This is a genomic window from Nocardioides sp. (genome assembly GCF_050246775.1).
Classification (GTDB): domain Bacteria; phylum Actinomycetota; class Actinomycetes; order Propionibacteriales; family Nocardioidaceae; genus Nocardioides.
Genome location: NZ_JBFWVK010000002.1, coordinates 509,925 through 563,701, shown reverse-complemented (window position 1 = coordinate 563,701; position 53,777 = coordinate 509,925). Strand labels below are relative to the sequence as shown.

General features: G+C 69.2%; 68 protein-coding genes (2 of these 68 cut by a window edge). 45 read left to right on the top strand and 23 right to left on the bottom strand.

What is annotated here, in order from left to right:
• Positions 1 to 2,153 carry the 3' portion of a catalase/peroxidase HPI gene (katG, locus tag AB7I40_RS12595; protein WP_428344747.1) on the top strand. The gene continues 82 nt to the left of window position 1, outside the view, so only the last 2,153 of its 2,235 coding nucleotides appear in the window; its start codon lies off the left edge, out of view; the stop codon is at positions 2,151 to 2,153.
• Here the strand turns inward: katG and AB7I40_RS12590 are convergent.
• The 3 genes from AB7I40_RS12590 to argG are packed head-to-tail and all read right to left on the bottom strand — an operon-like array spanning position 2,138 to position 4,816.
• On the bottom strand, positions 2,138 to 2,911 hold the full coding sequence (locus AB7I40_RS12590) for a lipoate--protein ligase family protein (protein WP_428344746.1): 774 nt from the start codon (positions 2,909 to 2,911) through the stop codon (positions 2,138 to 2,140). The genes katG and AB7I40_RS12590 overlap by 16 nt on opposite strands.
• The gene (locus tag AB7I40_RS12585; RefSeq protein ID WP_428344745.1) at positions 2,908 to 3,327 is read right to left on the bottom strand and encodes a hypothetical protein; all 420 of its coding nucleotides are present in this window, start codon (positions 3,325 to 3,327) and stop codon (positions 2,908 to 2,910) included. The genes AB7I40_RS12590 and AB7I40_RS12585 overlap by 4 nt, the downstream gene beginning before the upstream one ends.
• A gap of 58 nt (positions 3,328 to 3,385) precedes the next feature.
• On the bottom strand, positions 3,386 to 4,816 hold the full coding sequence (argG, locus tag AB7I40_RS12580) for an argininosuccinate synthase (RefSeq protein WP_428344744.1): 1,431 nt from the start codon (positions 4,814 to 4,816) through the stop codon (positions 3,386 to 3,388).
• A 126-nt stretch (positions 4,817 to 4,942) separates the two neighbouring features.
• On the opposite strand from argG, the gene AB7I40_RS12575 reads away from it, so the two are divergent.
• Positions 4,943 to 6,238, top strand: a complete 1,296-nt coding sequence (locus AB7I40_RS12575; protein WP_428344743.1) for an MFS transporter — start codon at positions 4,943 to 4,945, stop codon at positions 6,236 to 6,238.
• Between the two features lie 11 nt (positions 6,239 to 6,249).
• Here AB7I40_RS12575 and AB7I40_RS12570 read toward each other — a convergent pair whose 3' ends face one another.
• Complete coding sequence (locus AB7I40_RS12570; RefSeq protein ID WP_428344742.1) at positions 6,250 to 7,077, bottom strand: RDD family protein; 828 nt, start codon at positions 7,075 to 7,077, stop codon at positions 6,250 to 6,252.
• Between the two features lie 24 nt (positions 7,078 to 7,101).
• Here AB7I40_RS12570 and AB7I40_RS12565 point away from each other — a divergent pair, with 24 nt between their 5' ends.
• Entirely contained in the window at positions 7,102 to 8,097 is a 996-nt protein-coding gene (locus AB7I40_RS12565; RefSeq protein WP_428344741.1) for a stage II sporulation protein M, read from the top strand.
• Between the two features lie 2 nt (positions 8,098 to 8,099).
• On the opposite strand, the gene AB7I40_RS12560 is transcribed toward AB7I40_RS12565, so the two are convergent.
• From AB7I40_RS12560 to AB7I40_RS12540, 5 genes are read right to left on the bottom strand one after another with little or no spacing between them, the layout of a single operon-like run.
• The gene (locus tag AB7I40_RS12560) at positions 8,100 to 9,392 is read right to left on the bottom strand and encodes a DUF58 domain-containing protein (protein ID WP_428344740.1); all 1,293 of its coding nucleotides are present in this window, start codon (positions 9,390 to 9,392) and stop codon (positions 8,100 to 8,102) included.
• A gap of 49 nt (positions 9,393 to 9,441) precedes the next feature.
• A complete protein-coding gene (locus tag AB7I40_RS12555; RefSeq protein WP_428344739.1) occupies positions 9,442 to 10,413 on the bottom strand; it encodes an AAA family ATPase in 972 nt (323 codons plus the stop codon).
• A complete protein-coding gene (locus AB7I40_RS12550; protein ID WP_428344738.1) occupies positions 10,410 to 11,531 on the bottom strand; it encodes a DUF4350 domain-containing protein in 1,122 nt (373 codons plus the stop codon). Before AB7I40_RS12550 ends, AB7I40_RS12555 begins: the two co-directional genes overlap by 4 nt.
• On the bottom strand, positions 11,528 to 12,148 hold the full coding sequence (locus tag AB7I40_RS12545) for a DUF4129 domain-containing protein (RefSeq protein WP_428344737.1): 621 nt from the start codon (positions 12,146 to 12,148) through the stop codon (positions 11,528 to 11,530). The genes AB7I40_RS12550 and AB7I40_RS12545 overlap by 4 nt, the downstream gene beginning before the upstream one ends.
• Positions 12,145 to 13,248 (bottom strand): glycerophosphoryl diester phosphodiesterase membrane domain-containing protein, encoded by a 1,104-nt coding sequence (locus AB7I40_RS12540; protein ID WP_428344736.1) that lies wholly within the window; start codon positions 13,246 to 13,248, stop codon positions 12,145 to 12,147. Before AB7I40_RS12540 ends, AB7I40_RS12545 begins: the two co-directional genes overlap by 4 nt.
• Before the next feature lie 534 nt (positions 13,249 to 13,782).
• Here AB7I40_RS12540 and rpsJ point away from each other — a divergent pair.
• The 36 genes from rpsJ (at position 13,783) to rplQ (ending at position 37,542) form a co-directional block, all read left to right on the top strand.
• A complete protein-coding gene (gene rpsJ / locus AB7I40_RS12535) occupies positions 13,783 to 14,091 on the top strand; it encodes a 30S ribosomal protein S10 (protein ID WP_008360994.1) in 309 nt (102 codons plus the stop codon).
• Positions 14,092 to 14,101: 10 nt separating this feature from the next.
• Positions 14,102 to 14,761 carry a 50S ribosomal protein L3 gene (gene rplC / locus AB7I40_RS12530; RefSeq protein WP_428344735.1) on the top strand — a complete coding sequence of 220 codons (660 nt, stop codon included), beginning with the start codon at positions 14,102 to 14,104 and terminating at the stop codon, positions 14,759 to 14,761.
• Positions 14,758 to 15,756, top strand: a complete 999-nt coding sequence (gene rplD / locus AB7I40_RS12525) for a 50S ribosomal protein L4 (RefSeq protein ID WP_428344734.1) — start codon at positions 14,758 to 14,760, stop codon at positions 15,754 to 15,756. The genes rplC and rplD overlap by 4 nt, the downstream gene beginning before the upstream one ends.
• On the top strand, positions 15,753 to 16,058 hold the full coding sequence (gene rplW, locus AB7I40_RS12520) for a 50S ribosomal protein L23 (RefSeq protein ID WP_428344733.1): 306 nt from the start codon (positions 15,753 to 15,755) through the stop codon (positions 16,056 to 16,058). The genes rplD and rplW overlap by 4 nt, the downstream gene beginning before the upstream one ends.
• Before the next feature lie 32 nt (positions 16,059 to 16,090).
• Positions 16,091 to 16,930 carry a 50S ribosomal protein L2 gene (gene rplB / locus AB7I40_RS12515; protein ID WP_428344732.1) on the top strand — a complete coding sequence of 280 codons (840 nt, stop codon included), beginning with the start codon at positions 16,091 to 16,093 and terminating at the stop codon, positions 16,928 to 16,930.
• Between the two features lie 15 nt (positions 16,931 to 16,945).
• A complete protein-coding gene (rpsS, locus tag AB7I40_RS12510; RefSeq protein ID WP_428344731.1) occupies positions 16,946 to 17,227 on the top strand; it encodes a 30S ribosomal protein S19 in 282 nt (93 codons plus the stop codon).
• Entirely contained in the window at positions 17,224 to 17,655 is a 432-nt protein-coding gene (gene rplV, locus AB7I40_RS12505; RefSeq protein WP_428344730.1) for a 50S ribosomal protein L22, read from the top strand. The genes rpsS and rplV overlap by 4 nt, the downstream gene beginning before the upstream one ends.
• Positions 17,655 to 18,500 (top strand): 30S ribosomal protein S3, encoded by an 846-nt coding sequence (rpsC, locus tag AB7I40_RS12500; protein ID WP_428344729.1) that lies wholly within the window; start codon positions 17,655 to 17,657, stop codon positions 18,498 to 18,500. Before rplV ends, rpsC begins: the two co-directional genes overlap by 1 nt.
• A 5-nt stretch (positions 18,501 to 18,505) precedes the next feature.
• Entirely contained in the window at positions 18,506 to 18,925 is a 420-nt protein-coding gene (gene rplP, locus AB7I40_RS12495; RefSeq protein ID WP_428344728.1) for a 50S ribosomal protein L16, read from the top strand.
• Positions 18,925 to 19,161 (top strand): 50S ribosomal protein L29, encoded by a 237-nt coding sequence (gene rpmC, locus AB7I40_RS12490; protein WP_428344727.1) that lies wholly within the window; start codon positions 18,925 to 18,927, stop codon positions 19,159 to 19,161. Before rplP ends, rpmC begins: the two co-directional genes overlap by 1 nt.
• Positions 19,158 to 19,433, top strand: a complete 276-nt coding sequence (rpsQ, locus tag AB7I40_RS12485) for a 30S ribosomal protein S17 (RefSeq protein WP_428344726.1) — start codon at positions 19,158 to 19,160, stop codon at positions 19,431 to 19,433. Before rpmC ends, rpsQ begins: the two co-directional genes overlap by 4 nt.
• 100 nt (positions 19,434 to 19,533) lie before the next feature.
• Positions 19,534 to 19,902: a large ribosomal subunit protein uL14 gene (gene rplN, locus AB7I40_RS12480; RefSeq protein ID WP_428344725.1), complete on the top strand. Its 369-nt coding sequence runs from the start codon at positions 19,534 to 19,536 to the stop codon at positions 19,900 to 19,902.
• Positions 19,902 to 20,261, top strand: a complete 360-nt coding sequence (gene rplX, locus AB7I40_RS12475; RefSeq protein WP_428344724.1) for a 50S ribosomal protein L24 — start codon at positions 19,902 to 19,904, stop codon at positions 20,259 to 20,261. Before rplN ends, rplX begins: the two co-directional genes overlap by 1 nt.
• Positions 20,261 to 20,833: a 50S ribosomal protein L5 gene (rplE, locus tag AB7I40_RS12470; protein WP_428344723.1), complete on the top strand. Its 573-nt coding sequence runs from the start codon at positions 20,261 to 20,263 to the stop codon at positions 20,831 to 20,833. The genes rplX and rplE overlap by 1 nt, the downstream gene beginning before the upstream one ends.
• Position 20,834: 1 nt before the next feature.
• The gene (locus tag AB7I40_RS12465; protein ID WP_028636399.1) at positions 20,835 to 21,020 is read left to right on the top strand and encodes a type Z 30S ribosomal protein S14; all 186 of its coding nucleotides are present in this window, start codon (positions 20,835 to 20,837) and stop codon (positions 21,018 to 21,020) included.
• Positions 21,021 to 21,096: 76 nt separating this feature from the next.
• Entirely contained in the window at positions 21,097 to 21,504 is a 408-nt protein-coding gene (gene rpsH, locus AB7I40_RS12460) for a 30S ribosomal protein S8 (protein WP_428344722.1), read from the top strand.
• Between the two features lie 27 nt (positions 21,505 to 21,531).
• Positions 21,532 to 22,071, top strand: a complete 540-nt coding sequence (gene rplF / locus AB7I40_RS12455; RefSeq protein ID WP_428344721.1) for a 50S ribosomal protein L6 — start codon at positions 21,532 to 21,534, stop codon at positions 22,069 to 22,071.
• Position 22,072: 1 nt separating this feature from the next.
• Entirely contained in the window at positions 22,073 to 22,456 is a 384-nt protein-coding gene (gene rplR, locus AB7I40_RS12450) for a 50S ribosomal protein L18 (protein ID WP_428344720.1), read from the top strand.
• Between the two features lie 42 nt (positions 22,457 to 22,498).
• Positions 22,499 to 23,107, top strand: a complete 609-nt coding sequence (rpsE, locus tag AB7I40_RS12445; RefSeq protein WP_428344719.1) for a ribosomal protein S5 — start codon at positions 22,499 to 22,501, stop codon at positions 23,105 to 23,107.
• On the top strand, positions 23,107 to 23,286 hold the full coding sequence (rpmD, locus tag AB7I40_RS12440) for an uL30 family ribosomal protein (protein ID WP_428344718.1): 180 nt from the start codon (positions 23,107 to 23,109) through the stop codon (positions 23,284 to 23,286). Before rpsE ends, rpmD begins: the two co-directional genes overlap by 1 nt.
• Position 23,287: 1 nt before the next feature.
• Positions 23,288 to 23,728, top strand: a complete 441-nt coding sequence (rplO, locus tag AB7I40_RS12435) for a 50S ribosomal protein L15 (RefSeq protein ID WP_428344717.1) — start codon at positions 23,288 to 23,290, stop codon at positions 23,726 to 23,728.
• 208 nt (positions 23,729 to 23,936) lie between these two features.
• Positions 23,937 to 25,229, top strand: coding sequence for a preprotein translocase subunit SecY (secY, locus tag AB7I40_RS12430; protein ID WP_428344716.1), 1,293 nt, complete (start codon positions 23,937 to 23,939; stop codon positions 25,227 to 25,229).
• On the top strand, positions 25,229 to 25,804 hold the full coding sequence (locus AB7I40_RS12425) for an adenylate kinase (RefSeq protein ID WP_428344715.1): 576 nt from the start codon (positions 25,229 to 25,231) through the stop codon (positions 25,802 to 25,804). The genes secY and AB7I40_RS12425 overlap by 1 nt, the downstream gene beginning before the upstream one ends.
• 3 nt (positions 25,805 to 25,807) lie before the next feature.
• Complete coding sequence (gene map, locus AB7I40_RS12420; RefSeq protein ID WP_428344714.1) at positions 25,808 to 26,632, top strand: type I methionyl aminopeptidase; 825 nt, start codon at positions 25,808 to 25,810, stop codon at positions 26,630 to 26,632.
• 43 nt (positions 26,633 to 26,675) lie between these two features.
• A complete protein-coding gene (locus AB7I40_RS12415) occupies positions 26,676 to 27,758 on the top strand; it encodes a DUF475 domain-containing protein (RefSeq protein ID WP_428344713.1) in 1,083 nt (360 codons plus the stop codon).
• A gap of 67 nt (positions 27,759 to 27,825) precedes the next feature.
• Positions 27,826 to 29,088 (top strand): hypothetical protein, encoded by a 1,263-nt coding sequence (locus AB7I40_RS12410; RefSeq protein WP_428344712.1) that lies wholly within the window; start codon positions 27,826 to 27,828, stop codon positions 29,086 to 29,088.
• A 49-nt stretch (positions 29,089 to 29,137) separates the two neighbouring features.
• A complete protein-coding gene (locus AB7I40_RS12405) occupies positions 29,138 to 30,298 on the top strand; it encodes an HpcH/HpaI aldolase/citrate lyase family protein (RefSeq protein ID WP_428344711.1) in 1,161 nt (386 codons plus the stop codon).
• Complete coding sequence (locus AB7I40_RS12400) at positions 30,295 to 32,742, top strand: phosphoribosyltransferase (RefSeq protein WP_428344710.1); 2,448 nt, start codon at positions 30,295 to 30,297, stop codon at positions 32,740 to 32,742. The genes AB7I40_RS12405 and AB7I40_RS12400 overlap by 4 nt, the downstream gene beginning before the upstream one ends.
• Complete coding sequence (locus tag AB7I40_RS12395; protein ID WP_428344709.1) at positions 32,739 to 33,542, top strand: hypothetical protein; 804 nt, start codon at positions 32,739 to 32,741, stop codon at positions 33,540 to 33,542. The genes AB7I40_RS12400 and AB7I40_RS12395 overlap by 4 nt, the downstream gene beginning before the upstream one ends.
• A gap of 220 nt (positions 33,543 to 33,762) precedes the next feature.
• On the top strand, positions 33,763 to 33,984 hold the full coding sequence (gene infA, locus AB7I40_RS12390; protein WP_026145687.1) for a translation initiation factor IF-1: 222 nt from the start codon (positions 33,763 to 33,765) through the stop codon (positions 33,982 to 33,984).
• A 31-nt stretch (positions 33,985 to 34,015) separates the two neighbouring features.
• Entirely contained in the window at positions 34,016 to 34,129 is a 114-nt protein-coding gene (gene rpmJ, locus AB7I40_RS12385) for a 50S ribosomal protein L36 (protein WP_008361054.1), read from the top strand.
• A gap of 163 nt (positions 34,130 to 34,292) precedes the next feature.
• Entirely contained in the window at positions 34,293 to 34,667 is a 375-nt protein-coding gene (gene rpsM / locus AB7I40_RS12380; RefSeq protein ID WP_428344708.1) for a 30S ribosomal protein S13, read from the top strand.
• Between the two features lie 71 nt (positions 34,668 to 34,738).
• Positions 34,739 to 35,146 carry a 30S ribosomal protein S11 gene (gene rpsK, locus AB7I40_RS12375; protein WP_428344707.1) on the top strand — a complete coding sequence of 136 codons (408 nt, stop codon included), beginning with the start codon at positions 34,739 to 34,741 and terminating at the stop codon, positions 35,144 to 35,146.
• 35 nt (positions 35,147 to 35,181) lie between these two features.
• A complete protein-coding gene (rpsD, locus tag AB7I40_RS12370; RefSeq protein WP_428344706.1) occupies positions 35,182 to 35,790 on the top strand; it encodes a 30S ribosomal protein S4 in 609 nt (202 codons plus the stop codon).
• Between the two features lie 106 nt (positions 35,791 to 35,896).
• Positions 35,897 to 36,913, top strand: coding sequence for a DNA-directed RNA polymerase subunit alpha (locus AB7I40_RS12365; protein ID WP_428344705.1), 1,017 nt, complete (start codon positions 35,897 to 35,899; stop codon positions 36,911 to 36,913).
• Positions 36,914 to 36,990: 77 nt separating this feature from the next.
• Positions 36,991 to 37,542 carry a 50S ribosomal protein L17 gene (rplQ, locus tag AB7I40_RS12360; protein WP_428344704.1) on the top strand — a complete coding sequence of 184 codons (552 nt, stop codon included), beginning with the start codon at positions 36,991 to 36,993 and terminating at the stop codon, positions 37,540 to 37,542.
• A 58-nt stretch (positions 37,543 to 37,600) separates the two neighbouring features.
• On the opposite strand, the gene AB7I40_RS12355 is transcribed toward rplQ, so the two are convergent.
• A complete protein-coding gene (locus AB7I40_RS12355; protein WP_428344703.1) occupies positions 37,601 to 39,277 on the bottom strand; it encodes an FAD-dependent oxidoreductase in 1,677 nt (558 codons plus the stop codon).
• A 64-nt stretch (positions 39,278 to 39,341) separates the two neighbouring features.
• Here AB7I40_RS12355 and truA point away from each other — a divergent pair, with 64 nt between their 5' ends.
• Positions 39,342 to 40,190, top strand: a complete 849-nt coding sequence (gene truA / locus AB7I40_RS12350; protein ID WP_428344702.1) for a tRNA pseudouridine(38-40) synthase TruA — start codon at positions 39,342 to 39,344, stop codon at positions 40,188 to 40,190.
• Complete coding sequence (locus AB7I40_RS12345) at positions 40,183 to 40,788, top strand: class I SAM-dependent methyltransferase (RefSeq protein ID WP_428344701.1); 606 nt, start codon at positions 40,183 to 40,185, stop codon at positions 40,786 to 40,788. The genes truA and AB7I40_RS12345 overlap by 8 nt, the downstream gene beginning before the upstream one ends.
• A 4-nt stretch (positions 40,789 to 40,792) precedes the next feature.
• Here AB7I40_RS12345 and AB7I40_RS12340 read toward each other — a convergent pair whose 3' ends face one another.
• Genes AB7I40_RS12340 through AB7I40_RS12315 form a run of 6 tightly spaced genes read right to left on the bottom strand, consistent with a single transcriptional unit; the run spans position 40,793 to position 46,541 of the window.
• Positions 40,793 to 41,587: an ABC transporter ATP-binding protein gene (locus tag AB7I40_RS12340; RefSeq protein WP_428344700.1), complete on the bottom strand. Its 795-nt coding sequence runs from the start codon at positions 41,585 to 41,587 to the stop codon at positions 40,793 to 40,795.
• Complete coding sequence (locus tag AB7I40_RS12335; protein ID WP_428344699.1) at positions 41,574 to 42,725, bottom strand: acyl-CoA dehydrogenase family protein; 1,152 nt, start codon at positions 42,723 to 42,725, stop codon at positions 41,574 to 41,576. Before AB7I40_RS12335 ends, AB7I40_RS12340 begins: the two co-directional genes overlap by 14 nt.
• A 4-nt stretch (positions 42,726 to 42,729) precedes the next feature.
• The gene (locus AB7I40_RS12330) at positions 42,730 to 43,968 is read right to left on the bottom strand and encodes an acyl-CoA dehydrogenase family protein (RefSeq protein WP_428344698.1); all 1,239 of its coding nucleotides are present in this window, start codon (positions 43,966 to 43,968) and stop codon (positions 42,730 to 42,732) included.
• A 10-nt stretch (positions 43,969 to 43,978) separates the two neighbouring features.
• Positions 43,979 to 45,001: a phosphotransferase family protein gene (locus AB7I40_RS12325; protein ID WP_428344697.1), complete on the bottom strand. Its 1,023-nt coding sequence runs from the start codon at positions 44,999 to 45,001 to the stop codon at positions 43,979 to 43,981.
• Complete coding sequence (locus tag AB7I40_RS12320) at positions 44,998 to 45,789, bottom strand: SDR family NAD(P)-dependent oxidoreductase (protein ID WP_428344696.1); 792 nt, start codon at positions 45,787 to 45,789, stop codon at positions 44,998 to 45,000. The genes AB7I40_RS12325 and AB7I40_RS12320 overlap by 4 nt, the downstream gene beginning before the upstream one ends.
• Entirely contained in the window at positions 45,789 to 46,541 is a 753-nt protein-coding gene (locus tag AB7I40_RS12315) for an SDR family oxidoreductase (RefSeq protein ID WP_428344695.1), read from the bottom strand. Before AB7I40_RS12315 ends, AB7I40_RS12320 begins: the two co-directional genes overlap by 1 nt.
• 60 nt (positions 46,542 to 46,601) lie before the next feature.
• Here AB7I40_RS12315 and AB7I40_RS12310 point away from each other — a divergent pair, with 60 nt between their 5' ends.
• Positions 46,602 to 47,210, top strand: coding sequence for a TetR/AcrR family transcriptional regulator (locus AB7I40_RS12310; protein WP_428344694.1), 609 nt, complete (start codon positions 46,602 to 46,604; stop codon positions 47,208 to 47,210).
• Here AB7I40_RS12310 and AB7I40_RS12305 read toward each other — a convergent pair.
• Positions 47,204 to 47,989 carry a maleylpyruvate isomerase N-terminal domain-containing protein gene (locus tag AB7I40_RS12305; RefSeq protein WP_428344693.1) on the bottom strand — a complete coding sequence of 262 codons (786 nt, stop codon included), beginning with the start codon at positions 47,987 to 47,989 and terminating at the stop codon, positions 47,204 to 47,206. The two genes, AB7I40_RS12310 and AB7I40_RS12305, sit on opposite strands and share 7 nt — an antisense overlap.
• 37 nt (positions 47,990 to 48,026) lie before the next feature.
• Positions 48,027 to 48,524 carry a nitroreductase family deazaflavin-dependent oxidoreductase gene (locus AB7I40_RS12300; protein ID WP_428344692.1) on the bottom strand — a complete coding sequence of 166 codons (498 nt, stop codon included), beginning with the start codon at positions 48,522 to 48,524 and terminating at the stop codon, positions 48,027 to 48,029.
• Between the two features lie 47 nt (positions 48,525 to 48,571).
• Here AB7I40_RS12300 and mgrA point away from each other — a divergent pair, with 47 nt between their 5' ends.
• A complete protein-coding gene (mgrA, locus tag AB7I40_RS12295; RefSeq protein WP_428344691.1) occupies positions 48,572 to 49,612 on the top strand; it encodes an L-glyceraldehyde 3-phosphate reductase in 1,041 nt (346 codons plus the stop codon).
• Here mgrA and AB7I40_RS12290 read toward each other — a convergent pair whose 3' ends face one another.
• Genes AB7I40_RS12290 through AB7I40_RS12270 form a run of 5 tightly spaced genes read right to left on the bottom strand, consistent with a single transcriptional unit; the run spans position 49,613 to position 52,718 of the window.
• Positions 49,613 to 49,825, bottom strand: coding sequence for a ferredoxin (locus tag AB7I40_RS12290; protein WP_428344690.1), 213 nt, complete (start codon positions 49,823 to 49,825; stop codon positions 49,613 to 49,615).
• Positions 49,822 to 51,000: an NADH-ubiquinone oxidoreductase-F iron-sulfur binding region domain-containing protein gene (locus AB7I40_RS12285; protein ID WP_428344689.1), complete on the bottom strand. Its 1,179-nt coding sequence runs from the start codon at positions 50,998 to 51,000 to the stop codon at positions 49,822 to 49,824. Before AB7I40_RS12285 ends, AB7I40_RS12290 begins: the two co-directional genes overlap by 4 nt.
• Complete coding sequence (locus tag AB7I40_RS12280) at positions 50,997 to 51,560, bottom strand: ferric reductase-like transmembrane domain-containing protein (RefSeq protein ID WP_428344688.1); 564 nt, start codon at positions 51,558 to 51,560, stop codon at positions 50,997 to 50,999. The genes AB7I40_RS12285 and AB7I40_RS12280 overlap by 4 nt, the downstream gene beginning before the upstream one ends.
• A complete protein-coding gene (locus AB7I40_RS12275) occupies positions 51,557 to 52,465 on the bottom strand; it encodes an FAD:protein FMN transferase (protein WP_428344687.1) in 909 nt (302 codons plus the stop codon). Before AB7I40_RS12275 ends, AB7I40_RS12280 begins: the two co-directional genes overlap by 4 nt.
• 1 nt (position 52,466) lies before the next feature.
• On the bottom strand, positions 52,467 to 52,718 hold the full coding sequence (locus AB7I40_RS12270; protein WP_428344686.1) for a hypothetical protein: 252 nt from the start codon (positions 52,716 to 52,718) through the stop codon (positions 52,467 to 52,469).
• Between the two features lie 137 nt (positions 52,719 to 52,855).
• On the opposite strand from AB7I40_RS12270, the gene AB7I40_RS12265 reads away from it, so the two are divergent.
• Positions 52,856 to 53,332 (top strand): SigE family RNA polymerase sigma factor, encoded by a 477-nt coding sequence (locus tag AB7I40_RS12265; RefSeq protein WP_428344685.1) that lies wholly within the window; start codon positions 52,856 to 52,858, stop codon positions 53,330 to 53,332.
• Positions 53,325 to 53,777: the 5' portion of a hypothetical protein gene (locus AB7I40_RS12260; RefSeq protein WP_428344684.1), read on the top strand. Its footprint extends 597 nt past the window's final position; only the first 453 of its 1,050 coding nucleotides appear in the window; it begins with the start codon at positions 53,325 to 53,327; its stop codon lies beyond the right edge, outside the window. Before AB7I40_RS12265 ends, AB7I40_RS12260 begins: the two co-directional genes overlap by 8 nt.

Below are 53,777 nucleotides of genomic sequence, written 5' to 3'. Positions count from 1 at the left end.
CCAGTCACCCGACCGAGGGTGCAGGCAACCGCGACTGGTGGCCCGAGCAGCTCAACCTCAAGATCCTGCGCAAGCACCCGGCCGTCGCGGACCCCATGGGGCCGGACTTCGACTACGCCGAGGCTTTCAAGGCGCTCGACCTGGATGCGCTGACCAGTGACCTCGACGCGCTGATGACCGACTCCCAGGACTGGTGGCCAGCCGACTTCGGGCACTACGGCGGGCTCTTCGTCCGGATGGCCTGGCACAGCGCAGGCACCTACCGCATCAGCGACGGCCGCGGCGGCGCCGGGGCCGGCATGCAGCGGTTCGCGCCGCTCAACAGCTGGCCGGACAACGCCAACCTCGACAAGGCGCGCCGTCTCCTGTGGCCGATCAAGCAGAAGTACGGCCGCTCGATCTCGTGGGCCGACCTCATGGTCCTGGCCGGCAACCGCGCGCTGGAGACGATGGGCTTCACCACCTTCGGCTTCGCCGGCGGACGCGCTGACGTCTGGGAGCCCGACGAGGACGTCTACTGGGGCCCGGAGGACACCTGGTTGGGCGACGAGCGCTACACCGGTGATCGGGAGCTCGAGAACCCGCTGGCCGCGGTCCAGATGGGCCTGATCTACGTCAACCCCGAGGGACCCAACGGAGTCCCCGACGCGCTGGCCTCGGCCCGCGACATCCGTGAGACGTTCGCCCGGATGGCGATGAACGACGAGGAGACCGTCGCGCTGATCGCCGGCGGTCACACGTTCGGCAAGACCCACGGTGCGGCCGACCCGGAGCCGTACGTCGGTGCGGAGCCCGAGGGCGCCCCCATCGAGGAGCAGGGCCTGGGCTGGAAGAGCTCCTACGGCAGCGGCGGGGGACGCGACGCGATCACGAGCGGTCTCGAGGTCACCTGGACCTCCACGCCGACCCGGTGGAGCAACCAGTTCTTCGAGAACCTCTTCGGCTACGAGTGGGAGCTGGTCAAGAGCCCGGCGGGCGCCAACCAGTGGCAGGCGAAGGACGGTGCGGGTGCCAACACCGTGCCCGACCCCGAGGACGGCAGCCTTTCTCGGCCCCCGACGATGCTGACCACCGACCTCGCGCTGCGCTTCGACCCGGTCTATGAGCAGATCTCGCGGCGCTTCCTGGAGCACCCCGACGAGTTCGCCGACGCGTTCGCGCGGGCCTGGTTCAAGCTGACCCACCGCGACATGGGTCCGATCCAGCGCTACCTCGGGCCGCTCGTGCCGCAGGAGACGCTGCTGTGGCAGGACCCGGTGCCTGCGGTTGACCACCCGTTGGTCGACGACGCGGACGTCGCCTCGCTCAAGGAGCAGGTCCTGGCCTCCGGGCTGACGGTCTCCCAGCTCGTCTCCACTGCCTGGGCGTCGGCCTCGACGTTCCGAGGCAGTGACAAGCGCGGTGGCGCCAACGGTGCCCGGATCCGCCTCGAGCCGCAGAGCGGCTGGGAGGTCAACGACCCCGACCGGCTCGCCGTGGTGCTGCGCGCCCTCGAGACGGTGCGGGAGGGCTTCAACGCCGCGCAGAGCGGGGACAAGCAGATCTCGCTGGCCGACCTGATCGTCCTGGCCGGTGGTGCGGGCATCGAGCAGGCGGCGCGCAACGCCGGACATGACGTCGTGGTGCCCTTCACGCCGGGGCGCACGGACGCCTCGCAGGAGATGACCGACGTGGACTCCTTCGCCGCTCTGGAGCCGACCGCGGACGGCTTCCGCAACTACCTCGGCAAGGGCCACCGGCTTCCTGCGGAGTATCTCCTCATCGACCGGGCCAACCTGCTCAACCTCAGCGCTCCGGAGATGACGGTCCTGGTCGGGGGGCTGCGCGTGCTCGATGCCAACACCCAGCAGTCGCAGGCCGGCGTACTCACCACGACGCCGGGGTCGCTGACCAACGACTTCTTCGTGAACCTGCTCGACCTGCGGACGACCTGGTCGTCGACCTCCGACGCGCAGGACACGTTCGAGGGTCGCGACGCGAGCGGTGCGGTGAAGTGGACCGGCACTCGCAACGACCTGGTGTTCGGCTCGAACTCCGAGCTGCGCGCCCTGGCCGAGGTCTACGCGAGCGATGACGCCAAGGAGAAGTTCGTCAGCGACTTCGTGTCGGCGTGGGTCAAGGTCATGGAGCTGGACCGCTACGACCTGGTCTGATCTCCGACGCGGTGCTGGTCCACGAGTTCGCGGGCCAGCACCAGCGTCGACTCGTCGAGCACGGCGGGCTCCAGCACCCCGAGCTCGGCGTACGCCGCCAGCAACGCGGACTCGACCTGGGTGAGCTCCAGTCCGGGCACCTCGCCACGCAGAGAGCCGACCGAGCTGCCGTCGAAGTCCTGGCCCAGCTGCTCGTAGACCTCACTCAGCACCGGACGGATCCGGTCCTGGTCACCGATCACGACCAGCGAGCTGAACAGCCAGGCGTGCCTGACCACGCGCTGCGCCGTACCGACCAGCTTCACCACGCCTCGGGCGTTGACGCTGTGGGCGCCCGGGCAGTACTCACCCGGCACCGGCCCCACGAGCGCTTGCACCCCGAGCCCGCGGAACGCCTCGGCGAAGAGTCGGCCGTAGGTCTCGAAGCGCGGGTCCATGCCGCCCTGTGCCCCGGCATCGTGTCGCACGTGGTCGAGCACCAGCGACTGGTCGGTGTAGGCCACGGCCCGCCCGCCGGTCGCCCTCACCAGCGGAGTGAAGCCGGCTGCCCGCACAGCGTCGACCGCACCGGGGAAGCCGTCCAGCCGGACGTCGCGGCGCCCGAAGACCACCACCGGGCTGCTCGGCCGATACAGCCGGAGCGCCTCGGTGAGGCTGCCCGCGCTCGCCTGCTTCACCAGCGCGTGGGCCACGGCGATGTCGAGGGCCGGCTCGCTGTCGGTCAGGGGACTGCGCAGCAGCCGGATGGGGTCGCTCACGCGGCGTCGTCGTCGAGCCGCAGGCCCCGCTGGCCCAGGAGGAACTCCACCCTCAGGCGCTCGAGATCGCACTCGTGTCCGGCCGGCAGCACGTTCAACAGGTGCTCGATCCCCAGGGCGTCGCAGGCCTCACCCAGCACCTTGTCGTAGGCCTGGCGCAGGCCCTCGTACTTCGCGAAGGAGATGCGTTGGTAGTCGGAGAGCTCGAAGCGATGCGACAGTCGCCGGGCGTCCAGCGCGATGGCCTCGATGGGCCGCCCGTCGGGGGCCTCGGGCTCACGGCGCAGCCGCCGAAGCAGTGCCCCGGCCCGCTCGAGGAGACGCTCGAGCAGGGTCCAGTCCGCGAGCAGACGGAACACCAGTGCCGCCCCCGCCATCGCGACGAGCAGGCCGCCAAGCCCCCGGACGAGGTCCACCTCTCGACGGTAGACCACGTTCGTCCATCTGTCGCCTGGCTATTCGGTCGGCCTGGCGTCAGTCCGTGCCGAACTCCATCGCCGCGTTGTCCAGCGCCACATCCTGCTCCTGCTCGGCTGCCGGGTTGGCGGTGATCACGTCGGCACCGCCGGCTTCGATCTCGCCGAACAGGGTGCCGTTCTCGACCAGCACCTGACCCTGGTCGAGCGGCTGGGCCGCATAGGCCTCCAGCTTGGCCCGGGAGTCGGCGATGTCGAGGTTGCGCATCGTGAGCTGACCGATCCGGTCCGTGGGTCCGAAGGCGGCGTTGTCGGTGCGCTCCATGGACAGCTTGTCGGGGTGGTAGGAGAACGCCGGACCGTCGGTGCGCAGGACGGTGTAGTCCTCGCCCCGACGCAGCCGGAGCGTGACCTCGCCGGTGACCAGCGAGGCGATCCAGCGCTGGATCGACTCGCGGATCATCAGCGCCTGCGGGTCGAGCCAGCGACCTTCGTAGAGCAACCGGCCGAGCTGGCGGCCCTGGGCGTGGTAGTTGGCGATCGTGTCCTCGTTGTGGATCGCGTTGAGCAACCGCTCGTACGCCGTCCACAGCAACCCCATCGCCGGCGCCTCGTAGATGCCTCGGGACTTGGCCTCGATGATCCGGTTCTCGATCTGGTCGGACATGCCGAGCCCGTGCCGCCCACCGATGACGTTGGCCTCGTGGACCAGCGCGACGGCGTCGTCGTAGCGAACGCCGTTGATCGCGACGGGACGACCGGCCTCGAAGCGCACGGTCACGTCCTCGGTCTCGATGACGACCGACGGGTCCCAGAACCTCACGCCCATGATCGGGTTCACGGTCTCCAGCGACACGTCGAGGTGCTCGAGGGTCTTGGCCTCGTGGGTGGCGCCCCAGATGTTCGCGTCGGTTGAGTAGGCCTTCTCGTGGCTGTCGCGGTAGGGCAGGTTGCGCTCGGTCAGCCACCGGCTCATCTCCGCGCGCCCTCCCAGTTCATGGACGAACTCGGCGTCGAGCCACGGCTTGTAGATCCGCAGCTGCGGGTTGGCCAGCAGGCCGTAGCGGTAGAACCGCTCGATGTCGTTGCCCTTGAAGGTCGAGCCGTCGCCCCAGATGTCGACGCCGTCCTCGTGCATGGCGCGCACCAGCATCGTCCCGGTGACCGCACGGCCCAGCGGGGTCGTGTTGAAGTAGGTGCGGGCGCCGGAGCGGATGTGGAAGGCGCCGCACATGATCGCAGCCAGCCCCTCCTCGACCAGTTGTCGCTTGCAGTCGATGGCGCGGGCGATCTCGGCGCCGTACTGCAGGGCCCGATCGGGCACGTGATCGATGTCGGGCTCGTCGTACTGACCGATGTCGGCGGTGTAGGTGCACGGGATCGCGCCCTTGTCGCGCATCCAGGCCACCGCCACCGAAGTGTCGAGGCCGCCGGAGAAGGCGATGCCGACGCGTTCGCCGGTGGGAAGGGAGGTGAGAACTTTGGCCACAGGGACACCCTAAGGAGTCCCGGCCCGTACGCCGCCCCCGGTCCGTCCCTCGGTGGCCGGATCTCGTGCCGAAACGGCGGCATCTCCCGTGTCGAGCGCCCGTCGTACCTCCCTAGACTCTCGTGGGTGACCACGACCCCCGCGCCGGCGCCGAGCACCCTGGGCGGCATCCATCGGGCCTGGTGGGTCGCCGCAATCACCATGGCTGCGCTGGTCGCCGCTGCCGGCTTCCGGTCCTCGACCGGTGCGCTGCTCGAGCCCTTGGAACACGAGTTCGGCTGGTCGCGGGCCACCACCAGCGGCGCGGTCAGCCTCAACCTGATCATCTACGGGCTCACCGCCCCGTTCGCTGCGGCGCTGATGGAACGCTTCGGCGTACGCCGGGTGACCGCTGCGGCGCTGACGCTGGTCGCGGTGGGATCAGGGCTCACGCTCCTGATGACCAGCGCCTGGCAGCTGTGGCTGCTGTGGGGCTTTGCAGTGGGCATCGGCACCGGGTCCCTGGCCCTCGTGTTCGGCGCGATCGTGGCCAACCGCTGGTTCTTCCGCCATCGCGGCCTGGTCATCGGCGTCTTCTCGGCAGCCAGCTCCACCGGCCAGTTGGTGTTCCTGCCGGCCATCGCCCACCTTGCCGACGGCCCCGGATGGCGGTGGGCCGCTGGTCTGGTCGCGCTGTTCGCGCTGGCGCTGGTGCCGCTGGTGTGGTGGCTGCTGCGCGACCGTCCCAGCGACGTCGGTGCGCTGCCCTACGGCGCCCCGGAAGGTCACGTCGAGAAGGAGTCGTCATCCACCCGAGGAGCCGCTTCGGTCGCGCTCGGCACGTTGCGCTCGGTGAGCGGTTCGTGGACCTTCTGGGTCCTGTTCGGCACCTTCTGGGTCTGTGGCTGGTCGACGAACGGACTGATCGGCACCCACTTCATCCCGGCCGCACACGACCACGGCATGCCGGCGACCACGAGCGCCAACCTGCTGGCGCTCATCGGGATCTTCGACATCGTCGGGACGATCGCCAGCGGCTGGCTCACCGACCGGGTGGACTCGCGCTACCTCCTGTGCGGCTACTACTTCTTCCGTGGACTATCCCTGCTGGCCGTGAACTGGTTGCTCGGGCCCCACGTGCACCCGAGCCTCTTCATCTTCATCCTGTTCTACGGCCTGGACTGGGTGGCGACCGTGCCACCGACGGTAGCGCTGTGCCGTCAGCACTTCGGCCTCGAGCGCGCTGGTGTGGTGTTCGGTTGGGTCTTCGCCGCCCACATGGTGGGTGCGGGCGTGGCGGCGAGCTACGCCGGCTGGATCAGGCAGAGCCAGGGCGACTACTTCCTGGCCTGGCTGACGGCCGGTGGGCTCTGCCTGATCGCTGCTGTTGCCTGCCTGAGCATTCCCAGGATCACCCGGCCCGCGGCCGTGCCGAGCAACTGAGTCGGACCCCGTCAGCGGCGGGCGGTGAGTCGCCGGCGCAACGCTTCCTCACGATGTAGCCGGGCGCTGTCACGCTCGCGTCGGGAGGCGACCACGGCTGCCAGGAAGTCCTCGTGCGACGTGCCCGGCGGTGGCGGGGGAGCGACGTACTCACCGACCTGCGCGGCCAGCTGCGCACCGATCACGGCACGCGACTGAGGGGTGATCTGGTCCGCGCGCCCCAGGTACTGGCGTACGCCGAGCGCGAGGCCCACCGGCAGCGAGGAGATGTCGGCCGCGCTCGCCCACGCGGCGAGCTGCCGGGGCATCCACACCGGCGGGGGCAGCACGAGCCGGACCCGGTCGCGGACCACGTAGGTGCCCGCGGCGTAGTCGCCGAGCCGTTTCCCCTTGTGGCTGAGCATCGAGGAGAGCACCGCCGGGATCCCGGTGAAGGCATAGATCTCGACCACGCCGATCAGGGCGCGGGTCAGGGCGTGCTGGGCGGTGATCGGGCCGCCGTCGTCGCGCACGGTGCGCAACCCGGTGGCCAGGTGGCCCAGCGACCGGCCCCGGGTCAGTGTCTCGAGCGTGGTCGGCACCACCAGGAAGACGATGACCAGCGAGCCGATGTAGGCCACCCAGAGCAGGGCCTCGTCGGTGGTGATGGTGGCGACGGTCAGCACGAACAGCGCCACGAAGAGCAGGACGACGGTGACCAGCACGTCGAGGAACCCTGACACCACCCGGATCGCCAGCCCGGCCGGCGGCAGGTCGAGCGCGACCGCCTCCCCGGTGACGAGGTCGTCGGCGGTGAGCGTCGCGTATTCGGGACCGGTGCCGAATGGCTGCTGGGTCATCGCGGCCAGCATAGAGTGAGGCGCGTGGATCTGGATGCCTATGTCAACGCCCACCTGGGCGAGTGGCAGCGTCTGGAGCAGCTCATCTCCCAGCGCCGGCTGTCCGGACCGGAGAGCGACGAGCTCGTAGACCGCTACCAGCGTGTCGCGACCCATCTCTCGGTGGTCCGGACCTCCGCGCCCGATGCGGTGCTGGTCGGCTACCTGTCCTCGATCCTGCACAAGGCCAGGTTGCGCTCCATCGGCACTCGCGTCACCACGTGGCGCTCGGTGCTGCTCTTCGTGACCGACCGGTTCCCGGCCGCCCTCTACCGGCTGCGGTACTGGTGGCTGTCCACCATGGCCGTCAACGTCGCGCTCGTCGCGATCATGATGTGGTGGTTGGTCGAGCATCCGCTGGTCGAGCAGTCGCTCCTGACCCCTGAGCAGGTCGACCAGCTGGTCAACGCCGACTTCGAGGGCTACTACCACCAGTCGGTGGCGTCCTCGTTCGCCCTCCAGGTGTGGGTCAACAACGCCTGGGTGGCTGCCCTCTGCCTGGCGCTCGGGGTGCTCGGCGCGCCGGTCGTCTACCTGCTCTGGGGCAACATCTCGAACCTCGCGGTGATCGGCTCGGTGATGACCCGGGCCGGTCACGGCGAGCAGTTCTGGGGCCTGATCCTGCCGCACGGGCTGCTCGAGCTGACGGCCGTCTTCGTTGCGGCCGGGGTGGGTCTGAGGCTGTTCTGGTCCTGGATCGAGCCCGGACACCGCACCCGCTCGCAGTCCTTGGCCCACGAGGGCCGCACGGCGGTCACGGTTGCGCTCGGGCTGGTCATGGTGTTGCTGGTCAGCGGCGTCATCGAGGGATTCGTCACGCCCTCGGACCTGCCGACCTGGGCGCGCGTCGGCATCGGGGTCCTGGCCGAGCTGCTGTTCTTCGCCTACGTCTTCACGCTGGGCAGGTCGGCCTACCACCGCGGATACACCGGGGACCTCGACGCCGCACTGCTCGAGGACACCGTCGCCACCGCTGCCTGAGCTCAGAGCAGTCCGCGCGCCTTGAGCATCAGGTAGTGGTCGGCCAGGGCCGGGGGCAGGTTCTCCGCATCGCGGTCCAACACGTCCACGCCCAGCGCCCGGAGCAGGTCCGAGGTCCGGGCCCGACTCTCCAGGGCCTGCTCGGCCGCAGCGGCGGCGTACGCGTCGCCAGCGCTGTCGCGACCCGAGGCCATCTCCTCCAGTGCCGGGTCCCGGACCGAGGCGAGCACCACCCGGTGGTGTCGGGTCAGGGTCGGCAGCACTGGCAACAGCCCCGCCTCGATGGCGGCCGGCTCCAGCGGAGTGAGGAGTACGACGAGCGCCCGCTGGCGCCCCAGGCCCTGGACGGCGCCGGCCAACGAGGACCAGTCGGCCTCGGCGATGATCGGCTGCAGGTCCGACATGGCGTCCTGGAGGGCGACGGCCACCCCGGACTGTGCCGCCAACCGGAGCCTCGAGCGGATGCGGCGGTCGCCGGCCACGAAGTCGACGCGGTCTCCGGCACGCGCCGCCAGGGCAGCCAGCAACAGGGCGGCATCCATCGCGGCATCGAGCCGGGGGACCTCCTGCACCCGACCGGCTGAGGTCCGGGAGGTGTCGAGCACCAGGACCACCCGGCGGTCGCGTTCGGGCTGCCAGGTGCGCACGACGACGTTGCGGTTGCGCGCGCTGGCGCGCCAGTCGATGGAGCGCACGTCGTCACCGCGCACGTATTCGCGCAGGGAGTCGAACTCGGTGCCCTGACCGCGGATCCGGATGGCCGCGCGGCCGTCGAGCTCGCGCAGTCTGGCCAGTCGCGAGGGCAGGTGCTTGCGCGACTCGAAGGGCGGCAGGCAGCGCACCGAGCCGGCGACCCGCTGGGTCTGCTGGCGCGACACCAGCCCGAGGGGTCCGTTCAGGCGCACGGTCACGCCAACCGCCTGCAGGTCACCGCGGCGGACCGGGCGCAGCGGCGTCACCAGCAGCGACCTCTCCCCGGACGCCAGCAGGATCCGGTGCCGGTTGTCGCTCGCCCCGGCGGTGGGTTGCCAGGCGTCGCGCAAGCGGCCCCGGATCCGGCGTCGGCCGGTGTTGGCGACGGCCAGGGTGGTGCTCGTCGGGTGGCCCTGTCGGACCTGGCCCACCGCGGCCCGCTCGAACGACAGGCCGGAGATCCGGGGGGCCAGGGCCCAGTCGAGGAGTCCCAGGACGCAGACCACCAGCAACCACAGCCAGACCGTGTCCAGGTCGGGGCGCAGCAGCACGGGGACGATCCCCAGCGCCAGCAGCAGCACGAACCGACCCGTGAGCGCCATCAGGTGCGGGGCTCCTGGATCGAGCGCCGCACAGCCTGCCTTGCTCGGGTCATCGCGGCACCGCCACCGAACCGAGGGCCGCGGACAGGACCTGGGCCACGTCGACACCCTCGAGCTCGGCCTCAGGGCGCAGTCCGAGCCGGTGCACGAGGGTCGCCTGGGCCAGGGCCTTGACGTCGTCGGGAGTGACGAAGTCCCGGCCGTTGAGCCAGGCCCACGCGCGGGCGGCCCGGAGCAGTGCGGTGGCACCGCGCGGGCTGACCCCGAGCTCGAGGGATGGTGACTCGCGGGTCGCCCGGGCGATGTCGACGATGTAGCCGGTGACCTCGGGGGTGACCGCGACCCGGCGTACTGCCTCCTGCCCGGCGAGGATGTCGGCGGGGCCGGCCACGGGGCGTACGCCGGCGGCGGTGACGTCGCGCGGGTCGAAGCCGTCGGCGTGGCGGCGAAGGATCTCCACCTCGGCCTCACGCGGCGGGACCGGCAGCACCACCTTGAGCAGGAACCGGTCCAGCTGCGCCTCCGGCAGGGGGTAGGTGCCCTCGTACTCCACCGGGTTCTGGGTGGCTGCGACCAGGAACGGCCGGGGCAGCGCTCGCGACACCCCGTCCACCGACACCTGTCCCTCCTCCATCGCCTCGAGCAGCGCCGACTGCGTCTTGGGCGGGGTCCGGTTGATCTCGTCGGCCAGCAACAGGTTGGTGAACACCGGTCCCTCGCGGAAGCTGAGCTCGCCGGCCCGGCTGTCGATGACCATGGAGCCGGTGATGTCGCCGGGCATGAGGTCAGGAGTGAACTGCACACGGCGGTTCTCCACCGACAAGGCCGCTGCCAGACTGCGCACCAGCAGGGTCTTGGCCACCCCGGGCACACCCTCCATGAGCACGTGACCGCCACACAGCAGTGCCACCAGGAGCCCGGATACGGCCGCGTCCTGGCCGACGACGGCCTTCGCCACCTCCGTGCGTACGGCGACCAGCCGCTCACGCGGGTCGTGCTTGTCCAGATCCATCTCGGTCATCGTGGTGCCTCTCTCAAGCGCTCGTCCAGGCTGGCCAGCTGTCGGGCCAGGGTGTTCAGTTCGGTGTCGGTCGTCGGCGCCTGCGCCAACTGGGAGAGCACGCGGGCGATGTCGGCCTCGGCGTGGCCGGTGTGGCGGGCGATCTCGGAGATGACCTGGGCCTCGTCGGTGCCCCGGGCCAGCCCCAGGCGGGTCGCGGCTCGACGCTGCGCGGCCGAGCGCAGGGCGGCCGCGGCATGCCGGCGGTCGCGTGCCTTGCGGTAGAGCCGGGCGCGGCTCTCGGTGGTCTCGATGGCCTTGACCACGACCGGCAGGGGCTCGCGCACCAGCGCCCCGAGCCGGCGCCCGCGCCACAGGGCCAGTGCCAGGATGGTCAGTCCGGTCAGCCACAGGGCCGGGGTCAGCCACCGGGGCAGCAGGCTGCCCACCCCCACCTCGTCGCCTGCCTGGAGGTCGGCAAGGTCGGGGACGTACCAGACGAGCCGGTCGGTACTGCCCAGCAGACGCAGCGCCACGGCAGCGTTGTCGGCCCGGGTGATCTGGTCGTTGCTCAGTGCACCACCTGCGCCGAAGAAGGCGAGCCGGTCCTCCTGCGGGGCGAAGACCACCCCGCCGTCGGTGGCCGCGAAGCAGCCGGCGTCCACGGGCGCGTAGGAGGTGGCCAGGTCGACCTCGAGTTCCAAACCTGTCAGCCGCGTGTCGGCGCACTGGGCCGCCAGTGGCCCGTCGGGGAGGTAGGGGGTCGGCTCGGCGTCCTGGCGACCCAGCAGGTCGACCAGGTCCGCGGCCGGATCGACGACGATGAGGTTCGCTGCCGATGTCGCCGAGACCAGGCGCCGTGCGGTGCTCCGGCCCAGGTCCTGCGTCGAGGTGACCAGCACCGTGGCACCCGTCGTGTCGGCGTCGTCGAGGGCGTCGGCGTCGCGGACGACGTCGACCTCCACGCCTTGATCGCCCAGCACCTGGGCGAGTGCCTGGGCACCGTCGGGGCCGTTGTTCTGCGGATCGAGTGCGCCTGAGCGTTGGTCCCCAGCCGACAGCCAGGCGCTCAGCAGGACGGCAAGAACCAGTCCGCCGAGGATGAGCAGCGAGCTGCGCTGACGCAGGAACGAGGTCATCGCGCGACCTGCAGCTCGTCATCCAGGGAGAGCACGTCGTGCACCTGCTCGGCGGTCGCGGGCCGGTCGCCGTACAGCACGGAGTCGAAGCGGTTCGCACTGAGCGCCACCCGGTCGGCCTGAACCGGGTAGGTCGAGGCGAGCGCCCTGGCGACCTCGTGTGCCGTCGCGCCCGGGGCGTCGTCGATCCGGCCCCGCTCGATCTGGTGCAGCGCCAGTGCGCGGAACCCGTCGACCAATGCCGGGCCGTGCAGCCCCTGGGTGAGGGCCGCCTCGGCCCGCTGTCGCAAGGTGGCAGCGCTGACGTGCTCCTCGGTCAGCAGCGCGCCGTCCGACGCCGGGCGGGTCCGTGAGCCGGTGCTGGCTCGCGATATGAGCCAGGCGAGCGCCGCGAACACGGCCACGAGGGCCACCATCGCGACCAACGTCTGCACGGGCGGCGCCCCGGAAGCAGCCTCCACGGCACGGTTGAGCAGCCGCTCGATCGCGGCGAGGAGGCGTTGCACCAGGTTCTGGTCGTTGTACTCCGGCTTGAGCAACTCCCTGCGCAGCGACGAGCGGGCATCATCGGGGCTCGGGTCCAGGGGCGGGTCCAGCAGCAGCGCCAGCAACGTCACGGGGCGATGATCCCGGCCCGGGTCATCAGCTCCACGTCGTAGGCCTCCTTGCGGATCCTCTGGTCGAGGTACTGCAACGAGCTGACGGTGGTGATGAAGGGCGAGGACAGGGCCGAGCTCAGCACCTGGCCGAGCGCCAGGCACACGACGTACCAGAACAGGCCGGTTCCGCCCGGGTCGACGAGCACGACCACCTGGGCCGCGATCGACAGAGGCGCCGAGATGATGCCGCCCACGATGCCCGCACCGACGGAGGTGAGCACACCGATGCCCAGGGTGCGCCAGAACTGGCGACTGGTGAGCGCCCACGAGCGGCCGAGCGCGGCGAAGACACCGACCGGCTCGAGCATCAGGGGAGGCACGGCGAGGTAGGCCAGCCGGGTCCACAGGAAGACCAGACCGGCCAGTCCGACCAGCACCACGGCGATCGAGGTGACCACGGCAGCCGCGGTGCCCAGCGCGGCGACGAGCACGATGACGATGCCGACCAGGACGGCCAGGTAGAGCAGGGTCGCGAGCAGGATGGCCACCATCATCCCCACCAGGCGCCAGCGTTTGCCACGGGTCGCGGCCCAGGCCTCGCCGAGCCCGAGCTGCCGGCCGAGGGCGGCCCCCGCTGCGACGTGGGCGTTCATCCCGGTGACCATGACCATGCCGACCCACTGCAGGAGGAGGGCGACCACGAGGGCGCCGTACGCCCCGATCAGGCCGGCGATCTCGGCCGTGCCGGCCTGGTCGCCCTCGTCGAGCGCTTGCAGGGAGAGCCCGACGGTCAGCGACAGGATGCCCGTGACCAGCACCGGGATGAGCATGGCGACCGAGCTGACGATGACCGCTGAGCCCACTGTCGCGCGAGGGTTGAACCGGATGATCTTGAAGGCCGCGTCGTAGAGGTCGCCGAGCCCGAGGGGGCGCAGCGGGATCGCGCCGGGCTTGTGCGCCGCGCCGACGTAGGTCGGGAGCCCGGGGGAGTACGCCGGGTGCGCAGCGCGTGGGTCAGGCGGTCCAGGAGGTGGCGGCGGCTGCCCGGCCGGGGTCGGCTGACTCCCCGGAGCGGGATAGCCGCCCCCCGGGGGTGGAAAGCCTTCGAAGCCCGACATCGACGTCCCCTTGTTCCGAACCGCTGGTTGCCACCATCCTGTCAGGTGTCCGTCGGCGCCGTCGGGTGGTTCATCAAGGTATGCAGGCCAACCTCCTCTTCCCGTGGTGAACTCAGCAAGGGAAGAGCAGTTTGGCCTGCATCCCATGGTGAACCTGAGGCGCGAGCGGGCACCTCTGGGAGGCGATTTGGCGTGGCAGCCACATCTCTGTCAAGATAGTCCGGTTGCTCCGGCGGGTTGCCGGGGTGCGGAAAATCTTGACTACTGAATCGCGTCTCCTGTGTGAAGCGGATTTGGCTGTTGGCATGCCCCGCACCGACCTGGAGACCCGATCAGCTCGACGAACCCGTCGGGCGTCACCAACACATTGCGAGATCCCGGTCTTGTGTTGCGCTCAACCAGCGCGACACGCCCGACCGCGTGGGTCGGACAGGGTGATGGAGGAACGGCGGCAAGGCTTCACCCGGAGCCCGGTCGAGACAGAGAAGCACGCGGCACCTTCCGAGGTGCATCAGTAAAGGACGAGAGAGACCTATGGCGGGACAGAAGATCCGCATCAGGCTCAAGGCCTATGACCACGAGGTGATCGACACCTCGGCTCGCAAGATCGTGGACACGGTCACCCGCACGGGTGCGAAGGTCGCTGGCCCTGTGCCGTTGCCGACCGAGAAGAACGTCTACTGCGTCATCCGCTCGCCGCACAAGTACAAGGACAGCCGCGAGCACTTCGAGATGCGCACCCACAAGCGACTCATCGACATCATCGATCCGACCCCGAAGACAGTTGACTCGCTGATGCGTCTCGACCTGCCTGCCGGTGTCGACATCGAGATCAAGCTCTGAGGTCAACGACATGACTTTCGAACGCAACGTGAAGGGCCTGCTGGGCACCAAGCTCGGCATGACCCAGGCATGGGACGAGAACAACCGCATCGTCCCCCTGACCGTGATCGCCGCGGGCACCAACGTGATCACCCAGGTCCGCGGACCCGAGACCGACGGCTACAACGCCATCCAGGTCGGGTACGGCGAGATCGAGGGCCGCAAGGTGAACAAGCCGCAGACCGGTCACTTCGACAAGGCCGGTGTGACGCCGCGTCGTCACGTGGTCGAGATCCGCACCGCGGACGCGTCGTCCTACACCATCGGCCAGGAGCTCAGCCCCGAGCTGTTCGCCGCCGGAGATGAGATCGACGTCACCGGCACCAGCAAGGGCAAGGGCTTCGCCGGTGTCATGAAGCGCCATGGATTCCACGGTGTCTCGTCCTCGCACGGTGCCCACAAGAACCACCGCAAGCCCGGTTCCATCGGAGCCTGTGCCACCCCGGGTCGCGTCTTCCGCGGCACCCGGATGGCTGGCCGCATGGGTAGCGACACGGTCACCACCCAGAACATCACGGTCCACGCCGTCGACGCCGACAAGGGTCTGATCCTGCTCAAGGGTGCCGTTCCCGGCCCCAAGGGCGGGCTCGTGATCCTGCGCTCGGCTGCGAAGAAGGAGAGCGCCCTGTGAGCACGCTCAAGGTCGATCTGCCCGCCGAGATCTTCGACGTCCAGGTCAACGTCCCGCTGATCCACCAGGTCGTCGTGGCCCAGCAGGCTGCCGCCCGTCAGGGCACGGCCAGCACCAAGCGCCGTGGCGAGGTTCGCGGCGGTGGCCGCAAGCCGCACAAGCAGAAGGGCACCGGTCGCGCCCGCCAGGGCTCGACCCGCGCACCGCAGTTCACCGGCGGTGGCGTCGTCCACGGGCCCAAGCCGCGTGACTACGACCAGCGCACGCCCAAGAAGATGAAGGCCGCCGCGCTCCGCGGCGCGCTCTCCGACCGGGCCCGCAACGGACGCGTCCACGTGGTCGACTCGCTGGTCTCGGTCGAGAAGCCGTCGACCAAGGCCGCTCTCGTGTCGCTCGCCGCCGTGTCCGACCGCCTCCGCTTCCTGGTCGTCCTCGAGCGCACCGACACCGTGACGTGGCTGTCGCTGCGCAACGCGCCCAACGTGCACATCGTGGCCGTCGACCAGGTCAACACCTACGACGTCCTGCTCTGTGACGACGTGGTCTTCACCCAGGGTTCGTTCGACGCCTTCGTGGCCGGTTCGCCCAAGGGCAAGTCGTTCACCGCGGTCGCCACCGAGTCCGAGGCCGCCGCAGTGGTCGACACCGAGAAGAAGGCGCCCAAGGCTGAGAAGCCCGCCAAGGCGCCCAAGGCCGAAAAGGCGCCCAAGGCCGAGAAGGCCCCCAAGGCCGAGATCGCGGCCTTCGCCGCGGTCGCGGACGAGGACTTCGACGGTGCGGCTCGGCCTCTCGAGAGCGGCGACGCCCCCGAGGGTTACGAGATCAAGGGCAACAAGGACTCGATGAAGTTCCACGCCCCCGGTGGTCGCTGGTACGACGCGACCGTGGCCGAGGTCTGGTTCCGGACTGCTGCTGACGCCGAGGCCGCCGGCTTCGTCGAGGCGGGCTCCAAGGCTTCCATCGAGGCGACCCACGCCGAGGAGGACGACAAGTGAGCACGCTGCACAAGGACCACCGCGACATCCTGATCGCGCCGGTCGTGTCCGAGAAGAGCTATGGCCTCCTCGACGCGAACAAGTACACCTTCCTGGTGGCCCCGGACGCCAACAAGACCGAGATCAAGATCGCGGTCGAGAAGATCTTCGGCGTCAAGGTCACCTCGGTGAACACGCTGAACCGTCAGGGCAAGACGCGCCGCACCCGTTATGGGATGGGCAAGCGCGCCAACACCAAGCGCGCGATCGTCAGCCTTGCTGCCGGCGACCGCATCGACATCTTCGGGGGTCCGGTCTCCTGACCGGGTCACCTGACATCAAGGACTGAGAACTCATGGCAATCCGCAAGTACAAGCCGACAACCCCGGGCCGTCGCGGCTCGTCGGTCGCCGACTTCGTCGAGGTGACCCGGACGACTCCGGAGAAGTCGCTGACGCGTCCGCTGCCCAAGAAGGGCGGCCGCAACAACCAGGGCCGGATCACCACCCGGCACCAGGGTGGCGGTCACAAGCGCGCCTACCGCATCATCGACTTCCGTCGCTACGACAAGGACGGCGTGCCGGCCAAGGTCGCTCACATCGAGTACGACCCCAACCGCACCGCTCGCATCGCGCTGCTGCACTACGTGGACGGCGAGAAGCGCTACATCATCGCTCCCAAGGACCTGGTCCAGGGGATCGTGGTGGAGGCGGGGCCCAACGCCGACATCAAGCCCGGCAACAACCTGCCGCTGCGCAACATCCCGGTCGGTACGACGATCCACTGCATCGAGCTCCGGCCCGGTGGCGGTGCCAAGATCGCTCGTTCCGCCGGCATGTCGGCCCAGCTGGTCGCCCGTGAGGGCAGCCGCGCGACGCTCCGTCTCCCCTCGGGTGAGATGCGGTTCGTCGACGTCCGTTGCCGTGCCACGGTCGGCGAGGTCGGCAACGCCGAGCAGTCGAACATCAACTGGGGCAAGGCCGGCCGCATGCGCTGGAAGGGCAAGCGCCCGACCGTCCGCGGTGTCGTCATGAACCCGGTCGACCACCCGCACGGTGGTGGCGAGGGCAAGACCTCGGGTGGTCGTCACCCCGTGTCGCCCTGGGGCAAGGCCGAGGGCCGCACGCGCAAGCGCAAGGCCAGCGACTCCCAGATCATCCGTCGCCGCAAGTCCGGCAAGAACAAGAAGCGTTGAGAAGGGACCTGAGAGATGCCTCGTAGCCTGAAGAAGGGTCCCTTCGTGGACGACCACCTGATCAAGAAGGTGGACGCCGAGAACGACAAGGGTTCGCACAACGTCATCAAGACGTGGTCGCGCCGCTCGATGATCATCCCGGCCATGATCGGCCACACGATCGCCGTGCATGACGGCCGCAAGCACGTTCCCGTCTTCGTGACCGACTCGATGGTCGGCCACAAGCTCGGTGAATTTGCCCCCACCCGCACCTACCGCGGGCACGTGAAGGAAGACCGGAAGGGACGACGTCGATGAGTGTTACCGAGCGTAGGCGGGTCAGCGCCCGCCGCGAGTCGCTGCTCGGCGACCAGCCGGGCTCCTTCGCGAGCGCCCGCTTCGTGCGGATCACCCCGATGAAGGCCCGCCGTGTCGTCGACATGGTCCGTGGCCTGCCCGTCGGGGATGCCCTGGCTCTGCTGCAGTTCGCGCCGCAGGCAGCCTCGGAGACCGTCTACAAGGTCCTCGAGAGTGCCGTTGCGAACGCCGAGTCCACCGAGGACCTCGACGCGAGCAACCTGGTCGTCAGCAAGGCGTTGGTGGACGAGGGTCCGACCATGAAGCGCTGGCGTCCGCGTGCCCAGGGACGAGCGACCCGCATCAACAAGCGCACCAGCCACATCACGCTGGTCGTGCAGCCGGCCGACTCCACCGCCGGAGCAACGAAGAAGGGACGGTCTGCCTGATGGGGCAGAAGATCAATCCGAACGGCTTCCGCCTCGGAATCTCGACCGACCACAAGAGCCGCTGGTACGCCGACAAGCTCTACAAGGCCTACGTCGGTGAAGACGTGGCGATCCGCAAGCTCCTGTCCAAGGGCATGGAGCGGGCCGGCATCTCCAAGGTCGAGATCGAGCGCACCCGTGACCGCGTCCGCGTCGACATCCACACCGCCCGCCCGGGCATCGTGATCGGTCGCCGTGGCGCCGAGGCCGACCGCATCCGCGGCGAGCTCGAGAAGCTCACCGGCAAGCAGGTGCAGCTGAACATCCTCGAGGTCAAGAACCCCGAGGTCGACGCCCAGCTCGTCGCCCAGGGTGTTGCCGAGCAGCTCTCGGGTCGTGTCCAGTTCCGCCGCGCCATGCGCAAGGCCATCCAGACCTCCATGCGCTCCGGCGCCAAGGGGATCCGGATCCAGTGCTCCGGGCGGCTCAACGGCGCCGAGATGTCGCGCACCGAGTTCTACCGCGAAGGCCGTGTGCCCCTGCACACCCTGCGCGCGGACATCGACTACGGCTTCTACGAGGCCAAGACGACCTTCGGCCGCATCGGCGTGAAGGTCTGGATCTACAAGGGCGAGGTGGCGGGCACCCGCGCCGAGCGCGAGGCCCAGGCTGCTGCCCGGGCCGGTGCGCCCGGTCGTGGCCGTCCGGCGCGCGGCAACGAGCGGGGCGCCGAGCGTCCCAGCCGTGGCACGCGCACGGACCGTCCGGCTCGCACCGACGCCCCCGCCGAGGCTGCTGCGCCCGCGACCGAGAGCGCTGCTCCGGTCGAGGCCGCGGTCGCCGTCGAAGCCGGTAAGGAGGGCTGACACCCATGTTGATGCCCCGTCGTGTCAAGCACCGCAAGCAGCACCACCCCAAGCGGACCGGTGCGGCCAAGGGTGGCACCCGTCTCGCCTTCGGTGAGTTCGGCATCCAGGCGGTCGAGGGTCACTACGTCACGAACCGACAGATCGAGTCGGCTCGTATCGCGATGACCCGCCACATCAAGCGAGGTGGAAAGGTGTGGATCAACATCTACCCCGACCGCCCGCTCACCAAGAAGCCTGCCGAGACCCGCATGGGTTCGGGCAAGGGTTCCCCGGAGTGGTGGATCGCCAACGTGAAGCCCGGCCGTGTTCTGTTCGAACTTTCCGGAGTCGACGAGGAGACCGCTCGTGAGGCCATGCGCCGCGCGATGCACAAGCTCCCGATGAAGTGCCGGTTCATCTCCCGCGAAGCAGGTGAATTCTGATGAGCGCTGCACACGAAATGGACGAGATGACGAACGTCGACCTCGAGTCCAAGCTGCGTGAGGCCAAGGAGGAGCTCTTCAACCTCCGCTTCCAGGCGGCCACCGGCCAGCTGGAGAGCCACGGCCGGCTGCGCCTGGTCAAGAAGGACATCGCCCGGATCTACACCGTGGTGCGTGAGCGCGAGCTCGGCATCCGCAGCACCCCGGGTTCTGACAACAAGGATGGCGCCGCATGAGCACCGAGAACACCACCGAGCAGCGCTCGGCACGCAAGGTCCGCGAGGGCCTGGTCGTGAGCGACAAGATGGACAAGACCGTGGTCGTGTCCGTCGAGGACCGCGTCAAGCACGCGCTCTACGGCAAGGTGCTGCGCCGCACCAGCAAGCTGAAGGCACACGACGAGGCCAACGAGTGTGGCATCGGGGACCGGGTCCTGATCATGGAGACCCGTCCGCTGTCGGCCACCAAGCGCTGGCGCGTCGTGCAGATCCTCGAGAAGGCCAAGTAATTCCACACCCCCGGGCGCAAGCCCGAAACCGACAGAGTGTTCGGCAAGGCTCGTCCCCCAGGCGAGGGGCCGAGAACCAGCTCGACAAGGAGATAAACCGATGATCCAGCAGGAGTCGCGACTCAAGGTCGCCGACAACACCGGTGCGAAGGAAATCCTTTGCATCCGTGTTCTCGGTGGCTCGGGTCGGCGCTACGCCGGTATCGGCGACGTCATCGTTGCCACCGTGAAGGACGCGATCCCCGGTGCCAACGTCAAGAAGGGTGATGTCGTCAAGGCCGTCGTCGTGCGAACCGTGAAGGAACGCCGTCGTGCCGACGGCTCCTACATCCGCTTCGACGAGAACGCCGCCGTCATTCTCAAGAACGACGGCGAGCCGCGAGGCACCCGCATCTTCGGCCCCGTGGGCCGCGAGTTGCGCGAGAAGAAGTTCATGAAGATCATCTCGCTGGCTCCGGAGGTGCTGTGATGGGAACGATCAACATCAAGAAGGGCGACACCGTCAAGGTGATCGCGGGCAAGGACAAGGGCGCCGAGGGCAAGGTCATCGCCGTTCTTCGTGACGAGGACCGCGTGATCGTCGAGGGCGTCAACCGCGTCAAGAAGCACACCAAGGTCGTGAACCAGGGTGGCCGTGCCGGCAACACCGGGGGCATCATCACCGCCGAGGCCCCCATCCACGTGTCCAACGTGATGCTGGTGGAGGGCAAGGGCGTGACCCGGATCGGCTTCCGCCGTGACGAGGTCACCAAGCGTCGCCCCGACGGCTCGGAGTACACCTCGACCCGCAGCGTCCGCATCTCCCGCAAGACCGGCAAGGAAATCTGATGACCGAGACCACCAACGAAGCGCGCGAGATGCCGCGCCTCAAGGCGCGTTACCGCGAGGAGATCGTCCCCGCGCTGCGCACCGAGTTCGACTTCGCCAACGTCATGATGGTCCCCGGTCTCACCAAGATCGTGGTCAACATGGGTGTCGGCGAGGCAGCTCGCGACTCCAAGCTGATCGAGGGTGCCGTCAAGGACCTCACCGCGATCACCGGCCAGAAGCCCCAGGTCACCAAGGCCCGCAAGTCCATCGCCCAGTTCAAGCTGCGTGAGGGCATGCCGATCGGTGCGCACGTCACGCTGCGCGGCGACCGGATGTGGGAGTTCCTCGACCGCCTGCTGTCGCTGGCTCTGCCCCGCATCCGCGACTTCCGCGGCCTGAACGGCAAGCAGTTCGACGGCAAGGGCAACTACACCTTCGGTCTCACCGAGCAGGTCATGTTCCACGAGATCGACCAGGACAAGATCGACCGGTCGCGAGGGATGGACATCACCATCGTGACCACGGCCACCAACGACGCCGAGGGTCGCGCGCTGCTCAAGCAGCTCGGCTTCCCGTTCAAGGAGAACTGACATGGCGAAGACTGCTCTGAGGGTGAAGGCGGCCCGCAAGCCGAAGTTCGCGGTCCGCGGCTACACCCGCTGCCAGCGCTGCGGCCGGCCCAAGGCCGTCTACCGCAAGTTCGGCCTGTGCCGGATCTGCCTGCGCGAGATGGCTCACCGCGGCGAACTGCCCGGCGTCACCAAGTCCTCCTGGTAATCACCAACAACGATCGCTGAAGGTCGCTCCCGAGATGCGGGAACGAAACCACGGTGGAGAAAGGGCCGCAACGGCCATGACGATGACTGACCCGATCGCAGACATGCTCACGCGTCTGCGAAACGCCAACCAGGCGTACCACGATGCGGTGTCGATGCCTTTCAGCAAGCTGAAGGCCGGCGTCGCAGAGATCCTCCAGCAGGAGGGCTACATCACGTCGTACGACGTGTCAGAGCCGACCGAGGGCGAGGTGGGCAAGACCCTCCACATCACCCTGAAGTACGGCCGCAACCGCGAGCGCTCCATTGCGGGTGTTCGCCGGATCAGCAAGCCGGGGCTGCGCGTCTACGCGAAGAGCACCGGCCTGCCCAAGGTGCTCGGCGGACTCGGTGTCGCCATCATCTCGACCAGCCAGGGCCTGCTGACCGACCGTCAGGCCAACAAGAAGGGCGTGGGTGGGGAAGTCCTCGCCTACGTCTGGTAACGACGAGACCAGAAGGAGACAAGAAGCATGTCGCGCATTGGCAAGCTCCCCATCGCGGTCCCGTCCGGAGTCGACGTCGCGATCGACGGAAGCCTGGTGACCGTCAAGGGTCCCAAGGGCACCCTGTCGCACGCGGTTGCAGCCCCGATCACTGTCGAGAAGTCCGACGGTGTGCTCGAGGTCAAGCGTCCTGACGACCACCGCATCAGCAAGTCGCTCCACGGCCTGACCCGCACCCTGGTCGACAACATGGTCGTGGGTGTGACCACCGGTTACGAGAAGAAGCTCGAGATCGTGGGCGTGGGTTACCGCGTCCTGTCCAAGGGCCCCACTGAGCTGGAGTTCCAGCTCGGCTACTCGCACTCGATCACGTTCAAGGCCCCTGAGGGCATCACGTTCACCGTCGACGGTCCGACCCGCCTGGGTGTCCAGGGCATCGACAAGCAGCTGGTCGGCGAAACCGCCGCCAACATCCGCAAGCTGCGCAAGCCCGAGCCCTACAAGGGCAAGGGCGTTCGTTACGCCGGCGAGCACATCCGCCGCAAGGTCGGAAAGGCTGGTAAGTGACATGGCCATCTCGCTGAAGAACCGCAAGCACACTGCTGCTCGCACTGCGTCGCGTCTGCGTCGTCAGATGCGTGGTCGCAAGAAGCTGTCCGGGACCACCGAGCGCCCGCGTCTGGTCGTGACCCGCTCGAGCAAGCACATCTCGGTGCAGGTCGTCGACGACCTGGTCGGCAAGACGCTCGCGTCTGCCTCGAGCATGGAGACGGACCTGCGCACCTACGAAGGCGACAAGACTGCCAAGGCGAAGAAGGTCGGCGAGCTCGTCGCCGAGCGTGCCAAGGCAGCTGGCGTCGAGGGCGTGGTCTTCGACCGCGCCGGCAACAAGTACCACGGCCGGATCGCGGCCCTTGCTGATGGCGCCCGCGAGGGCGGCCTGACGTTCTGATTTGCAACGGACAGGCAGAGAAACAGAAATGAGGAGAGTCTCATGAGCGGACCCCAGCGCGGACAGCGCGCCGGTGGTGAGCGCCAGTCGGGCGGCCGTGGAGGCCGCGATGACCGTCGTGGACAGGGCGCTGACAAGACCGCGTACATCGAGCGTGTCGTTGCGATCAACCGTGTCGCCAAGGTCGTCAAGGGTGGTCGTCGCTTCAGCTTCACCGCCCTGGTGATCGTGGGCGACGGCGAAGGTCTCGTCGGCGTCGGCTACGGCAAGGCCAAGGAAGTTCCCGCGGCCATCGCCAAGGGTGTCGAGGAAGCGAAGAAGGCCTTCTTCAAGGTCCCCCGCGTCCAGGGCACCATCCCGCACCCGGTTCAGGGCGAGAAGGCGGCTGGCGTCGTCATGCTCCGCCCGGCCGCTCCTGGTACCGGTGTGATCGCCGGTGGCCCGGTGCGCGCCGTACTCGAGTGCGCCGGCATCCACGACATTCTCAGCAAGTCGCTGGGCTCGTCGAACCAGATCAACATCGTGCACGCCACTGTCGCCGCCCTCCAGATGCTCGAGGAGCCGGAAGCAGTTGCGGCTCGCCGTGGCCTGACCGTGGAGCAGGTGGCCCCGGCCGCCCTGCTGCGCGCTCGCGCGGAGGTGGCTGGCTGATGCGTCTCAAGGTCGAGCAGAAGAAGAGCACCATCGGCTGCAAGGCGAACCAGCGTGAGACCGTGCGTAGCCTCGGTCTCAAGCGGATCGGTGACGTGGTCATCAAGGAGGACCGTCCGGAGATCCGGGGCATGGTCCACACCGTCCGTCACCTCGTGACGGTCGAGGAGGTTGACTGACATGACGCTGAAGTTGCACCACCTGCGTCCGGCTCCCGGCGCGAAGACCGCCAAGACCCGCGTGGGTCGTGGTGAGGGTTCCAAGGGGAAGACGTCCGGTCGAGGCACCAAGGGCAGCAAGGCCCGCTACCAGGTTCCGGCTGCCTTCGAGGGTGGCCAGATGCCGATCCACATGCGGCTCCCCAAGCTGAAGGGGTTCAAGAACCCCTTCAAGGTGGAGTTCCAGGTCGTCAACCTGGACCGCATCAACGAGCTGTTCCCCGAGGGCGGCACCGTGGCGATCGAGGACCTCGTCGCCAAGGGTGCGGTTCGCAAGGGCCAGCCCGTCAAGGTGCTGGGCCAGGGCGACATCACCGTTGCCGTCCAGGTGAGCGCTGACGCGTTCTCCGGTTCGGCCAAGGAGAAGATCGAGTCCGCAGGCGGCACCGTCACGGTGCTGTGAGCGGTCTTCGGGCTCACCCATAGACATGCAGCAACTCAGGCGAGGGGCACGGACATCTCCGTTGCCCCTCGTCTGAGTTGGTACGGCGGACTGTGACCCGGTCTGCAACGCCACAAGTCACCATGGACCAGCCTGTTAGGCTTCCCCGAGTTTCTGGCCCCCGCAGCCGTCGCGGCGGACCGGGCCTCCAGCTGAGAAAGAGGACCACGTGCTGAGCGCGTTCGCCAACGCCTTCCGGACCCCGGACCTGCGGCGCAAGCTGCTGTTCGTCCTGATGATCATCGTGCTCTTCAGGCTCGGTTCGCAGATCCCCGCACCCGGCGTCAACGTCGCCAACGTGCAGTCCTGCCTGGCCGACCAGGCCAACTCCAGCCTCTACAGCCTCATCAACCTGTTCTCAGGTGGGGCGCTCCTGCAGCTGACGATCTTCGCGCTCGGGATCATGCCCTACATCACCGCCAGCATCATCCTGCAGCTGCTCGTCGTGGTCATCCCGCGACTCGAAGCGCTGAAGCAGGAAGGTCAGACGGGGCAGACCAAGATCACGCAGTACACCCGCTACCTCACGCTCGGCCTCGCGATCCTGCAAGCCACCGGCATCGTGGCGCTGGCCCGCTCGGGTCAGCTGCTGGCCGGCTGCTCGGAGAAGCTGCTCTACAGCGACAGCACCGCGACCTTCCTGGTCATGGTCGTCACCATGACGGCCGGGACGGCCGTCATCATGTGGCTCGGTGAGCTCGTGACCGAGCACGGCATCGGCAACGGCATGTCGATCCTGATCTTCACCCAGGTGGTCGCCACCTTCCCGCAGTCGCTGTGGAGCGTGAAGCTCGACAAGGGTTGGGGCACGTTCATCACGGTGATGGTCATCGGCATGGCCGTGATCGCGGCAGTCATCTTCATCGAGCAGGCACAACGGCGGATCCCGGTGCAGTACGCCCGGCGGATGGTCGGGCGCAAGATGTTCGGCGGCTCCTCGACCTACATCCCGCTCAAGGTGAACCAGGCCGGCATCATCCCGGTCATCTTCGCCTCATCCCTGCTCTACCTTCCGGCGATGGCGGTCCAGTTCAACCAGACCTCCACCAACCCGATCCTGCAGTGGGTCGGCAAGAACCTCACCAGTGGTCACCCGATCTACATGGCGACGTACTTCCTGCTGATCATCTTCTTCACCTACTTCTACGTGTCGATCACGTTCAACCCGACCGAGGTTGCCGACAACATGAAGAAGTACGGCGGCTTCATCCCCGGCATCCGGGCCGGCAAGCCGACCGAGGACTATCTGTCCTACGTGCTCTCGCGCATCACCTTCCCAGGTTCGCTCTATCTCGGTCTGATCGCCCTGATCCCGCTCATCGCCTTCGTGGCGATCGGCGCCAACGCCAACTTCCCGTTCGGCGGCACCTCGATCCTCATCATGGTCGGCGTCGCCCTCGACACCGTGAAGCAGATCGAGAGTCAACTCCAGCAGCGCAACTACGAAGGGTTCCTCCGCTGATGCGACTGATCATCATGGGTCCCCCCGGGGCCGGCAAGGGCACCCAGGCCAAGACCATCGCCGGACACTTCGGCATCCCGGCGATCTCGACCGGGGACATCTTCCGGGCCAACGTGAGCGCCGGCACACCCTTGGGTGTCGAGGCGAAGCGCTTCATGGACGCCGGTGAGTACGTGCCCGACGAGATCACCAACCTGATGGTGCGCAATCGCATCGACGAGGAGGACGCCGTCCCCGGCTTCCTGCTCGACGGCTACCCGCGGACCCTTCAGCAGGTCGAGGAGCTCGACGGGATGATCGCCTTCACCGGACACTCCCTCGACACCGTCCTCGTGCTCGCGGTCGATGACGAGGAACTGGTCCAGCGCCTGTTGCAGCGCGCCCAGTCCGAGGGCCGCGCTGACGACACCGAAGAGGTGATCCGGCGGCGCCAGGAGCTGTACAACGAGCAGACCGCCCCCCTCATCGACGTCTACCGGGAGCGCGGGCTGCTCCTCGAGGTCGACGGCATGGGCGAGGTCGATGACGTCACCGAGCGGCTGTTCGAGGCGCTGGCGACCGTCCACGAAAGCTGAGCCGTGGGGTTTCGCGAGCGCGGCATCGAGTACAAGACGCCTGAGCAGATCGTCAGCATGCGGGTCGCCGGCCTGCTGGTCGGACAGACCCTGGAGCTGCTGAGGTCCTCGGTGCGCGCCGGCATCAGCACCGGTGAGCTCGACGCGATCGCTGAGGACAACATCCGCTCGGCCGGTGGCACCCCGTCCTTCAAGGGCTACGGTCAGCCGCCGTTCCCGGGCACGATCTGCGCCTCGGTGAACGACGAGGTCGTCCATGGGGTCCCCGGCGACCGTGCGCTGTGCGAGGGCGACATCATCTCCATCGACTGCGGAGCCATCGTCGACGGCTGGCACGGGGACGCGGCCATCACGGTCGCCGTGGGTGAGGTGCCCGACGAGGTCACCGAGCTGATGCGGGTCACCGAGCAGTCGATGTGGCGCGGCATCGGCGCAGCCCGGTTGGGCGGCAAGGTCAGCGACATCTCGCACGCCATCGAGGCCTATGTGCGCGGCCAGGGTGACTACGGCATCCTCGAGGACTTCACCGGTCACGGCATCGGCACCGAGATGCACCAGCCGCCCAACGTGCCCAACTACGGCAAGCCGGGCCGCGGGCCCAAGCTGGTGCGCGGGCTGGCGCTGGCGGTCGAGCCGATGGTGACCCTGGGTTCCAAGGAGACCGAGGTCCTGGAGGACGACTGGACGATCGTCACCGACGACGCCAGCTGGGCAGCCCACTACGAACACACATTTACCCTCACCCCCGACGGGGCGTGGGTCCTCACCGCGCTCGACGGCGGCGAGGAGCAGCTCGCCGCACTCGGCGTACCTTTTGGCGGCCGGTAGGTTTGGCGTTCCACTTCGACACGGTTCAACGACAGGCAAGCACTTGATTCTCAAGACATTCGGTTGGTCCTTCGCCATCACGGTGGCGGGCCTCGCGGCCGCCTTCTGGTACGCCGGACTCAACGGCATCGCGATCGCCGCCATCCTGATCGTGCTCGAGGTGTCGCTGTCCTTCGACAACGCCGTGGTCAACGCCAAGGTGCTCGGCAAGATGTCGGCGTTCTGGCAGAAGATCTTCCTCACCGTGGGCATCCTGATCGCCGTGTTCGGCATGCGGCTGGTGTTCCCGTTCGTGGTCGTCTGGGCAACCGCGGGTCTGGCTCCCGCGAAGGCCTGGGACCTGGCGATGCAGGGTGAGGACGTGGCTGCGGGGCAGGAGACCTATGCCCACATCCTCCACGAGGCGCACCCGATGATCGCGGCCTTCGGTGGCATGTTCCTGATGATGATCTTCTTGGACTACTTCTTCGACGACGAGAAGGAGAGCCACTGGCTGGAGCCGATCGAGCGGCGGATCAAGACGCTCGGCCAGCTCGAGGGCGCGGCCGTCATCACCTCGCTCGGCCTGTTGCTGCTCATCGCCGCCGTCTTCGACGTCAAGGACCTCGGCAGCGTGCTGGCCGCCGGCATCCTCGGCCTGCTGACCTATCTTGTGGTCAACGGGTTGGGCGGCTACTTCGAGCAGACCTCGGGGTTGGCTGATGACGACGAGCCGAGCGGGTCGACCGGTGAACTTGTACTGGCCACCGGCAAGGCCGCCTTCTTCATGTTCCTCTACCTCGAGGTGCTGGACGCCAGCTTCTCCTTCGACGGCGTGATCGGCGCGTTCGCCATCACCTCCGACCCCATCATCATCGCGCTGGGTCTGGGGGTCGGAGCGATGTACGTCCGCTCGCTGACCGTCTACCTGGTCCGCAAGGGCACGCTGGCCGAGTACCGCTACCTCGAGCACGGAGCCCACTGGGCCATCGGTGCCCTGGCGCTGCTGCTGTTCGTGACGATGCGCTTCGAGATCCCCGAAGTGGTCACCGGCCTGATCGGGGTGGCCTTCATCGCCGCGTCGTTCTACTGGAGCATCCGGGAGAACCGCAAGCATCCCGAGGACGTCCAGAAGGTCAGCGTCTGATCCCTCGCGTCAGTCCGACGTGGGTGGCAACCTCGGTGGATTGGCGATCGCTCCGTACGATGTGCGGGTGAGCAATGACTGGACCGGGAGGTCGGCGCAGCCCCGCCGGCCCGGTCGTCAGGGCCCGCCGCCCAGCCCCCTCGCGCTGGCGCACGAGGCGCGGGGAGCGCTGCAGGAGCAGTTCTACCGCGTCGACCAGTTCCAGTCCGACATCGGCGGGACCGTGAAGCTGTACGCCGAGCTCCTGCCTGAGCGTGCCGGACGGACGGGTGTGGTGCCTGGCTGGGCGACCCTGGACGCGAAGGCGACCGAGCTGATCGTCGCCTATCTCGAGGCCCTCGACCGGTTCGATCCACTGGAGGAGTGCACACCGGCCCAGGTGATCGACGCCACCCATCTCTTCGGCCAGCTCGCCCCGAAGCTCGGGCTGCTCGGCAACGACATGGAGGGCTTCCTGGAGCGATTCGGCCCGGAGCTGCGCCGGGTCGGTGAGGTCCGCCACCAGGTGGAGACCCGGCTGGGCGCTGCCGCTGCCAAGGTGCAGGAGGCCGAGGCCGCCTGGCTGCGGATGACCAATGACGGCTTCCAGTTCGAGGTTGCCGACCAAGCCATCGCCCGGGCTCGGATCGCGGGCCGCAAGCTGGCGGCGGCAGGGTCGCTGCTGACGCCCGACAAGGCGACCGAGGGTGCCGAGGTCGTGGAGAAGCTGGCCAGTGAGGCCCTGGCCCTCGCCACCGACCTGCCGCGCCGGGCAGCGACCCTGCGCAACCGGATCCCTTCCCTGGCGACCCGGATCGACGCACTGGAGACCCGGGCCGGCTCGGTGCCCGAGGCCATGCGCGCCCTGCGGCGCGAGTTCTCGACCCCCAACTGGGACGACCTGGCGCGCCGGGAGACCGATGTGGCCGAGCTCCTGGCCGACGCCCGGTCCCGGGTCGCGCGCCTGCGTCAGCTCCACGAGGCCGGAGACCTGACCGCGGCCCTGGTGGCCCTGGACGAGCTCGAGACGCGCCTGGACGAGGCCGGGACGGTGGTGGACGGTCCGCGCGAGCGGCTCGCCCTGCTCCGGGCGCTGCGCGACGATCCCCAGCACCGCTACGACACCACCAGGTTCCAGTTGCGCGACGCGCGCTACCTCATCATGAACGGCAAGACTGTGGCCTCCCAGCCATGGGCCGGTCGGCTGGACAGGGCGGCAGCCGAGTTGATCGCGCTCGAAGGCCTCCTGGAGGGGCACCACCATCCGGACTACTGGGACCTCCACGTGCGACTCGACGCCCTCAACCAGCAGATCCGCACCCTCATCGACGATTACCGGGCCGCTCACTGAGGGCCCGTATCCTGCACGACGTCAGCACCGCACCAGCCGAGGGGGAGGCATGCGCCATTTCGACTTCCTGGACGAGGCCGCCGTCGAGCGGCTCTTCCACAGACCGCCAGAGGTGTTCGACCGCGATTCTCCGCGCGACCTGCTCGCGGTGTCGCTGGGGGCCACGCTCTACTCGCCGGCCACTCGACCCACCATCGAGCAGGACCTCCAGACGGCGCACGCGCGCGGGGTGGTGTGCTCGGTGCTCTGCCTCGAGGATGCCATCGCGGACCGAGACGTGGAGAGTGCCGAGAAGAACCTGATCCAGCAGCTGGGCCAGCTGTTCGAGGCAGGCGGGCCGCGGCCGCTGGTGTTCGTGCGGGTCCGCCGTCCCGAACAGATCGAGATGCTGGTCGAGGGCCTCGGTGACCTCGCCAGCGGCCTCGACGGCATCGTCGTGCCGAAGTTCACCGCGCGCACCGGTGGCCCCTTCCTGGACCGGATCGCCACGGCTGCCCAACGACTGCGACACCGGTTGTGGGTGATGCCGGTCATCGAGTCGCCCGAAGTGTTCCACCTGGAGACCCGCACCGAGGCCCTGCTGGGGATCCGGCGCACGCTGGCCGAGCACGACGCCGAGGTGCTCGCCGTACGCATCGGCGCCACGGACCTGAGTGCCGAGCTGGGGTTGCGCCGCAGCCCCGACATCACCGTGTACGACGTGCAGCCGATCGCCAGCGTGATCGGGGACATCGTCAACATGCTGGGTCGTCGCGACGGCACCGGCCACGTGGTGACCGGTCCGGTGTGGGAGCACTTCGACAACCGTGAGCGACTCTTCAAGCCGCAACTGCGCGAGACGCCCTTCACCGACCAGGCCGTCCGGGTGCTGCGGCGCAACCTGATCAGCAAGGGGCTCGACGGTCTCATGCGGGAGGTGGCGCTCGACCAGGCCAACGGACTCCTGGGCAAGACCGTCATCCACCCGAGCCACGTGCCGGCGGTGCACTCGCTGAGCGTGGTGAGTCACGAGGACCACACCGACGCCCTGGACGTGGTGGGCGCTGAGGGCGGCGGTGGCGTGACGGCCTCGAGATACCGCAACAAGATGAACGAGGCCAGCCCGCACCTGGCTTGGGCCCGGGCCACGCTGCTGCGGGGCCGGGCCTTCGGGGTCGCCCGCGAGGACGTCTCGTTCGTGGACCTGCTCGAAGCGAGCGTCAATCTGTGACCTCCTACGTGGGCGAGCGCGCCGGCATTACGGTCGCGGACGCCGGACTGTTGCCCGGACTGGCACTGGAGGACCTGTTCGACCTCGCACTACGGATCAATCCCCGGCGAGCACACCTGCTGGTCTCCACGGTGCTCGCCAAGCACGTGCCGACCGACCCGCGGATCGTGCGCGGCGGCGGACTGCTGCTCGGGCTCCAGGTGGCCGACCTGCTCGGTGCCGCTCACCGCTCGGACCTGCCGGCCGCCCTGGGCGCGGTGCTCCGCGGAGGCGGCGACCTCCAGGCCTTCGCCGACCAGGTGGCGGGCGCCGTTGCTGATCGCGACGACCTCGGGGACGGACTGGTCTTCGGGTACGCCGAGACCGCGACCGCCCTGGGCCATCTCGTCGCCCACGCTCTGCGCTGGCCCTCGATCCACTCGACCCGTCGCCGGGTGCCGGGCTTCGCACCCGCCCTCGGTTTCGACGAGGCGCACTCCCATGCCACCGAGCACCTCGTGCTGCCCTCCGACCCGGCGCTGTTGCGCACGAGCTGCCCCGTCGTACTCGTGGACGACGAGCTCTCCACCGGTCGCACCGCCCTCAACACCATCCGGGCGCTGCACCGGCTGGTCCCGCGCGAGCGCTACGTGATCGCCGCGTTGATCGACGTGCGCACCGAGGCCGACCGACAGGCCCTGGCCGCGGTCGCTGCCGAGCTCGGCACCCGGATCGACGTGGTGGCCCTGGCCTCCGGCGAGGTCCTCGTGCCCGAGGAGGCCGCGGCCCGGGTGGCCGACCTGGTCTCGCTGCCGCTCACAGGTGTCGCCGGGCCGCGGTCAGGGACGGACCGGACGGAGCACCGGGAGTGGCCCTGGCGTGTCCTGGAGACCGGCCGTCACGGCTTCACCCCTGCCGACGACGACGCGATCGCTGAAGCGGCCCGGGGGGTGGCCGACGACCTCGGTGCCCGACTGGGCGATGAGGTGCTGGTGCTCGGCACCGAAGAGCTGATGTATGCACCGTTGGCGATCTCGGAAGCGCTGCTGGGGCCCGGGCGCCGGGTGCGGTTCTCGACCACCACCCGCTCCCCGGTGCGGGTGCTCGAGGTGGCGGGTTATCCGATCCGTTCGGGCATCGGCTTCGAGGCGCACGACAACCAGGCGGATGCAGGACCGCGATTCGCCTACAACCTCGCCGTCGCCTCGTGGAGCGACCTGGTGCTCGTGGTCGACTCCCCGATGTGCACCGCGGGGCTCGACGACCTGCTGAGCGCGCTGGCGCCGTACGCCGCACAGGTGCATGTCGTCGTCCTGCCGTCGGCGGCCGGGCTGCCGGAGGGACTGACCGGGCCGAGGTTCGGCTCCTACGCCGCGCACGAGGTCACCTGGTTGCTGCAGGACCTGTCGCACGTGCGGCTCGAGGCCGCCACCGAGGTCCGGGAGCGAGCCATCCAGGCGGGGGAGGCGCACTATGCCGAGTCGCTGCCGGTGGAGTACCGCCCCGAGGCCTCCTACCAGCGGCTCTTCCACGAACAGCTCGACGACGTGGCCGCCCGGGTCGCCACGGCGGTGGGTGCGGTCACCGAGCTGGCCATGCTCACGCGGCGGCGCAGCGACCTGGTGCTGGTGTCCCTGGCCCGCGCCGGGACCCCGATCGGCGTGCTCATGCAGCGGTGGGCCCGGCACCGTCATGGCCTCGACTGGCCGCACTACGCCATCAGCATCGTGCGCGAGCGGGGCATCGACGTCACCGCGATGCGCTACCTGGCTGCTCGCCACGATCCCCGCCGGGTGCTCTTCGTCGACGGCTGGACCGGCAAGGGAGCCATCACCCGGGAGTTCACCGAGGCGGTGGCGGCCGTCAACGCCGAGCTTCGACTCGGCGCGCGCGGCTTCGACTCCGAGCTCGCGGTCCTGGCGGACCCCGGGGAGTGTGTCTCGCTGTTCGGAACCCGCGACGACTTCCTGATCCCGTCGGCGTGCCTGAACTCGACCGTGTCGGGCCTGGTCAGTCGCACGGTGCTGAACGCGGACCTGATCGGTCCGGGGGAGTTCCACGGCGCCAAGTTCTACGCCGAGCTGGCCGAGGAGGATGTCTCAGGCCTCTACCTGGACCGGGTCACAGGTGAGTTCGACGCCGTGGCGGGCGCCGTCGACCGGAGGCTCGCCGAGCTGTCGGCGGCTGACCGTGCCCCGACCTGGGTAGGGTGGCAGGCTGCCGACCGGCTCCGTACGACCTACGACCTCCCGAGCGTCAACCTGGTCAAGCCCGGCGTCGGTGAGACCACCCGGGTCCTGTTGCGCCGGGTGCCGTGGAAGGTCCTGGTCAATCCCGAACGTCGCGCCGACCTGCGCCATGTCGAGCTCCTGGCGGCCGACCGCGGTGTCCCGGTCATCGAGGAACCGGGGCTTCCCTACAGCTGCATCGGACTGATCCGGCCCAGCGAGAAGGACGGCTCATGAGTCTGCTGATCGCCTCCGACCTGGACCGCACGCTGATCTACTCCGCCGCCGCCATGACGTTGGGCGAGCCGGTGCCGGACCCTCGTTGTGTGGAGGTCCTCGATGGGCGCGAGATCAGCTTCATCAGTCCGGTGGCGCTGGCCGGGCTCGCGGCGCTCTCGCAGCGCGTCGCGTTCGTCCCGACGACCACACGCACCGCCGCGCAGTTCCAGCGGATCGACCTGCCCGGGGTTCGCCACGACATGGCGATCACCACCAATGGTGGCCGACTGCTGCTCTCCGGGCAGCCCTGCCCTGACTGGGACCGCGAGGTCGCGGACCGGCTGGCGGGCTCGGCGTCGTACGACGAGGCGGCGGTGGCCCTGGCCGGGGTGCTCGACCAGCCCTGGGTGCTCAAGATCCGCGATGCCGAGCGGCTGTTCGTCTACACCGTCCTCGAGCGCAGCGGTTGCGACCCCGACTGGTTCGAGGAGCTCGAGGCGGTCGCCACCGGCCTGGGCTGGACGCTGTCGGTGCAGGGGCGCAAGGCCTACGTCGTTCCCGCAGCCCTCACCAAGGAGGCGGCCCTTGCCGAAGTGGTGCGCCGCTGTGGCGCCACGCAGGTGGTGGCGGCCGGGGACTCCCTCCTGGACCGCGGTCTGCTCGAGTGCGCCGACGTCGCCATCCGCCCGGCCCACGGGGAGCTGCACGACGCCGGCTGGTGTCCACCGGGGCTGCTCGTGACCGCCCGCGCCGGTGGCGGTGCGGCCGAGGAGATCGTGGCGCATTTCGTCGGGTTCGACCAGGACCGGGCTGATTAGGGTTACATCCCTGTTTCCACTAGACTTATCAGTCGGCCCAACGTGGGTTGCGTTTCGTGGTGCCTCGCGGCTGCCCGGATCATTGCAGACAGGCTCGCAAGAGCGGGTTTGTGGTGCGCCCGGCTAGAGGTTCACGACACCACTTCACGAGGTCCACCCGCACCACTGTGGGAGGTTCCCGGGTCAACGGTAGACAACCGAACGACAGATTGTGGAGGACATGCCGAAGAAAGAAGGCGTGATCGAGCTCGAGGGCACCATCACCGAAGCACTTCCGAACGCGATGTTCCGCGTCGAGTTGAGCAACGGTCACAAGGTCCTGGCTCACATCAGCGGCAAGATGCGACAGCACTACATCCGGATCCTTCCTGAGGACCGGGTCGTGGTGGAGCTCTCGCCGTATGACCTCACTCGTGGCCGGATCGTCTACCGCTACAAGTAAGCATCAGCAGCCAACTCGAAAGGACCTCCTCGTGAAGGTCAATCCCAGCGTCAAGAAGATCTGTGACAAGTGCAAGGTGATCCGTCGCCACGGCCGCGTCATGGTGATCTGCGAGAACCCGCGTCACAAGCAGCGCCAGGGCTGATCCAGCCCGCTCGAAACACCCATAGAAACGTGGACGCACGACCGGCATCCGTCGGTCTCCACCCCCGGACCTGAGGCTGGGGCCCCGTTCGACAGCACGATCGTCGGGCAGGGACGCGCCACGACTGACACCTCCGGAGTTATTGAAGGGAAACCGCCAGACAATGGCACGCCTTGTTGGTGTTGATCTCCCGCGTGACAAGCGCATCGAGATCGCACTCACCTACATCTACGGCATCGGCCGTACCCGCGCCCAGCAGCTGATCGCCGTCACCGGCATCGACCCCAACATGCGGGTCCACCAGCTGGGGGACGAGGAGCTGGTCAAGCTTCGCGACGTCATCGACGCCAACTTCAAGATCGAGGGCGACCTCCGTCGTGAGGTGCAGGCTGACATCCGCCGCAAGATCGAGATCGGCAGCTACCAGGGTCGCCGCCACCGCATGGGCCTCCCGGTCCGCGGTCAGCGCACCAAGACCAACGCCCGCACCCGCAAGGGTCCGAAGCGCACTGTCGCCGGCAAGAAGAAGGCCAAGTGAGCAACGGCGTACGCCGCTCACCCGCCGACTTCCTCGATCACCAGACTTCCTCAACACCCAGGAGAAACTGAATGCCTCCCAAGAGCCGCGCTGCGGCTGGCGCCAAGAAGGTGCGCCGCAAGGAGAAGAAGAACATTGCTCAGGGCGAAGCCCACATCAAGAGCACGTTCAACAACACGATCGTCACGATCACCGACCCCACTGGCGCGGTGATCTCGTGGGCCTCGGCCGGCACCGTCGGCTTCAAGGGCTCGCGCAAGTCCACGCCGTTCGCCGCACAGATGGCAGCCGAGGCTGCCGGTCGTCGGGCGATGGAGCACGGCATGAAGAAGATCGACGTCTTCGTCAAGGGCCCCGGCTCTGGTCGCGAGACGGCGATCCGGTCCCTGGGTGCGATCGGCCTCGAGGTCGGCACCATCCAGGACGTCACGCCCGCCCCTCACAACGGATGCCGGCCGCCCAAGCGCCGCCGCGTCTGATCCCGACACCGACAGACTTAAGGAGCATCTGAAACATGGCCCGCTACACCGGCCCCATGACCAGGAAGTCGCGCCGTCTCGGTGTTGACCTCGTTGGTGGCGACTCGGCATTCGAGCGTCGTCCCTACCCGCCCGGCCAGCACGGTCGCGGCCGCATCAAGGAGAGCGAGTACCTTCTCCAGCTTCGTGAGAAGCAGAAGGCCCGCTTCACCTACGGCGTGATGGAGAAGCAGTTCCACAACTACTACACCGAGGCTTCCCGCCGTGCGGGCAAGACCGGTGACAACCTGTTGCAGCTGCTCGAGTGCCGCCTCGACAACGTGGTCTACCGCGCCGGTTTCGCCCGGTCGCGTCGCCACGCCCGCCAGCTCGTCGTCCACGGTCACTTCCTCGTGAACGGCCACAAGGTGGACATCCCGTCCTTCCAGGTGACTGCCCACGACGTGATCGACGTTCGTGAGAAGTCGCTGGAGATGACCCCGTTCATCGTGGCTCGCGAGACCCACGGCGAGCGGATCGTCCCGGCCTGGCTCGAGGCGCTGCCGAACCGCATGCGCGTCCTCGTGCACCAGCTCCCGGTGCGCGCGCAGATCGACATCCCGGTCACCGAACAGCTGATCGTCGAGTACTACTCCAAGAAGTAAACCGGAGGACGCTCCCTCACCCTTGGGGGAGCGTTCACCATTCCTTTTCACGCAACTCACGTTCGGTCCCGTCAAATGGTGGATGGGTCCGGAAAGGAAATCACCAGTGCTTATCGCTCAGCGCCCGACCCTGTCGGAAGAGGTCGTCGACGAGTTCCGTTCGCGGTTCGTCATCGAGCCCCTGGAGCCCGGCTTCGGCTACACGCTCGGCAACTCCCTGCGCCGGACCCTGCTCAGCTCGATCCCCGGTGCCTCGGTGACGAGCATCAAGGTCGACAGCGTGCTCCACGAGTTCTCGACCATCGAGGGCGTCAAGGAAGACGTCACCGAGATGATCCTCAACCTGAAGGGTCTCGTCGTCTCCTCGGAGCACGACGAGCCCGTCACCATGTACCTGCGCAAGCAGGGTGCCGGTGACGTCACCGCCGCCGACATCGCGCCGCCGGCCGGTGTCGAGGTGCACAACCCCGAGCTGAAGCTCGCGACCCTGAACGACAAGGGCAAGCTCGAGATGGAGCTCGTCGTCGAGCGCGGCCGCGGCTACGTCAGCGCCGTCCAGAACAAGGGTGCCGACAACGAGATCGGCCGCATGCCGGTCGACTCGATCTACTCGCCGGTCCTCAAGGTCACCTACAAGGTCGAGGCCACCCGTGTCGAGCAGCGCACCGACTTCGACAAGCTCGTCATCGACGTCGAGACCAAGGCCTCGATCCGTCCCCGTGACGCGATCGCCTCCGCCGGCAAGACCCTGGTCGAGCTGTTCGGTCTGGCCCGCGAGCTCAACGTCGAGGCCGAGGGCATCGACATCGGTCCCTCGCCCGTCGACGAGCAGCTGGCTGCCGACCTCGCCCTTCCGGTCGAGGACCTGCAGCTGACCGTCCGGTCCTACAACTGCCTCAAGCGTGAGGGCATCCACACCGTGGGTGAGCTCATCTCGCGCTCGGAGCAGGACCTGCTCGACATCCGCAACTTCGGTGCCAAGTCGATTGACGAGGTCAAGGCGAAGCTGGTCGAGATGGGCCTGTCCCTCAAGGACTCCGCGCCCGGCTTCGACCCGCAGGCCGCCCTGGCGGCCTACGGCGACGACGACGACGACGCCTTCGTCGAGGACGAGCAGTACTGAGCTCGACCCGGCTCGATCACCGATAACCCCTCTAATCCCGGTACCTCGCACGGCCGGGAAGAATCGAGAGAATCATCATGCCAGCCCCCAAGAAGGGTGCCCGCCTCGGCGGCAGCCCGGCCCACCAGAAGCTGATCATCAGCAACCTGGCGACGGCGCTGTTCGAGCACGGCAAGATCACCACCACCGAGGCCAAGGCGCGAGTCCTGCGTCCCCACGCCGAGAAGCTGATCACCAAGGCGAAGAAGGGTGACCTGCACAACCGTCGCGAGGTCCTCAAGACCATCCGCGACAAGTCGGTCGTGCACACCCTCTTCACCGAGATCGCCGAGACCTTCGCCGAGCGTCCCGGTGGCTACACCCGGATCACCAAGATCGGTCCGCGCAAGGGCGACAACGCCCCCATGGCGGTCATCGAGCTGGTGACCGAGGCCTACAAGCCATCCGCTCCGAAGTCGAAGCCGACTGCCGCCGCTGCCGCCCCCGCCCCCGTGGTCGAGGACGAGGCCCCGGTCGTCGAGGACGAGGCTCCGGTCGTCGAGGACGAGGCTCCGGTCGTCGAGGACGAGGCTCCGGTCGAGGACGAGACCCCCGAGGTCGCCGAGGCGACTGACGAGGACAAGGCCTGATCCAGGTCTGACGTCGAAGGCCCGCTGCCCCCACAAGGGGCGGCGGGCCTTCGTGTGTCTAGCCGGCCGTCGGAGGGCGGGTGAGGGACTCCAGCCACGAGTGCACGAGCGGCACGACGCTGGCGCCCTCACCACTGGCCGCGGCCACCCGCTTCATGGAGCTGGCCCGGATGTCTCCGGCGGCGAAGATGCCGGGCACCGTGGTCTCGAGGTTGCCGGGCGGCAGGTCTGCGATCCAGCTGTCGCGGGGCACGTCTCGTCCGGTGAGCACGAAGCCGTTGGCGTCGCGGGCGACGTCGTCGGGCAGCCAGTCGCAGTTCGGTTCGGCCCCGAGCAGCAGGAACAGCCCACCGGCGCGCTCATGGGTCTCGTGCCCCGTGACGGTGTCGCAGATGCCGATCCACTCCAGCCGGCCATCTCCACCGCCGTTCACGACCTGCGCGTTGGCGCGCACCGAGATCCGTGGGTTGTAGCTGATCTCGTTGATCAGGTAGGCCGACATCGTCTCGGCGAGGGAGGCGCGACGGATCAGGATGGTGACGCTGCGCGCGAAGCGGGCGAGGTGTACGGCGGCCTGGCCGGCCGAGTTCCCACCGCCCACCACGAAGACGTCGTTGCCCTCCATCTCCCTGGCCGCCGTCATCGCCGCCCCGTAGAACACCCCGAGCCCCACGAGCGAGTCGAGCGGATCGACGCGCAGCTTGCGGTACGAGACGCCGTTGGCGATCACCACGGACCGGGCCCGGACCGCACCGCCATCGGTGTGCAGCACGTGGGGAGCGCCGGCCCGACCCGGGTCGAGGGCGGTGACCGGCCACCCTGTGAAGAACCGGGTGCCGAACCTGATGGCCTGGTTGCGGGCCCGCTGGGACAGGCGCATGCCGGAGATGCCCCGCGGGAAGCCCAGATAGTTGCGGATCATCGAGCTCGTGCCGGCCTGCCCTCCGATGGCTTCGGCCTCGATGACGACGGTGCTGAGGCCTTCGGAGGCGCCGTACACCGCTGCCGCCAGGCCCGCTGGCCCGCCTCCGACGACGGCGAGGTCGACGACGACCTCCACGTCGACGTCGTCCGGCTGGCCGTAGATGGCGATGGCGACGTCATGCACGCTGGCAGCCCTGATGGGTGCCCTGTTCATGGCCTGGACGATCGGGTAGACCAGCTCTCCGGCGTAGTCGGCCAGCACTTCACGGCCCACCTCGGAATCCGGCGCGTAGGCCCGGTTGGGCATCCCCATGCGGTCGAGGAAGTCGCGGATCGCCAGCGTGTGGGCGTCCAGCGTCGGCGTCACGATCCGCATGGTGTCCACCTCGGGACCCGCCACGGTCGAGCCCCAGTCGGAGAGCAGGTCGGTGACGGCGTTGTGGAACTCCTCGTCACGCCTGCCGCGAGGCATCAGCAGGTAGGCGTCGTACTTGCCCTTGGCCAGTCCGGCACGCAGCGGCTCGGAGTCGGTCAGGAAGTTGTCCCAGTGAGCCACGACCATGCGTCTCGCGGTCGGGATCACCGATCGCCAGTCGGCGAAGGCGGTCAGCACGTGGGCGTCGGGCAGCCGGGAGTCTGCGACGAACATCGCGACCTGGTCACCGGCCGCACGGATCTCCTCGGTCACTGCCAACGCGGCCTCGGCGGACCGGACCGCTCGGATGACGTAGTCACGTCGGTAGCGACCGAACTCGTCCTCCAGCAGGTCGGCGTGGTTCTCGGACACGAGGATGATTGCGGGATCGGCCACAGGGTGAGCCTACGAGGACCTCGCGTGCTCGGACCACCGCCGAGTCTGCTCGCGGGGCACCCGGGTGGCAGGATGGCCGATCGTGCGGATCCGGATCGACATGGCCTACGACGGCACCGACTTCAGCGGCTGGGCCACCCAGCCGGGTCTGCGGACCGTGCAGGAGACCCTGGAGTCCGCGTTGGCGACCTCGTTGCGGACCCCCGCGGTGCGGGTGACGTGCGCGGGTCGCACCGATGCCGGGGTGCACGCCCGTGCACAGGTGGGCCACGCGGACCTCGACGAGGGCGTCGTGGATGGCTACGTCGGCCGGGCCAAGGAGCCCCCGCTGGAGGCGTTGACGCGCCGACTCAACGGCATCCTGCCGCTCGACGTACGAGTGCATCGGGTGAGCGTGGCGCCGGCCGGTTTCGATGCCCGTTTCTCGGCACTGTGGCGTCGCTACGCCTACCGCATCTCGGACTCGGCGGCGACCGTCGACCCGCTGATGCGCCACCAGGTCCTGGCCTGGCAACGACCCCTGGACCTCGACCGGATGAACGAGGCCGCGGCCCTGCTGCTGGGCGAGCACGACTTCGCGGCCTTCTGTCGACGACGCGAGGGTGCCACCACGATCCGGACGCTGCTGGAGCTGTCCTGGTCGCGCGATGACCTGGGGCTGGCTGTTGCGCACGTGCGCGCGGACGCCTTCTGCCACAACATGGTGCGTTCGCTGGTGGGGTGCATGCTCGCGGTGGGCGATGGTCGGCGCCGTCCCGACTTCGCCCGCGAGGTGCTGCTCGGCCTGGTCCGCGACGGCCGGGTCACGGTGGCACAGCCGCGCGGCCTGACCCTGGAGCAGGTGGCCTACCCGCCCGACGCGGGGCTGGCCCAACGCGCGAGTGACGTGCGGAAGGTGCGCAGCCTTGACTGACCACTACTTCTCCGCCGATCCGGGTGTGCCCTTCACCCGGGCCCCGTTCAGCTGCGAGGTCTGGGGCCGCACCCTCGACCTCGTCAGCGGGTCCGGGGTCTACAGCAAGGGCCGGCTCGACATCGGCACGGCGATCCTGTTCCGGGAGACCCGGCCCCCCACGGGCCTGCCGTCAGGGGCGCACATCCTCGATCTCGGCTGCGGCTACGGCGTCATCGGGCTGGCGATCGCCCTGCACACCGACGCCGTCGTGACCGGCGTCGAGGTCAACGAGCGGGCCATCCTCCTGGCCGGCGAGAACGCCGAGGCACTCGGCGTCGCCGACCGCTTCCGGGCCAGCACCCCCGATGCCATCGACCCGGCTCAGCAGTACGACGAGATCTGGTCCAACCCCCCGATCCGGATCGGCAAGGAGGCCCTGCACGAATTGCTCCTCACCTGGCTGCCGCGGCTGACCCCCGGTGGGCGCGCGGTCATGGTGGTCGGCAAGAACCTCGGCGCCGACTCCCTGCAACGCTGGCTCGGCGACCAGGGGTTCCCCACGACCAGGCTGGCGAGCGCGAAGGGTTTCCGGGTGCTGGAGACCCGGCGGGCCTGACTCTTCAGTCCTCGTGCAGGTAGGCCGCCTGCACCGCGGGGTCCGCACGGATCTGGTCGGGGGTGCCCGAGGCGACGACGCGGCCCTCCACCAGGACCACCACCCGGTCACATACGTCCAGCACCAGGTCCATGCGGTGATCGACGAGCAGGAAGGTGACCCGGTGGGTGAGGCGGCGCACGGTGCGTCCCAGCGCCGTCGCATCGGCCCGTGAGAGCCCGGCGCCCGGCTCGTCCAGCACGACCAGCTGCGGTTCGGTGATCAGCGCCTTGGCCAGGTGCACGCGGCCGCGCACACCCCACGGCAGACCGGCGGGGTCGTCGTCCTCGTGGTCCAGGATGCCCAGCGTGCGCAGGATCTCGCGGGCCCGCTCGGACAGCACACGGTCGGCGGCGGTCGCCTGACGACGCTCGGGGCGCGGCATGATCGAGGAACGTTCGCGGCGGTCGGCCCCGGCCATCACGTTGGACAGCACGCTCTGGTCCTCGGCCAGGACGGGGTCCTGCTCGACGCGAGAGATCCCCAGCGTGGCGAGCCGGTGGGGTTTGGTGCGGCCGATACGTCGCCCGCCCCAGCTCACGCGACCCGAGTCGGGGGTACGCCGTCCGCAGACCAGGTCCAGGAGCGTCGTCTTGCCGGCGCCGTTGGGCCCGATGATGCCCACGACCTCGTGCGGGCGGACCTCGAACGAGACCGAGTCCAGCACCGTGTGTCCGGCATAGGCCACGCTGAGGGAGTCGACCTGCAGGCCCTTGTCAGGGTCGCGGTGGTGCCTGCGCAGGGACTCAAACGAAGGCATTGATGCCGGTCTCGTCCCGCCCGATGAGCAACTTCTGGATCTGGCTGGTGCCCTCGTAGAGGGTCATCACGCGGGCATCGCGGAGGTACTTCTCTGCCGGGTACTCATCGACGTAGCCGGCACCGCCGTACACCTGGATGCAGTTGTTGGCAGCGCGCACGGCGGCCTCGGAGGCGTAGAGCTTGGCCTTGGAGGCCTGGACGCCGAACTCCAGCCCCCGATCGATCAGGTCAGCGCAGCGCCACACCAGCAGGCGAGCAGCGTCGGCGTCGACCGACATCTCGGCGATCATCTCCTGGACCAGCTGGAAGCCGGCGAGCTGTCGACCGAACTGGGTGCGGCTCGTCGCATAGGCGACCGAGCTCTCCAGGCAGGCCTGGACCAGCCCGACACAGCCGGCAGCCACCGAGACCCGGCCCTTGGCCAGGGTCGTCATCGCGATCCGGAAGCCCTCGCCCTCCGCGCCGAGCCGGGCGGACTCAGGGACACGGACGTCGGTGAGGAACAGCTCGGCCGTGGCCTGTCCCCGCAGGCCGAGCTTGCCCTTGATCTCGCGGGCCTCGAAGCCGGGGGAGTCGGTGGGGACCAGGAAGGCGCTCACCCCCTTGGGGCCGGGTCCCCCGGTGCGGGCGAACACCAGGGCGACGTGGGCCCATGTGCCGTTGGTGATGAACAGCTTCTGACCGCTGATCAGGTAGTCGCTGCCGTCGCGCCTGGCCCGCGACGTCAGGTTGCCGGCGTCGGAGCCGGTGTCAGGCTCGGTGAGGCCGAAGCAGCCCAGGATGGTGGCCTCGGCGATGCCGGGCAGGTAGGCCTGCTTCTGCTCCTCGGTGCCGAAGCCGAGGATGGACTTGCCCACCAGGCCGTTGGAGACCGAGACGATGCCGCGCAGGGCCGAGTCGGCCCGGCCCAACTCCTCCATGCCCAGGACGTAGGTGAGGTAGTCGCCGCCCAGCCCGCCGTACTGCTCGGGGATGGTGAGGCCGAAGAAGCCGATCTCGGCCATCTTGGGGATGATCGAGAGGTCGACGGACTCGTTGCGGTCCCACTCGGTGCGATGCGGGACCGCCTCGGCCTCCAGGAAGGTCCGCGCGAGGTCACGGAAGCTCTGCTGCTCGTCGTTGAGGCTCAGGTCCATGAGGTCAGGATGTCATCTCCGTGTGGCGCCGGATCTCCGCCTTGGCCAGGGCGTTCTTGTGCACCTCGTCAGGGCCGTCGGCGAAACGCAGGGTCCGGATGCCGGCGAAGGCCGAGGCCAGGGGGAAGTCCTGGGAGAGGCCGGCCGCGCCATGCACCTGGATGGCCTTGTCGAGGATCCACTGGACCGTCTTGGGGGTGGCGATCTTGATCATCTGGATCTCGGTGTGGGCGCCGCGGTTGCCGACGGTGTCCATGAGCCACGCGGTCTTCAGCACCAGGAGCCGGAGCTGCTCGAGTCGCACCCGGGACTCCGCGATCCAGTCGCGGATGACCCCCTGCTCGGACAGCGGCCGGCCGAAGGCGACCCGCTCGGAGGCCCGACGACTCATCAGTTCGATGGCCTCCTCGGCGACCCCGATCGAGCGCATGCAGTGGTGGATGCGGCCGGGGCCCAGTCGGGCCTGCGCGATCGCGAACCCGGCACCCTCCTCGCCGATCAGGAACGAGGCCGGGACCCGCACGTCCTCGAAGAGGATCTCGGCGTGCCCGCCGTGCTCGTGGTCGTCGTAGCCGAAGACCTCCATGCCGCGGGTCACGGTCACCCCCGGGGTGTTGCGGGGGACCAGCAGTTGGCTCTGCTGGCGGTGCCGCGAGGCGGAGGGGTCGGTCTTGCCCATCACGATGAAGATCTCGGCCTCGGGGTTCATCGCGCCGGTGATCCACCACTTGCGGCCGTTGACCACGTAGTCGTCGCCGTCCCGCTCGATCCGGGTCGCGATGTTGGTGGCGTCGGAGGAGGCCACGTCGGGTTCGGTCATGGCGAACGCCGAGCGGATCGTGCCGTCCAGCAGCGGCGTGAGCCAGCGCTCCTGCTGCTCGGGGGTCCCGAACATCGCCAGCACCTCGGCGTTGCCGGTGTCAGGGGCCGCACAGTTGAGCACGGCGGGCGCCAGATGGATGCTCCGGCCGGTGATCTCGGCAAGCGGGGCGTACTGCAGGTTGGTCAGGCCGGCACCGAGGTCCCCGTGCTCCCCGGGGGGTAGGAACAGGTTCCACAGACCCAGCTCCCGGGCCTCGGCGCGGAGCTCGGCGAGCACCGGGACCCTCGTCCAGGCCCAGCGGTTCTCCAGTGCGGCGAGCTGCTCGTGGAAGGTGGGCTCGGCGGGGCGGATCCGCTCCTCCAGGAAGGTCGTCAGGCGCTGTTGGAGCTCCTGGGTCTGACTGTCGAACATGAAGTCCATGCTGGTTCCCTCAGTTGGTGTGGGTGCGGATGGCCTCGAGACCGGCCTCGAGAAGGGGGTGGACGGCCTGCCCGACGGTGTCGAACCCGGCACCCACGGTCTGTCCCTGCAGGTGCCGGTAGTCGATGCCCTCGAGGATCACGGCGAGCTTGAAGCACGCCAGTGCGATGTGGAAGTCGAGCTCGCTCAGGTCGCGACCGCTCACGGCCGCGTAGCGTGCGAGTTGAGCCTCGTTGTCCGGGTAGCCCGGGGCGAGACTGGCGTCGGCGACCGAGGCGCCACCGGCGATCCCGGACAGACGGTCGTAGACGAGCATGAGGGCGATGTCGGTGAGCGGGTCCCCGAGGGTGGCCATCTCCCAGTCGACGACCGCCCGGATCTCGTCGTCGGCCACGAGCAGGTTGTCGAGCCGGTAGTCGCCGTGCACGATCCCCGAGTGACCGGTCTCCGGCACGTGCTCGGTGAGCAGGCGGCGCAGCTCGTCGGCCTCGGGCAGCTCGCGGTGTCGCGAGCCGTCCAGCTGCTGGCCCCAGCGCCGCACCTGCCGCGCCAGGAAGCCCTCCGGTCGACCGAAGCCGGCCAGCCCGACCTCTGCCGGGTCGACTGCATGCAGGTCGGCCAGCACGTCCACGATGCCGCCCAGGAGGTTGGCCGTGCGCTCCGGTCCGATCTCGATCAGCTGGGCGGCCGTGCGGTAGGGGGTGCCGAGCACCCGCTCCATGACGTAGAAGGGGGCGCCCAGGACCTCGGGGTCCGGGCAGTGGGCATAGGTGCGGGGCACTGGCACCGGGGTGTCGGCGAGCGCGGTCATCGCGGTGTACTCACGCCCCATGTCGTGGGCCGTGGCCTGGACGTGGCCGAGCGGGGGGCGGCGCACGATCCACCACGAGGCGCCGTCGGTGACCTGGTAGGTCAGGTTGGACTTGCCGCCGGCGATCAGCTCGGCGCTCAGGGGGCCGACGATCTCGCCGGGTCGCTGCCCGTCGTACCACCGCGTGAAGGCGGCCAGGTCGAGCCCACGCGGGTCGCTCATGCGGACCTGCTCTCGTCGAGCCTGCCCTGCAGCTTGCGCATGCCGGCGAGCCAGCGGTCGGTGTCGGTGGCCCGGGCACGGTAGTAGTCGGCGACCTCGGGGTGGGGCAGGACCAGGAAGCGGTCATCTGCCAACGAGGCGATGAACGCGTCGGCCACCTGGTCGGGGGTCAGTGCGGTGTCGCGCGACAACAGTCCGACCAGTGGTCCGGCCTCCTCCAGCATCCGGGTCTGGACCCCTTGGGGACAGATCGCCTGGACGGTGATCCCACGATCGCCGTAGGTGACCGACAGCCACTCGGCGAAGCCGACGGAGGCGTGCTTGGTGACCGAGTACGGCGCGCTGTCGATCATCGTCAGGAGCCCGGCCGCGGAAGCGGTGACCACGAAGCGGCCGCCCCCGGTCTCCAGCCAGCGCGGGACCAGGAGCCGCGCGGCGCGTACGTGCGCCATCACGTTGACCTCCACGACCGCGGCCCACGCCTCGTCGGAGGTCTGCAGGCTGTCGGGTCCGCCGGCGCCGTCGATGCCCGCGTTGGCCATGAACAGGTCGATGCGGCCCAGGTGCCTGGTGGCCTCGGAGACCAGGTGCGCCACGCCGTCGCTCGAGGCGGCATCACCTGGGACCGGGGTGGCGCCGATCGCGTCCGCGACCTCGCGCGCTGCGTCGGCGTCGAGGTCGTTGACCACCACCCGGGCGCCTTCGGACGCCAGACGGGTCGCGAGAGCCCGGCCGATGCCGTTGCCGGCGCCGGTGACCACCGCGCCGATCCCGTCCAGCGCCGTCATCACACGCCGCCGGTGAGCAGCAGACCACCGTCCAGCGTCAGGGTCTGGCCTGTCACCCAGGCGGCCTCGTCGGAGAGGAGGAAGGCGACCGCTCCGGAGATGTCCTCCGGGACGCCGAGCCGCTTGAGGGGGTAGGCCGCGGAGACCTCGGCCTCCTTGCCCTCGTAGAGGGCACTTGCGAACACGGTCTTGACCACGGCAGGGGCCACGGCGTTGACCCGCACCTTCGGCCCCAGCTCGACCGCGAGCTCCTCGGTGAGGGCGATCAGCATGGCTTTGGTGGCCCCGTAGAACGCGATGCCGGGAGCGGGCTTGAGGCCGGCGACCGAGGCGACGTTGACCACGGCGCCACCGTGCTCGCCGAACCAGGCGCGGTGGGCGCTCTGCACCCAGCCGAGGGCGGCGATGGCGTTGACCTCGACCACCTTGCGGGCGGCACCCAGGTCGAGGTCGAGCAGCGGGCCGTAGGCGGGGTTGATGCCCGCGTTGTTGACGAGCAGGTCCAGGCTGCCGAACGTCGCGACCGCCTGGGCGACGACGTCCTCCCGGTGCTCCGGGTCGTCGGCCTTGCCGGCGATCCCGAGGGCGTGCTCGGCGCCGCCGAGAGCAGCCACCGCCTCGCTCAGGGCCTCGGGCTTGCGGGCGGTGACCACGACCCGGACACCTTCATCGACGAGTCGCTGGGCGATGGCCAGGCCGATGCCCCGACTGGCTCCGGTGACGACGGCTACCTTGCCGGTGAGTCCCTGCACGTGTCCTCCTGTGGCTCACGGTTGCTGAATCATTAAGCGCTTGCTTACCATCACTCAACCATGTCCTCGACGTCAACCGAAACGCCAGATCCCCCCGACGCGCGCAGCCGACTCGTTGCCGCGGCGGTCGCTGCCTTCGCCGAGAAGGGGTTCCACGGGACGACCACGCGCGACATCGCCTCGACGGCCGGGATGAGCCCGGCAGCCCTCTACGTCTTCTTCCCCTCCAAGGAGGCGCTCCTGCACGAGCTGTCCCTGGTGGGTCACAGTCGCGTGCTGGAGCTGGTGGAGGAGTCGGCGAGCAGCGCCGCCGACCCGGTCGACCAGCTCGGCGCGGTCGTGGAGGCGTTCGTGCGCGACCACGCGCAGTCCCACACCGGCGCGCGAGTGATCAACTACGAGCTGTCGGCGCTCACCGCCGAGCACCGGGCAGAGATCACCGCACTGCGGCACCGGATCGACCTCGTGGTGCGTGACGTCGTCCAGCTTGGGGTCGACCAGGGCGTCTTCCACACCCGCGACCCCCACATGACGACCCTGGCGGTCCTGTCCCTCGGCATCGACGTGGCGCGTTGGTATCGCGACGAGGGAGTCTGGTCACCGGCCGATGTGGCAGAGCACTACCGCGGCCTGGTGCTCGCGATGCTGGGAGTGGCCCCGGATCAGTAGCCCGGGAACACCTCGCGCAGGTCCTCCAGCGTCACGTTGCCGGTCACCTGGACCCCTGTCGGGGTGTACGGCGCAGTGAGCCGGCCACCGAGCAGTCGGATCACCGACTCCGAGGCGCCCGTGAACGTGGCGGTCGGGTCTGCACCGGCGCCGAGGTGCACCGAGTCGTCGATGATGAGCGCGAGGTCGGTGCCCTCGAGGGCCACCACAGCGGGCGTGGCGAGCCGGTCCGCCTTGCCGGTGAAACCGAGCAGGAAGCCGAGGCCATCGCTGTAGTGCTCGAGCATCACATCGGCCGCAGCGGCGTCGACAGTGGCGCCCGGGTCCAGGGCGACCTTGACGTCCCACGCGTGCTGGGCCGCCTCGCCCAGGCGCATCCCGGCTGCCGCGGCCAACGGGATCGGGGCAGGAAGGAACCCGAGCTTCATCTGGGTGCCCTCACGCTGCTCCGGGCTCAGCGCCTCGAGGGTGGCGACGAGGTCGGCGTCAGCCCGCAGGAAGCCGGCGGCCTGGTCGGCCGGAGACATGGCGTTCCAGCGATCCCAGACCCCCTTGTTGAAGTCCTGCTCGGGCGGGGCGGTGCCGTCGATGGCTGCTCGGTAGCCGGCCTGTCCGATCTCGGCGCCGCTGCCGAGGTGGGAGAGCACCTGCGCGACGCTCCACTCCGACGCGCCGGACGGGCCGTTCAGCTGGTCGCCCGAGAGGGTCGGCACCAGGCGCGCGAGGTCGTCGTGGATGGAACGCAGGGCGGCGATGGTGCGATCGGCACGAGTGGTCATGCGGGCCCAACACCGGGGGGCGAGGCATTTCTTCCCCTCAGGCGGGGACCAGACGCAGCACCGGGATCCGTCGGCCGACCAGCGCGGTGCGATCGCGGTAGTCGGCGTACCCGGGATAGAGCCGGACCGCGAGCGCGAAGAGGCGTTCGTACTCCGAAGCGTCGGTCACCTCGGCGGCCCGGAACCGGTGACCGTTGAGCCGCACCTCCGGGTGGGCGAGGAGGTTGTGGAACCACGCCGGGTGTCGATCGCGCCCGAAGCTCGACGCGATGAGCACGACGTCGGTGCCATCGTGGAAGTAGACCACCGGGTTCTCCCGGGGCAGTCCGGACTTCGCCCCCGTCGTGCTGAGCACGGCGGTCGGCAGTGGCCCGACGAGCCGGATCCGGCCGCCGGTCAGTCGCAGCACCCGCGCGTCGAAGCGAGACGCCACGTTGATGCCGTACCACCGGCCGGCCCGCGAGCGTGCGATCGCGTGCCACGCCTCCAGTGCCCGGCCACGGCGTCGAGAGGGATCGACATGGCGCAGCTCCATGGCTCTCAGGATAGGACGACTGGGCCTCGCACGGCAGGATGTTCCCCATGACGTACGACGCCGCTCCGGACCGCTATGACTCCACGCCGACCAGGGGCATGACCTACCGCCACACCGGGCGAAGCGGTCTCCAGTTGCCGGCCCTGTCGCTCGGCCTGTGGCAGAACTTCGGCGACGACCGCCCGGAGGAGACCCAGCGAGCCATCCTGCGCCGGGCCTTCGACCGCGGCGTGACCCACTTCGACCTGGCCAACAACTACGGACCGCCCTACGGCAGGGCCGAGGAGAACTTCGGGCGCTACCTGGCCGACGACTTCGCGCCCTACCGTGACGAGCTGGTCATCTCCACCAAGGCCGGCTACGACATGTGGCCGGGTCCCTACGGGCAGGGCGGTGGTTCGCGCAAATACCTGCTCGCCTCCCTCGACCAGTCCCTGGACCGCCTGGGACTCGACTACGTCGACATCTTCTACAGCCACCGCTTCGACTCCGAGACACCCGTCGAGGAGACGATGATGGCGCTCGACCATGCGGTGCGCACCGGTCGTGCCCTGTACGCCGGCATCTCGTCCTACTCGGGTGCCAGGACCACCGAGGCCGCCGCGATCGCCCGGGACCTCGGCACCCCGTTGCTGATCCACCAGCCGTCGTACAGCATGTTGAACCGCTGGATCGAGGTCGACCTGCTCGACGCGCTGGAAGCAGCGGGGATGGGCTGCATCGTCTTCTCGGCGCTGGCCCAGGGGTTGCTGACCGACCGCTACCTCGAGGGCGTGCCAGCCGACTCCCGGGCCGCTCGGGAGGACACGACCATCGCCGGCCTCGACGACGACGTGCTGCGTCGGGTGCGTGGGCTCAACGAGATCGCCCTGGGACGCGGGCAGAAGCTGGCCCAACTGGCCCTGCAGTGGGCCTTGCGCGACCCCCGCGTGACCAGCGCGGTGATCGGCGCCTCCAGCGTGGAGCAGCTCGACACCAACCTCGATGCTCTCTCGGCGCCGCCGCTCACGACCTCGGAGCTCGACGCCATCGATGCGTTCGCCGTGGACTCGGGCGTCAACCTCTGGGCCCGGTCCACCGAGGAGTGACTAGGTCGGGCCGACCAGGATGAGCGCCATGAGCGGGCAGCTGTTCTGGGCGTGCCTGGCCCGCGACAGCAGGGCCGGGGGGACCTCGGGGTCCCGCTCGCCGCTGCGGCTGACCGGGAAGCCCCACTCGTCGACGCCCAGCAGCTCGGGCAGCAGCTCGGCGCAGGCACCGTGACCGTCGCACCGGGTCCAGTCGATGTGCAGCCTGCTCATCGCGCCGCCGCCGTGCAGCGACCGGCGAGGTGGGCCTCGACGTCGCCGTGGAAGGTGCGCAGCGTGCTGGCGACGAAGCGCGCCGTACCGTCGGGGTGGGCGCAGGCGCCGCGGCCGGCCACGGTCAGCCGCATCCGGTCGATCTGCGTCACCAGCGCCGGGTCGCGGTGGCCGGTCGCCAGTCGGCCGAGGGCGTCGGCCATCCGGGGCAGGCCGTTGATGCACGGTCCGCACTGTCCGGCGCTCTCGCCGGCCAGGTAGCCGGTGATCTCTGCAGCCCTGCGTAGCGGGCAGGTGTGGGTGTCGAGGACATGGAGGACACCGGCGCCCACCTGTGCGCCGAAGGGCGCCAGCGCCGAGCGGGTCAACGCAATGTCGAGGGACGCCACCGGGACCCAGGCACCGTGGTAGCCGCCGACCAGGACAGCGACGGGGTCCAGGGGGCCGGCGGGCGTGAGCACGTCGGTCAGCCGGGATCCGCGGTCGGCCTCGACCACGCCCGGACGGGCCACCGCGCCGGAGATGCTGAACAGGGACGTGCCGGGGTCCTCCGGCGTGCCCCGGGAGCGGAACCAGTCCGCACCGTTGCGCGCTGCGAGGGCGAGATGGGCGAGGGTCTCGATGTTGCTGACCAGGGTCGCGCGCCCGCCGGCACCGCTCGTCGTCACCCGGATGAGGGGGTCGGCAGGGACCGCGCGCCGGCCGTCGATCTGGTTGACCAGCGCCGATTCCTGCCCGGCGATGAAGCCGCCGGACAGGCGCAGAACCTCGACGCCGCAGGCCCTGGCCAACGGCTCGATCCCGGGTGCGGCGACCTCGGGGCCGACGGCCAGCAGGCGCCGGCGGGCCCGCACCGCTGTGCCGACCAGCGCGAGGCCGTCCAGCACCAGGTGGGGGACCCGAGCCAGCAGGACGGCATCCTTGTGGCTGAGCGGCTCCCCCTCCATGGCGTTGCCGACCACGACGGGGCTACGTGCCGATGCCACCGCGCGCAGCTTGATCGCCGTCGGGAACCCGGCGCCCCCGCGCCCGGTGAGTCCGCTGTGATCGGCGACGGCCAGGAGCTCCTCGAGACCCAAGCAGGGCAGGGGGCCGATCCGGTCCAGGTGTTCGGCGGCGTCGAGACCGGCCAGGGAGAGCAACGGACGGGTGTCGGGCAGGGCTACGGCGGTCACAGGAGCACCTTTCGGGGAGTGCGGTGCCAGCCGCGGCCGTCGAACGACGGAGTGAACCGCCACGCGACAGCGCCGGCGACGGCGGCCGAACAGACCGCTGCGAGAACGGTGAACCAGGCGGAACCGGCATTGGTGCCGGTGCCCAGCGAATGCAGCAGCGCGACTGGCCACAGGGCGTAGGTCAGCCAGTGCACGGCCTTGAAGACCCGGGGCCCGACCCGGTGCCGCAGCAGACTGACCAGGGTGATCACGGCCAGCAGGTCGACCGCCAGGGTGCCCAGGCCGAGCCAGAGCGGTCGCCAGGTGCCGAGGAACGGGAGGACCAGGTCGAGGAGGTTGAGCTGGGCATAGGAGTCGAACAGCAGGCTGCCCAGGTGGAGGGCGATGAGCCCGGTGGCGGTCAGGGCGACGGTGCGGTGCACGTCGGCCACGCCGAAGCGACCCAACAGGGGCAGGGGTCGTCCCGAGCGGGTGGCGATACCGAGCACCACGGAGACGGTGAGCAGGACCAGAGCCACGATCCCGGTGCCCCGACCCAAGGCCCACAGTGCCTCGTTCATGACGCTTCCCGATCGGCGTCCTCGGCGGGCCACCCGCCGAGCAGATGCACTCCACCGGCAGTGTCCACCAGCCGGGCCGGCAGGCCCCGCATCGCGAGCCAGGCCCTGCCGCCACTGCCCTTGACGATGGTCGCCGTGGATGCGGTGTTCGCCTCCACGCAGGTGCGCCCCACGACACTCACCGTCCGCCACACCGGCTCGGCAGGCAGGGCGGTCGCCGGGTCGATGACGTGGTGCATGCGGGTCTGGCCGCGGCGCCAGGTGCGGCGCAGAGTGCTGGAGGTGGCCACGGCGCCGCCGGCGGGCAGGGCGATGTGGGCAGCTGGTTCGTCCTCGCCGTCGCGAATAGCGACCTGCCAGTCGCCGGCAGGGGCGGGTCCTGCCGATGCGATGTCGCCGCCCAGGCTCACCAGGACGCCGGTGTCGAAGCTGGTGGCGACGAGGCTGGCCGCGAGGTCGGCTGCGCGGGCCTTGGCGGTGGCGCCGAGGTCGAGCTCGATGCCCTCGGGCCACGTCAGCCGGGTGCCGGCGAGGTCGAGCGCTCGCCAGCCCGGCACGCGGCGTACCCGGACCACGGCACGACTCCCGTCGAGGTCGAGCTCGGCGACGTCTCGGTCGTAGCCCAGATCGCACAACGTCGCACCGACGGTCGGGTCGACCGCGCCGCCGCTGTGCTCGGCGGCGTCGAGCGCAACGGCGAGCAGGTCGGCCAGGATCGGGGACAAGGTGGCCCGAGACTGAGTGAGGTTGCAGATCTCCGAGTCGGGCCGGAACCGGCTGGCCGCCACGTCGATGTCGGCCAACAGGTCCTGGACCATCGCGCAGGCCTCGGCGAGTACTTCGGGTCGGGTGACGACCAGGCGGGCCTGGGTGCTCCACACCTGCCAGTCGACCGCGGCGACCATCTCAGGATCCCGAACTGGTGGCGTGGGTGGTGGTGCTCGATCCGGCCCCGACGCTGACCTGCGACGACGTGGTGCCGCTGGCGGTGCCCGAGGAACCCGTCGTCGAGGTGACCGTGGCCGCGGTCCCGAGACTGGTGAGGCCGAGACCTGCGGCGACCGCGAGCGCGGAGCCCACGCTCAGGGCGACCACAGCGTTGCGAATCCACCCGACCCGGCGAACGGTCCCGGTGGGGGTGTGCCGTGATTGGTTCATACAGGGACGATGACCGCTCCACCTGTGAGCCTGCTGTGCACTGGTGCTGGAGAACATGTGACCTGCGCTCGCAACAGAACGCTGGGATGCTGCGTTGGTAGGGCATGCAGCAGCTCGCCAGCGAACAGGAGACCCGTGTGGGCGACCCGCCGGAGTTCGACGAGTGGGTGGCGGCCCGAGGCCGCTCGCTGCTGCGTCTGGCCTACGTGCTGACCGGCAACGCCACCGACGCCGAGGACGTGGTGCAGGACGCGCTCTCGCGCGCGCTGCCGCGGTGGTCGCGGATCGCGACGGTGGAGGACCCCGACGCCTACCTGCGGCGGATGGTGATCAACGCCCACACCTCCTCGTGGCGCAAGTTCCGTCGGCGGGAGTCGCCGGTGTCGGAGGTGCTGGGCACCTCCGTCGAGGCGGTCCTGCCCGACGACGCCCTGTGGCAGGCGTGCCGCCGGCTCCCTGAGCCGCTGCGCACCTCGGTGGTGCTGCGCTACTACGAAGACCTCGACTACGCCGCGATCGCCGAGCTGACCGGGGTGCGCGAGGGCAGTGTGCGCTCCCGGGTCAGCCGGGGCATCGCGCTGCTGCGGACCGAACTGGGAGACGAGCATGAGTGACCTGGAGGAACGACTGCGATCGGTGCTGAGCGACCGGGCCGAGGAGGCGCCGGCCCCGGTCGGCCTCGCGCAGGGCGCCCGCGCCCGGTTGGCGCGACGGCGTCGTGCGACGGTGCTGGTGGTCGGCCTGGCCGTCGCTCTGGTGGCAGTGCCGATCGGGGTGCTGAACCTGTCCAGGTCACCGGACCGGCAGCCGGCCCCCACCACTCCGTCACCCGACGAGGTCCCCGGTGCGGTGGAGGTCTTCAACGGCTGGCACACCGAGACCTGGCGCGATGTCGAGATCCAGGTCCCCAACACCTGGATCCACGGGCGGTTGACGAACGGGTGCACCAGTCCACGACCGGCCACCCCCGTGGTGGAGCGTCCCGGTGAGCGCATGCCGTTGCACTCGTGCGGTCCGGTGAACGGCTACGGTGTCCAGTTCGTCCCGGTCGACGGCTTC

Coding starts and splice junctions, on each gene's coding strand:
- AB7I40_RS12570 (WP_428344742.1), bottom strand. CDS start 7,077: ATGACCCAGCAGCCATTCGGCACCGGTCCCGAATACGCGACGCTCACC.
- AB7I40_RS12560 (WP_428344740.1), bottom strand. CDS start 9,392: ATGGCGCTCACGGGTCGGTTCGTGCTGCTGCTGGCGCTGGGGATCGTC.
- AB7I40_RS12555 (WP_428344739.1), bottom strand. CDS start 10,413: ATGACCGAGATGGATCTGGACAAGCACGACCCGCGTGAGCGGCTGGTC.
- AB7I40_RS12550 (WP_428344738.1), bottom strand. CDS start 11,531: ATGACCTCGTTCCTGCGTCAGCGCAGCTCGCTGCTCATCCTCGGCGGA.
- AB7I40_RS12540 (WP_428344736.1), bottom strand. CDS start 13,248: ATGTCGGGCTTCGAAGGCTTTCCACCCCCGGGGGGCGGCTATCCCGCT.
- rpsJ (WP_008360994.1), top strand. CDS start 13,783: ATGGCGGGACAGAAGATCCGCATCAGGCTCAAGGCCTATGACCACGAG.
- rplC (WP_428344735.1), top strand. CDS start 14,102: ATGACTTTCGAACGCAACGTGAAGGGCCTGCTGGGCACCAAGCTCGGC.
- rplB (WP_428344732.1), top strand. CDS start 16,091: ATGGCAATCCGCAAGTACAAGCCGACAACCCCGGGCCGTCGCGGCTCG.
- rpsS (WP_428344731.1), top strand. CDS start 16,946: ATGCCTCGTAGCCTGAAGAAGGGTCCCTTCGTGGACGACCACCTGATC.
- rplV (WP_428344730.1), top strand. CDS start 17,224: ATGAGTGTTACCGAGCGTAGGCGGGTCAGCGCCCGCCGCGAGTCGCTG.
- rpsC (WP_428344729.1), top strand. CDS start 17,655: ATGGGGCAGAAGATCAATCCGAACGGCTTCCGCCTCGGAATCTCGACC.
- rplP (WP_428344728.1), top strand. CDS start 18,506: ATGTTGATGCCCCGTCGTGTCAAGCACCGCAAGCAGCACCACCCCAAG.
- rpmC (WP_428344727.1), top strand. CDS start 18,925: ATGAGCGCTGCACACGAAATGGACGAGATGACGAACGTCGACCTCGAG.
- rpsQ (WP_428344726.1), top strand. CDS start 19,158: ATGAGCACCGAGAACACCACCGAGCAGCGCTCGGCACGCAAGGTCCGC.
- rplN (WP_428344725.1), top strand. CDS start 19,534: ATGATCCAGCAGGAGTCGCGACTCAAGGTCGCCGACAACACCGGTGCG.
- rplX (WP_428344724.1), top strand. CDS start 19,902: ATGGGAACGATCAACATCAAGAAGGGCGACACCGTCAAGGTGATCGCG.
- rplE (WP_428344723.1), top strand. CDS start 20,261: ATGACCGAGACCACCAACGAAGCGCGCGAGATGCCGCGCCTCAAGGCG.
- AB7I40_RS12465 (WP_028636399.1), top strand. CDS start 20,835: ATGGCGAAGACTGCTCTGAGGGTGAAGGCGGCCCGCAAGCCGAAGTTC.
- rpsH (WP_428344722.1), top strand. CDS start 21,097: ATGACGATGACTGACCCGATCGCAGACATGCTCACGCGTCTGCGAAAC.
- rplF (WP_428344721.1), top strand. CDS start 21,532: ATGTCGCGCATTGGCAAGCTCCCCATCGCGGTCCCGTCCGGAGTCGAC.
- rplR (WP_428344720.1), top strand. CDS start 22,073: ATGGCCATCTCGCTGAAGAACCGCAAGCACACTGCTGCTCGCACTGCG.
- rpsE (WP_428344719.1), top strand. CDS start 22,499: ATGAGCGGACCCCAGCGCGGACAGCGCGCCGGTGGTGAGCGCCAGTCG.
- rpmD (WP_428344718.1), top strand. CDS start 23,107: ATGCGTCTCAAGGTCGAGCAGAAGAAGAGCACCATCGGCTGCAAGGCG.
- rplO (WP_428344717.1), top strand. CDS start 23,288: ATGACGCTGAAGTTGCACCACCTGCGTCCGGCTCCCGGCGCGAAGACC.
- AB7I40_RS12425 (WP_428344715.1), top strand. CDS start 25,229: ATGCGACTGATCATCATGGGTCCCCCCGGGGCCGGCAAGGGCACCCAG.
- AB7I40_RS12405 (WP_428344711.1), top strand. CDS start 29,138: ATGCGCCATTTCGACTTCCTGGACGAGGCCGCCGTCGAGCGGCTCTTC.
- AB7I40_RS12395 (WP_428344709.1), top strand. CDS start 32,739: ATGAGTCTGCTGATCGCCTCCGACCTGGACCGCACGCTGATCTACTCC.
- infA (WP_026145687.1), top strand. CDS start 33,763: ATGCCGAAGAAAGAAGGCGTGATCGAGCTCGAGGGCACCATCACCGAA.
- rpsM (WP_428344708.1), top strand. CDS start 34,293: ATGGCACGCCTTGTTGGTGTTGATCTCCCGCGTGACAAGCGCATCGAG.
- rpsK (WP_428344707.1), top strand. CDS start 34,739: ATGCCTCCCAAGAGCCGCGCTGCGGCTGGCGCCAAGAAGGTGCGCCGC.
- rpsD (WP_428344706.1), top strand. CDS start 35,182: ATGGCCCGCTACACCGGCCCCATGACCAGGAAGTCGCGCCGTCTCGGT.
- rplQ (WP_428344704.1), top strand. CDS start 36,991: ATGCCAGCCCCCAAGAAGGGTGCCCGCCTCGGCGGCAGCCCGGCCCAC.
- AB7I40_RS12340 (WP_428344700.1), bottom strand. CDS start 41,587: ATGCCTTCGTTTGAGTCCCTGCGCAGGCACCACCGCGACCCTGACAAG.
- AB7I40_RS12335 (WP_428344699.1), bottom strand. CDS start 42,725: ATGGACCTGAGCCTCAACGACGAGCAGCAGAGCTTCCGTGACCTCGCG.
- AB7I40_RS12330 (WP_428344698.1), bottom strand. CDS start 43,968: ATGGACTTCATGTTCGACAGTCAGACCCAGGAGCTCCAACAGCGCCTG.
- AB7I40_RS12325 (WP_428344697.1), bottom strand. CDS start 45,001: ATGAGCGACCCGCGTGGGCTCGACCTGGCCGCCTTCACGCGGTGGTAC.
- AB7I40_RS12320 (WP_428344696.1), bottom strand. CDS start 45,789: ATGACGGCGCTGGACGGGATCGGCGCGGTGGTCACCGGCGCCGGCAAC.
- AB7I40_RS12310 (WP_428344694.1), top strand. CDS start 46,602: ATGTCCTCGACGTCAACCGAAACGCCAGATCCCCCCGACGCGCGCAGC.
- AB7I40_RS12305 (WP_428344693.1), bottom strand. CDS start 47,989: ATGACCACTCGTGCCGATCGCACCATCGCCGCCCTGCGTTCCATCCAC.
- AB7I40_RS12300 (WP_428344692.1), bottom strand. CDS start 48,524: ATGGAGCTGCGCCATGTCGATCCCTCTCGACGCCGTGGCCGGGCACTG.
- mgrA (WP_428344691.1), top strand. CDS start 48,572: ATGACGTACGACGCCGCTCCGGACCGCTATGACTCCACGCCGACCAGG.
- AB7I40_RS12290 (WP_428344690.1), bottom strand. CDS start 49,825: ATGAGCAGGCTGCACATCGACTGGACCCGGTGCGACGGTCACGGTGCC.
- AB7I40_RS12280 (WP_428344688.1), bottom strand. CDS start 51,560: ATGAACGAGGCACTGTGGGCCTTGGGTCGGGGCACCGGGATCGTGGCT.
- AB7I40_RS12275 (WP_428344687.1), bottom strand. CDS start 52,465: ATGGTCGCCGCGGTCGACTGGCAGGTGTGGAGCACCCAGGCCCGCCTG.
- AB7I40_RS12270 (WP_428344686.1), bottom strand. CDS start 52,718: ATGAACCAATCACGGCACACCCCCACCGGGACCGTTCGCCGGGTCGGG.